The 57671-nt window shown below is 41.6% G+C and carries 45 protein-coding genes and 1 tRNA gene (1 of these 46 running past the window's edge); 25 read left to right on the top strand and 21 right to left on the bottom strand.

Annotated elements, in window-relative coordinates:
• Positions 1-244: the 5' end (the start) of a sulfatase-like hydrolase/transferase gene (locus ABWV72_RS17495; protein WP_353372068.1), read on the bottom strand. 1223 nt of this gene lie to the left of the window's left edge; only the first 244 of its 1467 coding nucleotides appear in the window; its start codon is at positions 242-244; its stop codon lies beyond the left edge, outside the window.
• A gap of 85 nt (positions 245-329) precedes the next feature.
• The gene (locus tag ABWV72_RS17490) at positions 330-3617 is read right to left on the bottom strand and encodes an alpha-L-arabinofuranosidase family protein (RefSeq protein ID WP_353372066.1); all 3288 of its coding nucleotides are present in this window, start codon (positions 3615-3617) and stop codon (positions 330-332) included.
• Positions 3618-3973: 356 nt separating this feature from the next.
• Here ABWV72_RS17490 and ABWV72_RS17485 point away from each other — a divergent pair, with 356 nt between their 5' ends.
• Positions 3974-4981 carry a LacI family DNA-binding transcriptional regulator gene (locus ABWV72_RS17485; protein ID WP_353372064.1) on the top strand — a complete coding sequence of 336 codons (1008 nt, stop codon included), beginning with the start codon at positions 3974-3976 and terminating at the stop codon, positions 4979-4981.
• Positions 4981-6345: an MFS transporter gene (locus ABWV72_RS17480; RefSeq protein WP_353372062.1), complete on the top strand. Its 1365-nt coding sequence runs from the start codon at positions 4981-4983 to the stop codon at positions 6343-6345. The genes ABWV72_RS17485 and ABWV72_RS17480 overlap by 1 nt, the downstream gene beginning before the upstream one ends.
• 31 nt (positions 6346-6376) lie before the next feature.
• Here ABWV72_RS17480 and ABWV72_RS17475 read toward each other — a convergent pair whose 3' ends face one another.
• Entirely contained in the window at positions 6377-7387 is a 1011-nt protein-coding gene (locus tag ABWV72_RS17475) for a LacI family DNA-binding transcriptional regulator (protein WP_353372060.1), read from the bottom strand.
• Between the two features lie 165 nt (positions 7388-7552).
• Here ABWV72_RS17475 and ABWV72_RS17470 point away from each other — a divergent pair, with 165 nt between their 5' ends.
• From ABWV72_RS17470 to ABWV72_RS17440, 7 genes are all read left to right on the top strand, one after another.
• Positions 7553-8596 carry a UDP-glucose--hexose-1-phosphate uridylyltransferase gene (locus ABWV72_RS17470; protein ID WP_353372058.1) on the top strand — a complete coding sequence of 348 codons (1044 nt, stop codon included), beginning with the start codon at positions 7553-7555 and terminating at the stop codon, positions 8594-8596.
• Positions 8596-9762 (top strand): galactokinase, encoded by a 1167-nt coding sequence (gene galK, locus ABWV72_RS17465; protein ID WP_353372056.1) that lies wholly within the window; start codon positions 8596-8598, stop codon positions 9760-9762. Before ABWV72_RS17470 ends, galK begins: the two co-directional genes overlap by 1 nt.
• 30 nt (positions 9763-9792) lie before the next feature.
• Entirely contained in the window at positions 9793-11367 is a 1575-nt protein-coding gene (locus ABWV72_RS17460) for a sodium/sugar symporter (protein WP_353372092.1), read from the top strand.
• A gap of 60 nt (positions 11368-11427) precedes the next feature.
• On the top strand, positions 11428-12456 hold the full coding sequence (galE, locus tag ABWV72_RS17455) for a UDP-glucose 4-epimerase GalE (protein WP_353372054.1): 1029 nt from the start codon (positions 11428-11430) through the stop codon (positions 12454-12456).
• Positions 12453-13436 (top strand): aldose epimerase family protein, encoded by a 984-nt coding sequence (locus ABWV72_RS17450; protein WP_353372052.1) that lies wholly within the window; start codon positions 12453-12455, stop codon positions 13434-13436. The genes galE and ABWV72_RS17450 overlap by 4 nt, the downstream gene beginning before the upstream one ends.
• Before the next feature lie 85 nt (positions 13437-13521).
• Positions 13522-15174, top strand: a complete 1653-nt coding sequence (pgm, locus tag ABWV72_RS17445) for a phosphoglucomutase (alpha-D-glucose-1,6-bisphosphate-dependent) (protein WP_353372050.1) — start codon at positions 13522-13524, stop codon at positions 15172-15174.
• Between the two features lie 142 nt (positions 15175-15316).
• Entirely contained in the window at positions 15317-17497 is a 2181-nt protein-coding gene (locus ABWV72_RS17440; RefSeq protein ID WP_353372048.1) for a multiheme c-type cytochrome, read from the top strand.
• A 123-nt stretch (positions 17498-17620) separates the two neighbouring features.
• On the opposite strand, the gene ABWV72_RS17435 is transcribed toward ABWV72_RS17440, so the two are convergent.
• From ABWV72_RS17435 to cyaY, 14 genes are all read right to left on the bottom strand, one after another.
• Positions 17621-17697 (bottom strand) — tRNA-Arg (locus tag ABWV72_RS17435).
• 398 nt (positions 17698-18095) lie between these two features.
• Positions 18096-18680, bottom strand: a complete 585-nt coding sequence (locus ABWV72_RS17430; RefSeq protein ID WP_353372046.1) for a TetR/AcrR family transcriptional regulator — start codon at positions 18678-18680, stop codon at positions 18096-18098.
• 228 nt (positions 18681-18908) lie between these two features.
• Positions 18909-20081, bottom strand: coding sequence for a heme biosynthesis protein HemY (locus ABWV72_RS17425; protein ID WP_342806394.1), 1173 nt, complete (start codon positions 20079-20081; stop codon positions 18909-18911).
• Positions 20078-21271, bottom strand: a complete 1194-nt coding sequence (locus ABWV72_RS17420) for a uroporphyrinogen-III C-methyltransferase (protein WP_342806396.1) — start codon at positions 21269-21271, stop codon at positions 20078-20080. Before ABWV72_RS17420 ends, ABWV72_RS17425 begins: the two co-directional genes overlap by 4 nt.
• A complete protein-coding gene (locus ABWV72_RS17415; RefSeq protein WP_342806398.1) occupies positions 21272-22006 on the bottom strand; it encodes a uroporphyrinogen-III synthase in 735 nt (244 codons plus the stop codon). It abuts the gene before it with no gap.
• 5 nt (positions 22007-22011) lie between these two features.
• Positions 22012-22938 (bottom strand): hydroxymethylbilane synthase, encoded by a 927-nt coding sequence (hemC, locus tag ABWV72_RS17410; protein ID WP_216049223.1) that lies wholly within the window; start codon positions 22936-22938, stop codon positions 22012-22014.
• Between the two features lie 117 nt (positions 22939-23055).
• The gene (locus ABWV72_RS17405) at positions 23056-23502 is read right to left on the bottom strand and encodes a YHS domain-containing (seleno)protein (protein ID WP_216049222.1); all 447 of its coding nucleotides are present in this window, start codon (positions 23500-23502) and stop codon (positions 23056-23058) included.
• Positions 23503-23676: 174 nt separating this feature from the next.
• A complete protein-coding gene (locus tag ABWV72_RS17400) occupies positions 23677-24546 on the bottom strand; it encodes a DUF4886 domain-containing protein (protein WP_353372042.1) in 870 nt (289 codons plus the stop codon).
• 14 nt (positions 24547-24560) lie between these two features.
• Positions 24561-26042, bottom strand: coding sequence for an SLC13 family permease (locus tag ABWV72_RS17395; protein ID WP_353372040.1), 1482 nt, complete (start codon positions 26040-26042; stop codon positions 24561-24563).
• Between the two features lie 60 nt (positions 26043-26102).
• Complete coding sequence (locus ABWV72_RS17390) at positions 26103-29099, bottom strand: TonB-dependent receptor domain-containing protein (protein WP_353372038.1); 2997 nt, start codon at positions 29097-29099, stop codon at positions 26103-26105.
• A gap of 175 nt (positions 29100-29274) precedes the next feature.
• Positions 29275-29646, bottom strand: a complete 372-nt coding sequence (locus ABWV72_RS17385) for a FecR/PupR family sigma factor regulator (RefSeq protein ID WP_353372036.1) — start codon at positions 29644-29646, stop codon at positions 29275-29277.
• On the bottom strand, positions 29643-30182 hold the full coding sequence (locus ABWV72_RS17380) for an RNA polymerase sigma factor (RefSeq protein ID WP_353372034.1): 540 nt from the start codon (positions 30180-30182) through the stop codon (positions 29643-29645). The genes ABWV72_RS17385 and ABWV72_RS17380 overlap by 4 nt, the downstream gene beginning before the upstream one ends.
• A 155-nt stretch (positions 30183-30337) precedes the next feature.
• Entirely contained in the window at positions 30338-31009 is a 672-nt protein-coding gene (locus ABWV72_RS17375; RefSeq protein ID WP_342806404.1) for an alpha/beta hydrolase, read from the bottom strand.
• A 23-nt stretch (positions 31010-31032) separates the two neighbouring features.
• Positions 31033-31347 (bottom strand): iron donor protein CyaY, encoded by a 315-nt coding sequence (cyaY, locus tag ABWV72_RS17370; RefSeq protein ID WP_216049219.1) that lies wholly within the window; start codon positions 31345-31347, stop codon positions 31033-31035.
• Positions 31348-31427: 80 nt separating this feature from the next.
• On the opposite strand from cyaY, the gene gmk reads away from it, so the two are divergent.
• The 6 genes from gmk (at position 31428) to ABWV72_RS17340 (ending at position 37274) form a co-directional block, all read left to right on the top strand.
• Positions 31428-32072: a guanylate kinase gene (gmk, locus tag ABWV72_RS17365; protein ID WP_216049218.1), complete on the top strand. Its 645-nt coding sequence runs from the start codon at positions 31428-31430 to the stop codon at positions 32070-32072.
• Positions 32073-32178: 106 nt separating this feature from the next.
• Positions 32179-32448 (top strand): DNA-directed RNA polymerase subunit omega, encoded by a 270-nt coding sequence (rpoZ, locus tag ABWV72_RS17360; protein ID WP_216049217.1) that lies wholly within the window; start codon positions 32179-32181, stop codon positions 32446-32448.
• Positions 32449-32556: 108 nt separating this feature from the next.
• Positions 32557-34674 carry a bifunctional GTP diphosphokinase/guanosine-3',5'-bis pyrophosphate 3'-pyrophosphohydrolase gene (spoT, locus tag ABWV72_RS17355; RefSeq protein WP_216049216.1) on the top strand — a complete coding sequence of 706 codons (2118 nt, stop codon included), beginning with the start codon at positions 32557-32559 and terminating at the stop codon, positions 34672-34674.
• A gap of 11 nt (positions 34675-34685) precedes the next feature.
• Entirely contained in the window at positions 34686-35072 is a 387-nt protein-coding gene (gene ridA, locus ABWV72_RS17350) for a deaminase RidA (RefSeq protein WP_216049215.1), read from the top strand.
• Between the two features lie 47 nt (positions 35073-35119).
• On the top strand, positions 35120-35806 hold the full coding sequence (gene trmH / locus ABWV72_RS17345; protein ID WP_353372090.1) for a tRNA (guanosine(18)-2'-O)-methyltransferase TrmH: 687 nt from the start codon (positions 35120-35122) through the stop codon (positions 35804-35806).
• An 838-nt stretch (positions 35807-36644) separates the two neighbouring features.
• Complete coding sequence (locus ABWV72_RS17340; RefSeq protein WP_342806406.1) at positions 36645-37274, top strand: peroxiredoxin-like family protein; 630 nt, start codon at positions 36645-36647, stop codon at positions 37272-37274.
• Positions 37275-37335: 61 nt separating this feature from the next.
• Here ABWV72_RS17340 and ABWV72_RS17335 read toward each other — a convergent pair whose 3' ends face one another.
• Positions 37336-38658: a mechanosensitive ion channel family protein gene (locus tag ABWV72_RS17335; protein ID WP_353372029.1), complete on the bottom strand. Its 1323-nt coding sequence runs from the start codon at positions 38656-38658 to the stop codon at positions 37336-37338.
• 300 nt (positions 38659-38958) lie between these two features.
• On the opposite strand from ABWV72_RS17335, the gene recG reads away from it, so the two are divergent.
• The 6 genes from recG to nosR all read left to right on the top strand — a co-directional run bounded on the left by recG (position 38959) and on the right by nosR (position 46718).
• On the top strand, positions 38959-41034 hold the full coding sequence (gene recG / locus ABWV72_RS17330; RefSeq protein WP_303501816.1) for an ATP-dependent DNA helicase RecG: 2076 nt from the start codon (positions 38959-38961) through the stop codon (positions 41032-41034).
• Entirely contained in the window at positions 41027-41791 is a 765-nt protein-coding gene (locus ABWV72_RS17325) for a class I SAM-dependent methyltransferase (protein WP_353372027.1), read from the top strand. Before recG ends, ABWV72_RS17325 begins: the two co-directional genes overlap by 8 nt.
• An 18-nt stretch (positions 41792-41809) precedes the next feature.
• Positions 41810-42283, top strand: a complete 474-nt coding sequence (locus tag ABWV72_RS17320; protein ID WP_216049461.1) for a peroxiredoxin — start codon at positions 41810-41812, stop codon at positions 42281-42283.
• Positions 42284-42763: 480 nt separating this feature from the next.
• Positions 42764-43945, top strand: a complete 1182-nt coding sequence (locus ABWV72_RS17315) for a BaiN/RdsA family NAD(P)/FAD-dependent oxidoreductase (protein WP_216049462.1) — start codon at positions 42764-42766, stop codon at positions 43943-43945.
• Positions 43946-43987: 42 nt separating this feature from the next.
• Positions 43988-45430, top strand: a complete 1443-nt coding sequence (locus ABWV72_RS17310; protein WP_353372024.1) for a sensor histidine kinase — start codon at positions 43988-43990, stop codon at positions 45428-45430.
• Entirely contained in the window at positions 45423-46718 is a 1296-nt protein-coding gene (gene nosR / locus ABWV72_RS17305) for a response regulator c-di-GMP phosphodiesterase, NosR family (protein WP_353372022.1), read from the top strand. Before ABWV72_RS17310 ends, nosR begins: the two co-directional genes overlap by 8 nt.
• On the opposite strand, the gene ABWV72_RS17300 is transcribed toward nosR, so the two are convergent.
• Together ABWV72_RS17300 and ABWV72_RS17295 are read right to left on the bottom strand one after the other, a co-directional pair.
• Entirely contained in the window at positions 46715-48208 is a 1494-nt protein-coding gene (locus ABWV72_RS17300; RefSeq protein ID WP_353372020.1) for a sensor histidine kinase, read from the bottom strand. The genes nosR and ABWV72_RS17300 overlap by 4 nt on opposite strands.
• On the bottom strand, positions 48205-48753 hold the full coding sequence (locus tag ABWV72_RS17295) for a heme NO-binding domain-containing protein (protein WP_353372018.1): 549 nt from the start codon (positions 48751-48753) through the stop codon (positions 48205-48207). Before ABWV72_RS17295 ends, ABWV72_RS17300 begins: the two co-directional genes overlap by 4 nt.
• A gap of 444 nt (positions 48754-49197) precedes the next feature.
• On the opposite strand from ABWV72_RS17295, the gene ABWV72_RS17290 reads away from it, so the two are divergent.
• The 4 genes from ABWV72_RS17290 to ABWV72_RS17275 all read left to right on the top strand — a co-directional run bounded on the left by ABWV72_RS17290 (position 49198) and on the right by ABWV72_RS17275 (position 55172).
• Complete coding sequence (locus ABWV72_RS17290) at positions 49198-49944, top strand: SDR family NAD(P)-dependent oxidoreductase (RefSeq protein ID WP_216049486.1); 747 nt, start codon at positions 49198-49200, stop codon at positions 49942-49944.
• A 417-nt stretch (positions 49945-50361) separates the two neighbouring features.
• Positions 50362-52686, top strand: a complete 2325-nt coding sequence (locus tag ABWV72_RS17285; RefSeq protein WP_353372016.1) for a chondroitinase-B domain-containing protein — start codon at positions 50362-50364, stop codon at positions 52684-52686.
• A 172-nt stretch (positions 52687-52858) separates the two neighbouring features.
• On the top strand, positions 52859-54151 hold the full coding sequence (locus tag ABWV72_RS17280; RefSeq protein WP_353372014.1) for an MFS transporter: 1293 nt from the start codon (positions 52859-52861) through the stop codon (positions 54149-54151).
• 133 nt (positions 54152-54284) lie between these two features.
• Positions 54285-55172: a polysaccharide lyase family 7 protein gene (locus ABWV72_RS17275; protein ID WP_502902151.1), complete on the top strand. Its 888-nt coding sequence runs from the start codon at positions 54285-54287 to the stop codon at positions 55170-55172.
• A 576-nt stretch (positions 55173-55748) separates the two neighbouring features.
• Here the strand turns inward: ABWV72_RS17275 and ABWV72_RS17270 are convergent.
• The gene (locus tag ABWV72_RS17270) at positions 55749-57218 is read right to left on the bottom strand and encodes a polysaccharide lyase family 7 protein (RefSeq protein WP_353372010.1); all 1470 of its coding nucleotides are present in this window, start codon (positions 57216-57218) and stop codon (positions 55749-55751) included.
• Between the last annotated feature and the right edge of the window lie 453 nt (positions 57219-57671).

The following is a 57671-nucleotide window of genomic DNA, read 5'->3' as shown; positions in this document are numbered from 1 at the left end:
CTCTACTTGGGCCACAAACGGCATAGGTAACATATCCATTGGTAAAGCGAGTACCTTCATTGGCAATGCGATCTATATTAGGGGTGATAATATCTTTACTACCATTAAAACCAACATCAGCATAGCCTTGGTCATCGGTCAGTATGACAATGATATTGGGCTTTGTTGTTTTGGCAAATAGTTGCCCTGATACAACTAGGGCTAGTACTGCTAAAGCTTTCCCCAGTGCGTTTAATCTGCTCATTTATCTTTCCATTTGTTTAGGGATTATATGAAAAAGCCCCACAAGGTTAATGTGGAGCATATGGTAAGCTTATTGGTTGTGTACTTTAGCGCGCTCCCCAATAAAATTGCGCCCAGGTGCTTTCTCCACCAGAGGTGTCGAGGGATTGATCGCCTAAGATTTTTACCTTTAAATGACTGTCGGCAAAGTTGGCTGACTCAAATAGCACCACATCATCCTTTAGCTTAACTTTAAATAGTGTGGCGGTATCTAAAATAGTACTGTTGTCGCCATCGGCTTTAACAGACCAGCTTGCACCGTTACCTGACTTGAGATATTGTCCGGTCAAGCTCGATTTTAATGCAACAAAGTCACCCGATAATCTTTCTAGGGTAAAGAAGTGGGCATTGGCATCAGCAGGTAAGTTAGCATCCGCTCTAAGGTTGTTTGCCTCATCAACATATAGCAGTTCATTATTAGTGGCAGAGCGAATCCAAATCTCTTTTCCTAGCGGGACTTTAGGGGCTTTTTGCCAAACATATTGTGACCAAGTACCTTTGCTGCCATCGCGGTCTATTTTATAGTCATTCTTTGCAGAGGTGCGCATAAACTTACCTGGGTAGTTTCTAGCACCTAACAGTAAGTGACCGTCACTATTTAGTTGCCATTGCCATAAGGAGAAGTTGCCATTATCTGTAGCAGCTTGAATAGCAGCTTGTGCTGCTGGCTGATATTGCAATAAGTCTGTGCTGCTTCCGCCATAAGTAGCAAGCTTTACAAAGCCTTCTGTTGAACTAGTTACTTGAAATATACTGGCTAAATTTGTATATGAATTTCCTTGATTAGCGTGTAGCAAGTTTGACGTTTCTATAGGATCGTTTTTACTGTTATTTAGGCGAACAAGCTGACCTGAATGGCGTGATGTAAGTACTATGTTTTCACCATCAGGTATACTAGCAACACTCGGGTTACTTAACCGAATAACAGTGAGTGACATCGGCTCTAATTGGGTATCAATCACATTCCCATTAATAGTTACGTTGCCTTGGCTACCATTATCATCCTGAGCGTAGCTAGGGTATTCATCTTCTGCATTGCTTCCCTGGTAAACCCAGCGAGCGTATTTTGTGGTGGGCTGATAACCGTTAAGTGTTAAGCTAATGTCCTCCACTAAATTGTTCTTATTTAACAATATTATCGCCATTTCACCAGTGTGAGCATCAAAGCTGGCGTAGCTTCTAACTTTTCCGTGTTTAGCTGGCACGTTTAGTATGCTGCTTAGGGTATTAGAGTTAATAATTTTTAATACTTGTCCTACAGGAGTTAGGGTGTTTTCTTCGGTATTTTCTAGTGAATTAGAAATATTGTGATATCCGCCATAACGACCCTCAAATGAAGTATGAGTGTTCCAGTGGATTAAGTGGCGTATATTTTTGTGAATTGACGCACTTAAGGTCATATCGGCAAAAATAAGTGATTTCCATAAGTCATTGCCAAAGTTTCCTTCAGGTGTCGTCGTTGGTGGTAGAGGGTTAGGCTCAGGTAAGTTCTGATGCGTAAACCGAGTATTTGTATCACCAGCGAGGCCATCAGCTGAAAGGGTTCCATCACTATTTACTTTTAAGAAGTTGCCGCGATTATTGTAGGCTTCCAATTGAAAGTAATTTCCGCTCGGAGCAAATACCCATATGCCATGATCTGATATTTCATCGCTGGTATTTCGAGTGGTCGTACTTGTAGTAGTTTGTTGATTATTGTTTGCATTTGAGCTTATGCAGGTGGTATTTCCTGTTTTATTTACCATAGTTAGACAGTGTTCGATAAAGCCTGCCTGACTATCTTGCGGATGAATGGTAACGGCGTTTTCACCGTAGCTGGCATCGGCATTTTTTATGATAAATTGATACGCTGTACTTTCAGAGCGGAATTTATCGGCACTTAACGAATTGTCTGCTTGCATACCAACAAACTTTTTACTGCTGATTGATTGGAGCATACGAGGTGTATCTCGAGGTAGCCACATGTTCGGTCTGGCTAATACTTGGTATTTCCAAAGTAGATTGAATTGCTCAGCTAACCACTTTTTATCTGTACCGAGAATAAAGTTATTTGTTGCTTCATCAAAGGTGAGGTAGTTGCCAAGGTGTTGCTTGGACTCTAAATAATACTTTTTCTTACGTTCTCTCAAACGCCATTTTGAGCCTTCTTCAGTGGCTATACCGCCAACAGTTAGCGGTGCAGTAGCTGATGATTGACTTTTTATATAACCAGTGTTGCTATTTTTTAGTTTTAAACCAAACCAAGTATCATCAAACATTTCAATATCAATCATTTGATTTTCATTGGTGACGGTACTGAGTTTAGTTAAGGTTAGTTTGTCTTGTGCTAACCCAATATAGCTATTGTCACTGGTTAACTGAAAAAAGCGTCTGCCAGTGGGATCTTCTTCCGCAAAGCTGCCGCCATTAATGCCATACTCTGTCACTATCATAGGTACATCTTTATGGTTGGTGCTAGCATCAGCATAACCTTGTAACTTATCTATCTTAGGAATAACTGTGCCAGTATGGTCTCGCCAATCTTCATAAGACTCGGTCCAAGTGGTATTGTGTAAGTACTGGTGTGGTGAAATAAAATCAATATGTGCTGAGACGATAGGATCTGCTAACGCATCTTTAACCCAGTTAGCTCTACCGTCTTCACCAAAACCAATTTGAATGCTTGGATCTACAGATTTTAGCGCTTTTGCCATAGTAACAAAGTTGGCGAAATAGGCTTCTTTATCAGTATGGGACTTTACTTCATTACCCAATTGCCAATATTTAACGTTATAGCCACGGGTGATATTGGCATATTTGACCCACTCAACCGCGTGGGTTATTAAATCATCAAAAGTCACTACAGTATCTGGGTAGTGACTTGTGTCATAAGACAGCATGTTCACCATGACTAACGGCTCAGCACCTGTTTTGTCTGTGTAGCTGATAAATTCATCAAAATCTAATGAATTTTTAAAATAGCCATTATCGTCAACCGCCCAGTATAGGCTTCCAGGAGGTGCCCCTAAAGAGGCTACTCTAGGTGTAAGGCCTGTTTCACCATCGTTGTAAGGTGCATCAGTAAATAGATAATTGTCACCTAAGCGACCATAAGGAAAACGTAGGAAACTCAGTTTCATTTCCTTAGCCCTGTCCTTCATTGATACCTTGCGGGGCATATGTTTATCTGAAGATAGCAGGTAATTCATGTTCTCCCCGATATAGGGGCCGTTTTGGTTTTTTATTACTTGCTTGTAGTCTATGTTGATAAACTCTGCTGCTTGGCTATGTGCAGAACTGAGTACACATAGGCTGCTAAGAGTTAACAGTAAGTTTTTCATCTCACGAGATAACATTGCGCTACTCCTTACTTGCTAGTTTTATTTATTGTTATAAAAGAATCGAGGGAGAACGTTATCATATAAAAAGTCTTGATGGCAAATGTTGTTGTACTTTTTCTATACAGTGTTGTTTTTAGTATTGAGAGCTGGGTGCGTTTCTGTTTGTGGAGTTTAAAGGGTTTTGGTGTTTTTTTGTTTTGATTTTTTGTTTCTGTTTTATAGCGGCTTAATATATAATTTAAGGATAACGTTTTCATTGTTTTGCGCCGGCGATGACTTGAATGTTATTCATAATTAATTAGGTTAATATATTGTAACTAATAGCGAATTTATTAAGTTGCAGTGCTGGAATAAGGAGTATCAAACTTAAAATGGTCACCATTAAAGATGTTGCAAGAGTTGCTGGAGTATCAACATCCACTGTATCTCGAGTTGTTCGTAAAGAAGGGAAAGTAGGCAAGGCTTGTCGAGCAAAAGTTCAAAAGGTCATTGACGAGTTAGGCTATCGACCAAATATTAATGCGCAGGCATTAGTAAATAAAAAATCAAAAACGTTAGGGGTTATAGTACCAAATGTATCCATGTCATTTTTTGGTACGCTTGCCTGCGGCGCTGAGCGTGAAGCAAAAGCACAAGGTTATCGTTTATTAATCAGTAATGCATTTGGTGATGAAAAGGCTGAGCTTGAAGCTCTTGATTCATTAATGCAGCATCGATGTGAAATAATTGTCATGCATAGTGTTCATACACCGGATGAAACCTTGTGTGAGTTAGCTGAAAAAATTCCTGGTTTGGTTTTTATTAATCGCTTTATTGCAAAGATTGCCCATCGCTGCGTTTGGCTTGATAACACCCGAGGAGCGCAAGAGGCAACACAATTTTTATTAACTGCGGGACATAAAGATATTGCAGTTATCACGCGAAAAGATATGAACCATGATGCGCAAAGTCGTCTTGATGGTATTGGTATGGCGCTTAGTAGTGCAGGTATCAAACTAGAGAAAGATGCTATTGTTGAAGCTGAAGCGAATATGGATGGTGGCCGTATTGCAGTTAAAGAGCTAATGGCCAAAGGTGATAAGTTTTCTGCAATTTTGGTATATAACGATAATATGGCTATTGGTGTTGTTCACGAGTTAAATGCTTGTGGTTTAAAGGTGCCAGAAGATGTATCTGTTATTGGCTTTGATGATTTACTTATCTCTGTTGCCTGTTTACCACAATTAACGACTATGCATTACCCGATAGAGGAAATGGCACGTTACGCATCTAAATTAGCAATAGAATTATCGGACCAGGATGGCTCTGCTGTCAGGACTCACTTATTTATGCCTCACCTAGTAAACAGAGGTTCGGTACTGGATATTAGCAGTACATAATGACAAACCTAGCTCATTCAGAGTTAATCAATAATGCCCCGACACTAAAGCAAAAACTTGCTATTGGCAGTGGTTTTTTCAGTTTATTCTTTCTTGATAAAGGCTGTGAACTGCTTGCTATTCCTTTTTATCAAATGACCTTGGCGGTAGATCCATTTCTGTTTAGCTTAGCCTTAACTATTCCTATTGTTTTTTCCGCTTTTCTTTCGCCTTGGGTAGGTCAGTTTTCAGATTTATGTCAAAGTAAACTTGGTCGAAGAAGGCCATTTTTAATTATTTTTTCTTGGTTAAGCGCCTTGTTTTTTGGCTTAATTTGGATGGTGCCTCAATCATGGTCAACTAACTGGCAATTGCTTTATTTTTTTATCACCACATTGTTATTTTATGCTGTTTCTTCTTTTTATAGCATCCCGCTCACGTCTCTCTCCTATGAGATCACTCAAGATGTTAATGAGCGGGTTAAAATAATGGCTGTTAATTCCTACTTTAGTAAAGTGGCCTCTTTTTTAAGTCAATGGTTGTATCCATTAGCAACTTTGACCGTTTTTGGTAGCGTGTTTGTTGGCATTAAAGTTGTTGGCTGGGGACTTGCTATTGTCGTTTTTGGTATTGCTGGCTCTTTACCCGCATTTTTTATAAAAGAATCTGGGGCTGAGCAGAAGCCAAGAGAAGATAAAAAGTCAGCTTTGGTTAATGTAAAAGAGGTATTGTCTGTTCCTTTGATGAAGCTCGTTGCTGTCACTATGTTTATTCAATTGGGCTGTGCTGCATACGCTGCAAAAATGGATTATTACGTTTTAGTCTATTACGTTAGCGGCTCTGATATTGGCCAAGGAGCGGTTTGGAAAGCGGTTCTCACCATGGGGTATGCCGTAGTTGCTACCATTCATATCCCGATAGTGGCTAGCTTATCTCGTTATTTAGGTAACATTAATGCTTTGAAAGTTGTTTTTGCTTTAGCATTGGTTGGCGGCATTGTTAAGTGGTTTGTATTTGTTCCTGAGGCTGGTTGGTTAATTTTATTAGACCCTATTCTTTGCGCAGCAATATGGACAGCAATGACAATAATTATTCCTGCTTTAATTGCTCAAGCAAGTAATCAGGATAGTGAAAAATCTCAGCAGCGCAGGGAAGGGAGCTTTGCGGCAACACATACATGGATAGCAGCTGTTAGTGTCATGTTTGCCTTGATGCTTGGCGGCTTAACTTTAAAAATGATTGGCTTTGATGCTAACCTCACAGGGCAGCAATCAGAAGCTACATTACAATGGATGAGAGTCATTCTTTCTGTTGGTACGGTTGCCGCTAGTGCAATTGCCCTCGCCTTGATCAGTATTTATCAAAAAAGGCATTTAGCGGCATAAGTTATCATTTTGCTTTTAAATGCAGCCAGTACTACTTGTTGTAAAAGCTGGTGGACTCGCGTTTTACTAGTCTAGGTATATATTTATAGCTTTTTTTATCGAGTGTAGCGTTTTTCTCGGCTAATAACTCAAGGGCAATGTTCGCTGCTTGCTGCGCCATTTCTTCTATCGGGTAGTTTAAGGTACTTAATTTTGGTCTAGAGTAACGTGACAATAAAACATCATCAAAGCCAAGTATGGAAATATCAGCAGGTACTTTGTATCCGTTATCTTCTAAAGTCGAAATCGCACCAATTGCCATAGCGTCGTTGTATACAAAAATGGCAGAAAAGCTTGCGCCTGAAGCCAATAGCTTTTGAGCCGCTAGCTCGCCACCTTGCAATGTAGGTTCGCCAATTTCGATTAATTCTGAATTAATCGTCAACTGCGCTTTTGATAACTCTTGTTTAAAGCCTTTTACTCGTAATTGCGGATCATCAATTTGGTGGGTACTGGTTATGCAGGCAAGTTGCTGGTGGTTTAATGCCAATAAGTGCCGAGCCGCTATTTTTCCGCCTTCAAAATTGTCTAACCACACACAGCGATGAGCAATTTCTTCAATGTATCGATCGATTAGTACTAAACCCTTAACTTTTTTACTTAGTTCAATTAATGTTTCATCGGATAGTTTTTTGCTATGAACAACCATCACATCACAGCGCCTTTCTATGAGCAAATTAATTGCCTGCATTTCTGTTTCAGCACTGACGAGGCCTGTACTTAATAGCAATTGCATGTTTCTTTGCCGAGCTACTTGCTCCACACCTTGTGCTAGTGAGGCAAAAAAAGGGTCGACCAAGTCTGGGATAACAACACCTAAAGTCGTACTTTTTTGGGTGACCAAAGCACGAGCATTCGCATTGGGGCTGTAATTTAATTCAGCCATCACCTTAGTGACTTTCTCAATGGTTTTTTGACTGACTTTGGGGCCATTGTTCAAAACTCGTGATACTGATGCGACAGAAACACCTGCGATGCGAGCTACGTCTTTAATTGTTGCCATAAGGGTAAATGTTTACATTGATGCGTTGTAGTTAGCTATCCTTGAAATATACACTAAGTGCGGTTGTTTCATCAAGTTAGGTTTAATTGCAATACAACTATTTGCATACTTCGAGGTAAACGTTTACCCTTGTTTCATGTTTTTAATAATTGTGATTTTGAAATTATGACAATTGAGTTTGATCCGACAGAGCATCCACATAGAAGATATAACCCGTTAATTGATGAATGGGTATTGGTTTCACCGCACCGCGCCAAGCGACCTTGGCAGGGGCAAGTGGAAAAATTAGATGAACAAGACAAACCTGCTTATGACGAAAATTGTTTTTTGTGTGCTGGCAATACTCGCATCAATGGTGAAGTAAATGATGACTATAAAAAAACTTTCGTTTTTACTAATGATTTTGCGGCAATCAAACAAGATACTCCTAGCGCTACTAATAATGACCCACTATTTAAGATGGCCACAGAGCAAGGTGAAAGCAGAGTAATATGCTTTTCACCTGATCACAGTAAAACTTTGCCACAGCTTTCGGTAAAAGAAATTTCGAGGGTTGTTGATACCTGGCAACAGCAATGTCAGGAATTAGGGAAAACGTATTCCTGGGTTCAGGTGTTTGAAAACAAAGGTAGCGTTATGGGCTGCTCTAACCCTCATCCTCATGGTCAAATTTGGGCACAACAACAACTACCAACGCTAGTGATGAAAAAGCAGCGAGCACAGGCGGCATATTTTTCCTCTCAGGGAAGCAATTTATTACAAGACTATGCTGTAAGAGAAGTTGAAAACCAAGAACGTATTGTGGTGTTAAACGATGATTGGTTAGTCGTTGTGCCTTACTGGGCAGCCTGGCCTTTTGAAACCTTATTATTGCCACGCTTTACGGTTTCTCGTATCACGGAGCTTAATGAGCAACAAAAGTTATCTTTGGCTGATATTCTCAAACAAATAACCATTAAATATGACAACCTATTCCAATGCTCTTTCCCATACTCAATGGGCTGGCATGGAGCGCCATTTGATGGTGAAGAACATAATGAATGGACATTGCATGCGAGCTTTTTCCCGCCGTTACTACGATCATCTACGGTGCGTAAATTTATGGTGGGTTATGAAATGATGGCGGAAGCGCAAAGGGATCTTACCGCAGAACAGGCAGCACAAAGGTTACGTGATGTGTCTCATATTCACTATAAGGAACAAAGCTAATGACTGTTTCAAATGAAAGCCAACAAACGCTAGTTCATAATTTATTTGAGCAACAATTTCAGTATTCGGCGCAAGTCATTTGTCATGCCCCAGGGCGAGTGAATTTAATTGGTGATCATACTGATTATAATGCTGGTTTTGTACTACCAGCAGCCATTAACTTTGGTACTACTATAGCGGCATCAAGGCGTGATGATAAGGTGATTAAAGTGTATGCCCATGATTGTGAACAACAAATTGATGAGTTTAGCCTAGCGGATATTAGCTTTAATCAAGAGATGATGTGGAGTAACTATATTCGTGGCACCTTAAAGGCGTTAATGGCAGTATACCCTGATATTAATGGCGCTAATTTAGTGGTGTCAGGTAATGTGCCTCAAGGCGCTGGTTTAAGCTCTTCGGCAAGCTTTGAAATTGCCATTTTGAATACTTTTTGTCAGTTATATCAGCTAGATCTTGATGGCATCAATGCTGCGCTGATTGGTCAAAAAGCAGAGAATGAGTTTGTTGGTTGTAACTGCGGAATTATGGATCAACTAATATCGGCTATGGGACAGAAAAACCATGCCATGTTATTAGATTGCCAAGATTTATCCTTTGTTGATGCCCCAATACCAGAGGATTTAACGCTATTTATTGTTAACTCTAACGTTAAGCGTGGCTTAGTGGATAGTGAGTACAACACTAGGCGTGAACAATGTGAGCAAGTGGCTAAACACTTTGGGAAAAATACGCTTCGAGAAGTAACCTTAGAGCAATTGATTTTAGCCAAGGAGCAACTCACGCCAGAATTATTTAGACGTGCTCGACATGTTATTACTGAAAATATTAGAGCAGTCGCTAGCTTAAAAGCGTTAAAGGCTAATGATATGGCTGCGTTGAGTTGTGCGATGAAGGAGTCTCATATTTCTTTGCGCGATGATTTTGAAGTAAGTACCAAGGAAGTCGATGGACTAGTCAATATTATTGACAATGTGCTCGGCGAGCAAGGTGGCGTTCGGATGACGGGAGGTGGCTTTGGTGGTTGTGTTGTTGCTTTAGTACCAAGCAATTTAGTCTCGGCTGTCGAAATTGCGGTAAATAGCCAATATGAGAAAAACTTTGCAATAAAGCCAAGTATCTATTTATGTACAGCAACGCAAGGTGCCTTTAGGGCATCAGCATAATAAATAATTATAATTATAAGGTGATCAATGATGGATTTTACAAATAAATTAGGGGCCATAGACAGTACGATATTCATTGTTTATGTCATAGGTCTATTGTGCTTAGCACTATGGATATCTCGCAATGAGAAAAAGGAAGGCGCAAATACTGAAGACTATTTTTTAGCAGGTAAAGCCCTACCTTGGTGGGCAATTGGCGCTTCGTTAATCGCCGCTAATATTTCAGCCGAGCAAATTATTGGTATGTCAGGCTCTGGCTATGCCATTGGCTTAGCTATTGCTTCTTATGAGTGGATGGCAGCAATAACCTTAGTGTTAGTGGGTAAGTACATGTTGCCCATTTTCCTTAAAAATAAAATATTTACCATGCCACAATATTTAGAGCAGCGCTTTGATAATAAAGTTAAAACCACTATGGCGATCTTTTGGTTGGCGGTATACACCTTTGTTAACTTAACTGCCGTGCTATGGCTGGGTGGTTTAGCTATTGAAACCGTTGCAGGTGTTGACTGGATGTTCGGTATGATATTTTTAGCCGTATTCTCAGTAGCTTACTCCTTGTATGGCGGTTTAAAGGCGGTTGCCTTTACCGATATTTTGCAAGTGGTGCTATTAGTTTTTGGTGGCTTATTATTGAGTTATCTCGCATTAAATGCCGTTTCAGATGGTCAAGGGCTATTAGCTGGCTTTACTGTGCTTACCGATAAAATGCCAGAGCATTTTGATATGATTTTAAGCCCAGAAAATGAGCATTATATGAGTTTACCTGGTATTTCAGTACTTATTGGTGGTATGTGGGTAATGAACTTTAGTTATTGGGGCTTTAACCAATATATTATTCAGCGCGCTTTAGCAGCGAAAGATATTAAAGAAGCGCAAAAGGGCATTGCTTTTGCGGCTTACCTTAAATTATTGATGCCAGTTATTGTTGTTTTACCAGGTATTGCTGCAGTGATTCTTTACCCCAACTTAACGACACCTGATCAAGCCTACCCATCTATGATGGCGTTAATGCCTGTAGGTATTAAAGGGCTAGTATTTGCCGCCTTAGTTGCTGCAATTGTCTCGTCGCTAGCATCTATGACCAATAGTATCTCTACCATATTTACTATGGATATCTATAGTCGTTTTAAACCTGAACAGAGCCAGCGCCACTATGTTCATATTGGCCGTATAGCGGCACTTGTATCATTATGTATTGCTTTAATTGTTGCTCAGCCATTATTAGGTAAGTTTGATCAAGCCTTTCAATATATCCAAGAATTTACCGGTTTCTTTACTCCGGGGATTGTCGTGATCTTTGTTATGGGCATGTTCTATAAACGTACAACCTCAATGGGGGCGTTGTCAGCGGCATTAGGCTCAGCAGTATTCTCGTTTCTACTTAAGTTTGCTTGGCCAGAGTTACCCTTCATGGATCGTGTTGGTTTAGTATTCTTACTATGTTTAGCGCTATGTTATTTAGTCTCAATAATGGGTAAAACTGACGGTAATGACGCCAGTGTTAGCCTAGATGAAGTCAGCTTTACCACCAGTAAGCCGTTTAATATCGCCTCACTTGGCGTGGTACTTATCTTAACTGCTTTGTATGCCACTTGGTGGTAATTATCATAAATAAAAAGGTCAGCTCTGGGTGAGTTGACCTTTCCATCCTAAGGAAAATATATGCAAGTTCTTGTTACCGGTGGTGCAGGTTATATTGGCTCACACACTGTTTTATCATTATTGCAAAGCCAATATGACGTTGTTGTATTAGATAATTTATCAAATTCAAGTGTTGAATCCATTAAGCGAGTTGAACACATTACTGGTAAGTCAGTGACCTTTATCGAAGGTGATGTTTGTGATAAAGCTAAGTTAAGACAGGTATTTAGTGACTATACCATTGAATCTGTTATTCATTTTGCTGCTCTAAAAGCTGTTGGCGAGTCAGCGCAAATCCCTTTAAGTTATTATCAAACCAATGTGCATGGTTCTGTTTGTTTATTAGAAGTGATGCAAGAGAATAAGGTAAATAACTTTATCTTTAGCTCGTCAGCAACTGTTTATGGTGAAGAAAACCAAGTGCCTTATGTAGAGACCATGAAATTAGGTACGCCTTCTAGCCCTTACGGCGCAACTAAGGTTATGGTTGAAAGGATTTTAGCTGATGTAGCTTTAGCCAATGCTAAATTTCGCGGTGTGTCTCTGCGTTATTTTAACCCTATTGGTGCCCATGAAAGTGGCATGATAGGGGAAGATCCTAAGGGCATTCCTAATAACTTGTTACCCTATGTTGCGCAAGTTGCCGTGGGTAAGCGTGACAAGCTGAGCATTTTTGGTGATGACTACCCAACGCAAGATGGTAGCTGCGAGCGTGACTATTTACATGTCATGGACTTAGCACAAGGTCACGTTGCTGCGCTAGATTGGCTTAATTGCCACGGTGACTTTACCGGTGTTGAAGCTTTTAATTTAGGCACCGGCAATGGCGTATCGGTTTTTGCGATTGTTAATACGTTTGAACAAGCAACCGATCAGCGCATTCCGTTTGAAGTTTCGCCAAGAAGGGCGGGTGATCTCGCCGCTTTTTGGGCAAATGCAACTAAGGCTAATCAAGCGTTAAATTGGCAGGCTAAGCGAAGTTTGCAGCAAATGATGATAGATACCTGGCGCTGGCAGTCGAATAACCCCAATGGCTATCTAGAACAATGATAGATTTAGCGTCGGTGTTATTAAGCAATAGTCACGGCATGACGGTTGAAGTCATTAACTTTGGTGCGCGGATAACATCTATTAAATTTCCTGTTAATGGTGTTGCAACAGAAATGACCTTAGGCTATTCATCTATTCAGGATTATATTGGTGATGAATATTATCTAGGGGCTACTTGTGGCCGAGTGTGTAATCGTATTGCTGGTGCTCAGTTTCAACTAGGTAAACATTTATATCAGTTAACGAAAAATGACGGCGATAACTGTTTACACGGTGGCGTCGACAACTTTGCAATGCGCTACTGGCAAATTGATGAGGCGACCCTTACACAAAATTCGGTGACTTTGCACTTACACTCTGCCCATGATGATCAAGGCTTTCCCGGTAATCTAACTGTGTCGGTAACATATCAGCTAACCGCAGCGAACGCATTAATTATCGAGTATTATGCGACAACAGATAGGCCAACACCGATAAATTTAACAAACCATTGTTATTTTAATTTAGGTGAAAGCAGCGGCAAATCTTTATATCTACAGTTGATGTCTTCAGCTTGTTTAGAAGCAGATATTGATAATATCCCTACGGGAAATTTGTTGTCACTAGAAGAGCAGGGCATTAATTTTCGAGAGCCTCAGTCTTTTGGCACTAGGGAAAAGTTAGCACAAAACACTTTATTAAAGCACCAGCCAAGCTTTGATCATTGTTTTATCTTAGATAACACCCCTTTTGAGCAAGCAAAAGCCGTGCTTACCTCAGTAAAGCAGCAAGTAAGTCTGTCGGTTTTTACCGATCAGTCAGCAATACAGCTTTATAGTGGCTACTACTTGGCAAAGCAATTTTCTAGCGGTCAAGGGGTGTGTTTAGAAGCACAAAACTACACCGACGCTGAGAATCATCAGCATTTTCCTAGCAATGTACTACGGCCAAATGAGCAATATCAGCGAAAAATAATTTATCAGTTTGCCTCGATTAACTGATTTAGCAACACTTCTGGCAGCAACAACTTAGGTGCAGACTAATAAAGCTATTTGGTGATAGAAGTATCAATTAAAGGATAATAACATGACAACTCATCAGCATGCTGGTAAGCAAGCTAGGCCAGAAGATATTATTAACGTAGCTCGCCTAGTGACCGATTATTACCAGTACAGCCCGGACGTAAATATAGTCGAGCAAAGGGTGAGCTTTGGTACCTCCGGTCATCGAGGAAGTGCTTCAAACCATAGCTTTAATGAACATCATATTCTGGCTATTTGTCAGGCGGTGGCTGAATATCGTTTTAGTCAAGGTTATCAAGGACCATTATATTTAGGTAAGGACACTCATGCTTTATCAGAGCCAGCATTTGCTAGCGCCCTGGCTGTGCTCATTGCAAATAATGTAAAACTTGTAATCCAAGCTGATGAAGGATTTACACCAACACCAGTGATATCTCGTTTAATTATTGAACATAATAACCAGAATAGTGGGCAGGCTGACGGTTTAATTATTACCCCCTCTCATAATCCACCTGCTGATGGCGGCATTAAATATAATCCACCACACGGCGGCCCTGCAGCGGGTAAGGTTACTCAGGTAATTGAACAACGTGCCAATGAAATATTGGCAAATGACCTTAAAGAAGTACGTACAATCGCTTATGCTGATGCGATTAATTCGCCAGAGCTTATTAAGCAAGACTTTGCCAGCTTGTATATTGAGCAATTGGCACAAGTTATTGATATGCAAGCTATTGCTGAGGCTGGTGTCAGCATAGGAGTTGACCCTCTAGGTGGTTCCGGCATTCACTACTGGCCTAAGATTGCTGAGAAATATCGGCTTAACATTGAAGTTGTTAATCCGGTAATTGATGCGGCATTTGCTTTTATGCCGTTAGATAAGGATGGAAAAATTCGCATGGATTGCTCTTCTCCTTATGCTATGTCGGGCTTAATTAAACTTAAAGAGCGCTTTGATATAGCCATTGGTAACGATCCAGACTTTGATCGCCATGGTATTGTTTGCCAAAGTGGTGGTTTAATGAACCCAAACCATTATTTAGCGGTGGCCATTAACTATTTAATGACTCATAGACAATGGCCTAATGACGCTAAAGTTGGCAAAACCTTAGTTTCCTCTTCATTGATTGATAGGGTGGCGAAAGCCTTGGGTAAACCAGTGGCAGAAGTGCCTGTTGGTTTTAAATGGTTTGTTGATGGTTTACAGCAAGGAAAGTTGGCTTTTGCTGGTGAAGAAAGTGCCGGTGCTAGCTTTTTATCTAAGGACGGCTCCTGTTGGACAACGGATAAAGATGGCTTTGTTTTGGGTTTATTGGCAGCAGAAATGCTAGCAACGACAGGGAAAGACCCCCATCAACATTATTTAGCTTTGACAGACAGTTTAGGAGAGCCACATTATGCCCGTGTGGAGGCCCGTGCAAATAGCCAACAGAAAAGCATATTAGTCAATCTACAGCCAAACGATATCACCATAGATATTTTAGCTGGAGAGCGTATTGAGCAAGTGATAAATCATGCTCCGGGCAATAATGCCGCAATAGGCGGGCTTAAAGTCACCACTAAAAATGGTTGGTTTGCAGCTCGCTCATCTGGCACCGAAGATGTTTATAAAATATATGCTGAAAGCTTTTTAGGTACAGCGCATTTAGCGCAAATTATAGAACAAGCAAAAACGCTTATAAGAAACTTATTTGATGCTAAGACAAAGGGGGAATAACAGAGGGAGTTATCTACGTATACTCGTGGTACTGTAGCAACATTGGTAGTTAAGTTATCGTGAATATATCAAGTATTTAGGAATGTAAAGCCAAAGTTGGATTAAAAATGCTTGATAAATAATAAAAGTTAAGAGTCACAATTTGAATATTCGATTTAGTTTTTATACATTGCTTCTTTTTTATACTGTGGTTACATCACTGCACGCTAGAGATAGCCTACAGTTTTTAAAATCATCCTCTAATTCAAACCAAGCCTGTGTTGGCTGCCACCAGAAAAGTTATCAGCAGTGGTTAAAGTCTGATCATGCTAAATCTATGGCTTTAGCAAATAATCAAAACGTGTTGGCAGATTTTAACAACAAATATGTTGAACACTATGGTCAAAAAGCGAAGTTTTATCGGCGAGGGGAGCTATATTTTGTCGATATTGCTTATGATGATAAAAAGCAAACTCTACCTATTAAATTTACATTTGGTCACTACCCTCTACAGCAATACCTGGTTGAAATTGAACAAGGGCGATTGCAAGTACTTCCGTTTGCTTGGGATAGCCGCCCTATAGAAGAAGGGGGTCAGCGTTGGTACCACAATTATAGTAAAGAGGAGATAAAGCCAAACGATAGATTGCATTGGAGACAGCCATTACAAAACTGGAATGGTATGTGTGCAGATTGTCACTCGGATGGTTTACAAAGGAACTATGACGTAGGTAAAAACCAGTTTAACAGTCAATTTGATAATATAAACATTGGTTGTTTATCTTGCCATGGCAATATGACAGAGCATGCTGCGCAGGAAAAAAATGTAAAACGTGATGTTGTTGCTGATATTACTTCGACAAAGCACCCTACTGGTCAGTGGTTGAGGGGCATTAATGATAAAGTTGCTAGTTGGCAAGGACTGCCGCGTGATAATAGCTTTATGGATACTTGTTTTTCTTGCCATGCGTTAAGAGCACCTCTTGGTGATGGAATTAATGCTCAAAAACCATTTTTAGATCAATTTACTCCGCAGTTAATTGCTGCTCCGATTTATCATGTTGATGGTCAAATTCAGGAAGAAGTCTATGTTTACGGCTCTTTCTTACAAAGTAAGATGTATCGTGCAGGAGTCAATTGTTTAGATTGCCATGACAAGCATACAATGAAAATCAAAGTCGAAGGAAATGGACTGTGTTTACAATGTCATTCGGCGCAAGAGTACCAAGCAAATTCACATCATCAACATCAAGAGAATTCAACTGGCAGCCAGTGCGTTAACTGTCATATGCCTGACAATCGTTATATGGGGGTAGACGACAGGAGAGATCATAGCTTTAGAGTACCTAGACCAAATGTTTCTATTGAGTTTAATACACCGAATGCATGTACAAAATGCCATGATGATAAAACGAATCAATGGGCAAATAAGAAGCTAAACCAGTGGCACGGAAAGCCCCAAAACATATTGCCAACCAAACATCTGATGATGAGGTTAAACTCAGGTCAGCCAATAACATTGCAACAACATTTATCTATTGTTGCTGACACTCGTTTAGATGTTATAACCAGAGCTAGTGCTTTACAGCAATTGCCATATAGCACAAATCAGCTTTCTGCCAGTTACTTAAGTGCTTACTTAACGCACAATGAGGCACTATTAAGGTTAAGTGCAGCGATAGTTTCCACTTTATTAAGTTCTACAGAAAAAGAAGTGTATTTAACGCCGTTATTAAACGATGATTACCGCGCAATTAGGGTAGCTGCGGTAAGAAATTTATTGTCGATAAAGATTAGCCATAAGTACATGGAAGCATTTCAGAGCGCATTTAAAGAGCTTACTTTGGCACAAAAGGTCAACAGTTGGCGAGGGGAAGGCATTGTGAATCAAGCGGTCAGGTCTATGGATATTCATGATATAGGCTCGGCGGAAAAGCAATTAAAAAGAGCTATGGATGTAGATCCGTATTTCGACGCAAGTTATGTCAACCTTGCGGATCTGTATCGTGCACAACAGAGACCTTTATTAACTTATACTGTGTTGCAAAAAGGATTAATAAATATACCTAATTCCAGTGGGCTGAATTATTCAATGGGCTTACATTTTGTTAGGGAAAAAAAGCTGGATAAGGCTATCAAATACTTTGAGCAAGCTATAAAGTTTTCTCCTGATAATTCTCAATATGCTTACACCTATATTTTAGCAATTGATGGACTAGGTGATTCAAAAGAGGCGTTATCTTCTTTAGAAAAGTTGATAGTATCCTACTCAGACAAAACACAGCTTAAAGAGCTAGGACTTTACTTATCACAAAAACTGCAAAATCGGGAGAGCTATCAATGATTTTTACGTTGGTAGAAAATTTTTCTTTAGTGGGTAAACTATTAAAGCTTGGTCACAATGTGGTCACAGAACCAAATTTTAATCAAAAATGACCATAGAGGGCTGCGGTCTTTTATGAGTAAGTGGCCCACCCGACAGGAGTCGAACCTGTGACCTATGCCTCCGGAGGGCATCGCTCTATCCAGCTGAGCTACGGGTGGACATTAACTTTTTAGTTGTTAAAACTGCTTCTTACTTTGCTTCACCAATTTGACCTTAGTGGTCGTGTCCCTCAACTCCCTTTATCTCGTGGGTAGTGGCCTCCGGAGGGCAGCGCTCTATCCAGCTGAGCTACGGGTGCGCTGGAAGCAGGCGTGATCTTAATGAAAACCTAGGAATTTTCCACTGTTATTTTCAATTATCCTTAATCCTAGGCATTTTTTGCGAAATCATCGGGCTGAGGTTGATTTTTAATCTATAAAAATAATAGTGATTACTAACTAACTTAGATAAAAACTTCTGGTTAGATTCGGTTATCGACATCTTGTGAATACGATGGAAATTTAGGCCTCATTTTTTTAAATTAATTTTTGTTTTTGTTCTTTCTATTTTAAATATCCTAACAATCAAACGCGGTACAGAAAAACTCGAGGGTGGTATAGAGTTTGTCTTCGTCGGATTCAGATTTTACAGACAGGGCAATGCCGCGCATGAGGGTCATTAAAACATCGGCTAGTTCTTCTGGGTTTTCGGATTCTAATTTTTGTAAACGGATTTTTATATATGTTTGTATTTCTGTTTGCTGTTTGGCTATTTCTTCTAGCAAAATTTTATTTCGACAAAAGAGGTTTCCTTGCAGAATTAAACAGCCGGATCTGTGATTGTCGTTTAGGTAAAATTCTAAACTCATTTCAAGGCAATTCCTGAACATTTCACTGGGGCTTTCTGATTCTTTTAGGGTCTGTTCAAGTTTTCCTAAAAACTGATTTTTATACAGTGCTAAGGCGCGTAGAAAAAGTGACTCTTTATTACCATAGGTAGCATAAATAGAAGTAGCGGTTGCATTTAATGTTGAGCACAATTCGGCTACTGATACATTTTCAAATCCGTACCTTTGAAAGAGTGTTAGGGCTCTTTTTAGGCCTTCGTTAGTATCTAGTTTTCTCGGCCTGCCTCGTGTCGTGGAAATATTTGTATCATTCATTACAAAATATAGATAATTGCTAGGAATATTAATTGTATTAAACGCTACAAAAAGCTATTTTACAAGGCTTTCGAGATAAATAAGGCGGGTTTTTTATAAATGTCGTACAAGCAAGTGACGGGGTGCTAGTGGATTTAATGTAATCATCACTACAATAATCTAAGAGGTTTTAAAATCGATTATTGTAGTGATTGATATAAAAATTGATAAGGCGCTTTTTCGGCGTCCTTAATCAGCGCTTAAAACGGTTTGTTTATAAAGTTCTAAGGCGTGAATATTGTCTTTTTGCGCCTCTTTGATTTGCGCTAAAAGCAACACATCGCGACGTTCATTTGCAAGCTTAATGGCCTTGGAAAGGGCCTTTTCGGCAAGCATATAATCGCCAGAATTATACGCAAGTTGTCCTAGAGTTGAGAGTATATCAACATTGGAATCGTCCTTTTTAAGCCACCCTTCTAGCTGTTTAATTGCACCATTTGTTTGGGTATTTTTGAGCTGTCGATAGAGATTATAGAGTACCGGTATTGGACCACTTTTCTGGCTATTCACTAAAATTGTTTGTGCTTCTTCATACATCTCTTGATCGATCAATTGTTGAGAATAAGCTGCAACCTGACCGGATTCTTTGCGAACGCCTCTAGGTAAAGATTGCCATTTTTCCTTCAATTTTAACGCACCTTCTTTGCTGGCAATTTCTGCATATTCACCTTTTGATGCTTTTAATAACCAGTAATCGTATTCCTCTCCAAGTGGTTTTTTCCACTTTTTAACGTGCTCTTTTAATACTGTAAATTTCCCAGTTTGCTCTAGTGCTCTGGCCCACAATTTAATGATATTCGGATCTCGTTGGATCTTTTCTGAGGCTTCATTGATGTGTGTAAGTGCTTGCTCACCCTGATTTTCTAAGACTAAATCACGGATAAGGCATAGATTTGCGGCTAAAGCGGTTTTGTCTTTTTCTGCTGCTTCATACCATAACTCTCGAGCATCAACTTTGTTATTAAGCTGCGCTTCCACTTCGGCCAAAGCTAATAAGTTAATGCCGTCAAAATCTTCGTTACGTATTTTGTTTAAAGATTTTTTGGCTTCTAAAAAGTTTCCTTCTGCAAGTGAAATTAAGCCGTTGGTGAAAGCTTTTTGTTTACGTCTGCTGCTAAATCCGAACAACCAGTCTTGTGAGCCTGCTAAGATATCGATGAGCTTTTTAATCAGAATGATGGATAACCAAGTCACAAAAAACAAGCTAACAACTAAAACCACAAAGCCGAAAATGGAAACCTGATAAGTACCACTTTCAAGGGCGATTAGAAAATACCCTTGGTAATTAATTAGACTTGGGCCTGCGTACAAACCTACGATAATGAGGCCGATGATAATTAACAGCAGAATGATTTTTTTCATAGTTCAAACTTCCCGTTTGAGAATGCGTTGCTCATTCGGTTTTCTAGGATATCTTGCAATGGTTTTGCGGCATCAAGTTGCTGAGGATATTTACGCGCGACTTCCGTTTCTTCGAGATTACGTAACGCGTCTAACATGCCTGCCACTTCAGTGGTTTCAAGATCATAATGCTGAACAATTAATCCTATCGCCCGTTGTAAACTTTGTTTAAACAGAGTGTCTTGCTCTTTCATTATTGCCGTTTGCGCTTGCATTAATGCAAAACGTAACTGCTCTTTGGCTAGCCACTGTTGTTGTTGTGATAGTAAGGGTTCAACTGGTCCTTCATTGGCTTGATATTTAAAGTTGCTCTCAATATAGGCCCAAACTCTTGCCATTCCCGTGAGTTCTTCTGGCTCAAAACCCTTCACTTCTACTTCTGGTAACGACAAGGGTAGATTATTAACTTGTTGCACCATGCCTGATAACGACAAAGCGATAGAGGTTAATGAAACCTGATTGATCTGTTGAAGGTTTTGAATATCGCTGGCAATAAATTGTCTTACTGGTAATAAAGACGGATCCGCTAAATCTTGTAATCGGCTATCTGCTGCTTGCAGCATAGCCACGGCAGTGCGGACATCATTTTCCAACCAAAGTTTTCGACCGGCCATGCGTACCAAATAATCTGCTTCTGCTAATAACCAATCAGCTGGACGACGACCTGATACGTCTGCAAGATTTTTACTATTGGCTTGCGCTTGGGTCAATGCTTGGTTAGTTAATTCGTTTTGCTTGGCGATGGACTCTTCAAACTCTGTTTGTTGAGTACCTAACTGACGAGCTAATTGGTCAATTGTTCGACCTTGCTCTGAAATAGTTTCACTTTGCGCCGTCAAAGTTGCATTTTCATTATTTAACGTACTATTCCATTGTTGCCAAAACCAATAACCGGCAGCTGCAATAGCTAAGAGGCAAAGCAAATTAATTAATGTGACAAACCATAAAAATCCAGTTTTCGATTTACCTTTAGCTGGCGCATCTTTGCCTGGAGTGTTCTTAGATTTGGGCGTAAATGGCGGTTTTTCGCTTTTTGTTTCAACTTTAGCTTTGGGCTTCGGCTGTTCCTTTACTTCGACGTAGGACGCATTCTCGATTTCCAAGGCTTTCATTTCCTCTTCGAGGGCGGTGATTTTGTCTTTTTCCGTCATTTAGCGCTCCAAAAATTGATTGATTGCGTCTTTTAATTGCTCGTCACTTGCACCAGCACTGAGATATACCTGTTGTATACCTAGTTTAGTTGCATAATCGGCAAGACGCTGACTAACCATAATCCAAGGTGTAGATTTTAACCAATTTTGGTCAAATTTGTCCCATGCTGCTTGGATAATTTCGCCACTTGTAGCCACAATACATTGAATGTCTTGCTGCTGCCAAGCTTCTGTTTGCGAATAATTTACACATGGCAAACGATTATAGAGGTTGATATGTTCCACCTCAGCCCCTCGTTGTTGCAGTTCTGAGGGTAACATTTTGCGGCCGCCAACACCTTTTAGCAGAAATACTTTGTGGCTCGATAAATTTTGCAATTGTGGGAGCGACAATAAGCCTTCTGAACAGGCCATGTCAGGCACAATTACTTGCTCGGTTAACTGTGTTAAACGCTCACCAGTGCTTGGACCTACCGCAAAAACAGCGAGTTCAGAGGGCCAATCTTTGACACCTTCAATAACGATTTCGGCAGCGTGCGTGCTGACAAATATGCACTTACTACGGCTAATTTGCTGTGCATCCATGGCTAAAATAGTTTGCGCAAATTGCTGTAGATTATCCTGATTTATGTCTATTTCTATCAGTCCTACACCAACGGTTCTAATACCTTGTTGTTGCAAGTAACGGGTACTTTTTTCAAATTTTTCTTTTGGCCGCAGCAATAAAATAGACATTTATGTTACACGTATGCTTCTGCTAAATATTCTTGTGCGCCTAGCTCTAACAATTTCTCAGCTACTGCATTACCAAGTTGTTCGGGTTCTGCAATATCGCCGTACTGCTCAGCCATAATAATCTGTTTTCCAGAAATAGAGCCTACCAAACCACGCAAGTGTAGTTGATTATCTATGATTTCGCAGAAACTGCCGATGGGGACCTGACAGCCACCTTGCAGTTTAGCGTTAAGCGCCCGTTCTGCCACCACACGGGTCGCAGTATCAGGGTGATTCAAGGGTTGTAATAATGCCACTAATTCTGCGTCTTCAGTACGACATTCAATCCCTACAGCACCTTGACCAACAGCTGGTAAAGAGACCCTGCTACTAATTTCTTGTCGTATGCGGTCAGCCATATTTAAACGAATTAACCCCGCTGATGCTAAAATAATTGCATCGTATTGGCCTTCATCTAGCTTCGCTAAGCGGGTATTCACGTTGCCGCGCAGATCTTTTATCTGCACATCTGGGCGATACGCTTTGAGCTGGACTTGCCGACGTAAGCTTGAAGTGCCAACAATCGCGCCCTTGGGTAGGGAAACAATATCTTCGTATTTGTTGGATACAAACGCATCTAATGGATTTTCCCGTTGGCAAATAGCGTGTAAACCAAAACCATCGGGAAATTCGACAGGAACATCTTTCATGGAATGCACTGCAATATCGGCTTCGCCTTTTTGCATAGCCACTTCCAATTCCTTGATGAACAATCCTTTACCACCTACCTTTGCAAGTGGTGTATCTAAAATCACATCGCCCTTTGTAGTCATAGGGACTAGTTCAATTGCAATGTGAGGGTGCGCCTTTTCTAATTCTGCTTTGACAAATTCTGCCTGCCAAAGAGCAAGGGCACTTTTACGGGTAGCAATTTTAATTACTGAGCGAGTCATAAACAATCCGATTAACCTTTTAACACCATTTTAAGGTTTTGCTGACCGGATTGGTACAGCAGAGTTGTAAAAAACCTGACAACCAAGCTGATCTACATCAATAGCAATGAAAAAAGTTTAAAAGTTAACCACTAATGGGTATTGCTCGTCAGCTTTTCGAATATATTCATCACGGTTTTCGAGCCACTTTTCCATCACGCCGATACTATAATTTAGATAGAGTTTGTTATTTACAATTGTAAATGCCTCTTCATCTATACCAACTAAGTTGCCATCAGCCATTGCGTAAGCGCAATATCCACCGTACTGGGGGGCATATTTCTCGGGATTTGCGACAAACATGGCTTTATGTTCTTCCGATGAAAAATGCCACTGCGCGCCACGCCAATCATAACTAATCTGTTTGTTACCTTTTACAGGTTTGTTTTCGGTGAAGTAGGCCACTGTATCGTAACCATAAATAGCGTGATTATTAAAAAAGCCTGTCTCAATGGGATCTGAAGCGTGAGCCGCAGTGAAAAACAAACTGGTTAAGGCAAATATTAGTACTTTTAAAGCGTTCATGAGGAATCCGATTTGGTAAGTAAATTATAGTTACTTACAAAACCGGCTATTCAGACTTAAAATTTCATCACAATTTTATCACGGTCTAAATTAACTAAGTAGCAATTGATTATAGTGAACACTTACTTTCGTTATCGGCTTCGTATGTAAGTGAAAAGCATCAGTGGAGCTCTACTAATTAACTAACCGCTGATTAAAAAATTCACGAGTGACTTGCCAACTCAGTTTTTGCAACGCCGTTGCATCTTCGGCAGAAAGCGTACCATGAAAAATCAGACCTTCGGGGGATTTACCATACAAACTGGCATAAAATACACAAGCAGCTAAGTAAGTACCAGCTTCGCTGGGATGCTTCCAATCTCGGCGATATTTTAGTGAAGCATCTGCTTTTCCGAGATTATTTACCGTCAACACATCGGGCACATACAACTCAATGTTTTTCAGGCTACTTTGCGCCTGAGCAAACGCTAGACCTACGGGCACTACGGGCACATTATAACGATTTGCGATTTTAATATAAGCGTTGGCTAATTCAGTGCTCATTTTGGGTTGGCCTTTGTAACCCCATGTCATGAACAAGATTGGTTTTATGTCTTTTTGTTTGATCAGTGTAATGGCTTTTTCCATGGCTCGTTCAAACAGTGCTTTCTTTTTCGAGTGGATGGGTTCATTACTGTGCCCTTGTAACACTATTCCTTGCCAATTTTGTTTAGGATCGCTGAGGTAATAGTTGAGATCAGTTAGCTGTTCATAAATATGACCGCCAGAAAGGGTTGAGAGTCTCAGTCTATTCTGACCAGTCTCCCATTTCCCAGCAGATCTGATTAAACTGCCTAAGTGATTATGAATCCCGTTATTGTAAAAACTAAAACTATTGCCAATGAACAAAATTCGAGTGACTAAATCGAGATTTCTGACTTCTGGCGTATAAACATCTTCAAATGGGTCTAGCGCTTGCGAATTCAGGTTATCTAAGGCATTTACTTGCACTGTAAAGAGTAGCGAGACAGTCCATACAATAAAACAAATAGCGTTATTTCTCATTGCGTTCACTTTATTCATAGAAAAATCAAAGGCGCTAACCAAATAGACACCACACTTAGCAGAATTAAACCAACAATATTAAGCACTATACCGGCCCTTACCATTTGTGGAATGGTAAGTACACCTGAGGCAAATACTATGGCATTAGGAGGTGTGGCGACAGGTAACATAAATGCGCAACTAGCCGCTAGTGTAATGGGTATACACAATAATAATGGGGATACACCAAGTTCTAGGGCAACCGCTGCAACAACCGGTAAAAAGGTCGCTGCCGTGGCTACATTGCTGGTTAGTTCAGTTAAAAATATGACTAATGCGGTTGCTGCGATCACCAGTACAAAAACACCTAATCCGCCCAATGGCATCAAGCTACTGCCTAACCAGCCCGCAAGTCCTGAAGAAGATACTGCAGCAGCCAAACTTAGACCGCCACCGAATAGAATAAGTACACCCCAAGGCAATCTATTGACGTCATGCCAAATCATAATTTGCGATTGCGTTTTATCACCACTTGGCAAAAGAAAAAGAAGTAGGGCTGCGGTCATCACTATGCCTGTGTCGGTCAAAAAATCAATTTCAAATAACACAGAGATAGGGCGCCTGATAATCCAGAATATCACCACCAAAGCGAACACTATAGCGACTCGTTTTTCCGCACTGCTCATGGGACCGAGTTTTTTTCGTAGCTCATTTAAATGTTCATGAACTTCCGGATTTTCTGGTATATCAATATTGAAACTCCAGCGAGTTAACGACCACCACGCCAGAGGCAACATAATAAGCATCACTGGCACACCAAGGGCCATCCAACTGGCAAATGTGAGCTTAATGTCGTAGTTTTCACTTAAAAAAGCTGCCAACAATGCATTGGGCGGCGTACCAACTAAGGTTGCAAGTCCACCAATGGTAGCGGCGTAAGCCAAACCTAATAACATAGCGACTTGAAAAGATTTGGTTTGTTGTTTATTTAAATGGGTATTGTGTTCTGCAATAACGTGGGTAACGGATAACGCTATGGGCATTAACATCATAGTGGTTGACGTATTTGTCATCCACATCGATAACAAAGCGGCCACAATCATAAAACCGCCAATCAAGTGGTTACCATCGGTACCAGTGTATGACAAAATTACTAGCGCTATGCGTTTATGTAAATCCCAACGTTCCACCGCTAGCGCCAAAATAAATGCGCCCATAAACAGGTAAATGATAGGATTTGCGTAATCTGAAGTGGCTTCTGCCAGTGTACTTATTCCTAAAAATGGAAACGTCACTATCGGCAAAAAAGCGGTGACTGGCACGGGAACAGCTTCCGTAGCCCACCAAATTGCCATCCAAATTCCTACAGCCGCAACACGCCAAGCTGTTGGGTCCATAACGGTTTGATTTGCTCCTAAAAGCATCATTAAAGCGAATATAGCCGGTCCAACTAAAAGACCAATATTTTGATATCGGCCACGTTGCTGATCGGTTATATCCGGTAAACTATTACTCATATTACTGCCTTAACATCGAGAAAGTTGAAGTGGGCAAGCTGCCCACTTGAAGGACGAATCTTAAAGTTTTGTTCTAAGGTCTACGTAAAAACTGCGTCCATAGTCGCTGTGGGCATCGGAAAAGAATCCAAAGTATCTGTCCGCCAGCGGTGCTCTTTCATCAGTTAAATTACGCACACCAAGGCGAAGCCGTGTTTCTGTTTCTTTATAAGCAAAGGTATAGTCGAAGGTGGCGTTAAACGTGGTCATGGCTGGGATTTCATAACGCGTCCCATCATCTAAGGTTAACGAACTTTGATAGAAACTACCGATTCGGTTGCCGCTTAAAGAAGCACCGAAACCACCTTCACGCCATGATAAACGCATCGAATGACGTTGTTCTTGGTTACCGTCTTGGCCAATTAAGTCTGCAAACCCAGCAACTGGATAACTCGCTGGGATCAATCCGCTCTCTTGAGCTGCTACTAATCGCGCGGCATCGCCGCCTGCTTTTTGTTCGAACTCTTCAATGAATGAGCCATTGTAGCTAAACTTGAATTTACCAATCTCGGTATCAAGATTGTAATAAAAACCCACATCAAATCCAGATAAATTACGCTTATCTAAATTTGCATATTGGTCATCTATAAATTGGATGTTACCTGCTGGGCAGATTCCAGCCGTTTGGTAAACTGGAATTTGATTTTCGTCAGCATCTACCCGTGATACTGCCGAGTTAAACTGCGCTGAGCTACAACTTCCATCGCCATTTTCTAAACGATATAGTAAATCGAGTAAAGTGTGGTTTTCCTCACCATACAAGCCAATGGTATTTTCTTTTTCAATGGACCAATAATCAAGGGTTAAAGTGATTTCGTCGTTGGGGGTCAATACAATACCTACAGAGGTATTCGTTGACTCTTCAGGTACTAGGTTGTTACTACCCTGGGCGATTCGTTGTACCGAATTCGTACAATCAAGGATGTCCTGATCAGGATCACCGCCATTTTCAGTCGCGTACAAACAGGTATAATCAGTCCGAGTGTTATTTCTGGCCACAATACTTTCATTGATCGTAATTAGATTTGGCGCTCGATACGCTTCTGACCATGAGCCTCTTACTAGTAACTCATCAATAGGGCGCCAGCCGAATGCCACTTTGCCCACGGTAGTATTGCCTACATCAGAGAAGTCTTCATAACGCAACGCAACTTGCGCATTTAGGCTCTCAAAAATAGGTATTTGTACCTCTGCAAACAAAGACACAACGTCTCGTTCACCAGAACTATCGGGGGTAGGGCTTGAGTTCACTACATCAGAAACGTAAGGGTAGGTATCACCTTCGTAATCGGTAAATGTGATAGTCCCGTCTAGGCGATCGTCTCTGTCATCAACAAATGATTCTTCTCGATATTCAATCCCCACTACGAATCCCACGGGACCAGCCGGTAAAGTGAAGATTTCCGGATGTGAAAATTTAGCATCAAAAGTAGTGAGCTCAGTTTCACTTAATCTAACTACGTCAATAAGGGCTCGTTCAATATTAGAATTTAGACCGCCGCTAAATGGATTGTATGCTGCTTCGGTAGGATCAAAGAGGGCTTCGGCTATTAGACTGTTCGAAACGCGATTGCGAGTGACGTCGTCTTTCTGTGCTTTTGAATACGAAACTGCAGTTTCCCAATCCCAATCGCCCATTACTCCTCTAAACCCTTGCAACAAGCGGAACGTTTTCCCGTCGTTATCGACTATTCTTGGTAGCTCGGCAAAGCGGTAATTGTCTATCGTGAGCTCCAGACCAGTACATGGCACATCAGGAATAAGCTCGTCAGGCAGTCTATTGGGGGATCCACATGGGCCAAAAGGATTGTAATAGTTTTCGGCACCCACTCGCAGTTTAGATGTGGTAAATGGGGCAGTCGCGTGGCGGCGTAAATTGGTTTCAGACTTGTAATACGACAACTCAGTAAACGCCTCTACGCCATTATTAAACTCATGATTAATAAACGCAAAAACGTTAAAACGTTTTAATTCAGAGCTAATATCTCGGTCAGCATTGAGATTCAGTCGATAGGTCCCTTGGCCGTCTTGGCCTCCGCATGTGGTAGCGTTAATCACATATTGACAACGCTCATCACCAATAGGATAGGTTTCAAACTCTCCGCTACTATCGGTAAACATATCGGTTAGTCCAGCAGCAGATGCACTGCTAACTACATCATATTGGCCAAATAGTGAGTTTGCGGTGTCATTTCGAAACGAGGTATCTCCTTCCCATAAGGACCCTTCTGGAATGCGCGAGCGAAAATCAGAATTTGCCCAGCGAGGATCATCCTGTGAATTTACTCTATCTCTAGCGTAATAATTGACAAAAGCACTGACATTAGTTCTCCCATTATTGAAGTCTTTGCCCCATTCCATTGTCAATGTTTGGGTGTCACGGGGGATGTTTTCGTATTCAGCCCAGCGACCTGAAATAGTAAAACCCACAAAATCAGATTTTAAAACATGGTTAACAACACCGGCAACCGCGTCAGCACCATAAATTGCTGAGGCGCCATCGCGTAACACTTCAACCCGATCTAAACCGATAACAGGTATGGTATTTACATTTACCGAATTGACAGGGACAAAACTGCCTCCCACTTCTTCGGTTTGATACGAGGCAGAATTAACCAAACGCCTGCCATTGAGTAAAACCAAGGTATTACCAGTACCTAAATTCCGCAAATTGTAAGTGCCTATATCTCCCCGTGCTGCATTAACACCTCCACCAATGTTTTCCGCCTCATTAAAAAAGTTCTGACCGTTTTCCGGAATAACTTGTAATAAATCATCAATTGAATCTATACCTAACGAGCCTATAGCATCTGCATCTAACACTGAAATGGCCAAGGCTTCAGCAACTTGTCCACCTTTGATGTGTGATCCTACTACTTGGATTTTTTCATAATCTGACGGATTTTCAGTGTCGTTTTGTTGTGCTGTGGCTGGAAGGGAGATTAATGATGCTATGGTTAAAGACAGCAGGTTAGGTTTAAAAAACCGATTTTTTGTGTGGGTTCTGCTCTGTTTCATATGTGTACCTGTTAAGTGTGACTATTATAATTTTGTCATTTCAATTCAACTGAAAACTCTCGGTTTTAATTGAATTCTTAACTAGTAAACGCATCAATAAACAAAACCCCCTACTAAGGTTTACAAAAAATTAACACTGGTTAACTAAATATAGCGAAATTAGCTGAAGGGAACCTTAGACAAAGTGCTGGATGATTGGCATTGTCATGCCAAAACAAATAAGCCCTATGGTGAGTGTGTACGCCCATCCTGGACCTGCTGAATGGGTAACCGGTTCGGAGACTGTTTCTTTTTTTTCCGAGGGGAAAGGGATAACTACGGATTTTTCAATAAACTCATGGACACTATTTAAACAGGCACTTTTGGCCCACAGTTCAGATAATTCTAAATACGCATGCTGGTTCGCTGGCTCACTTTGTAACCAGTTATGAAATGCGATTTGTTGGTCGTCGTCTAACTCATTGCGGTCTAAAGACGCAATCCAGTTCGCCGCTTCAAGTAGCGTCGCTTCCGAGACTTCATAACCAGTCCACTGTTCTATACTCAACGTTCGTTAACCCTAAACTGTGAATGTGTATCTGAATTCAGCTCTGCCACATACTTGCGACAAAGTAGCAATCCCTTGGTTAAATGATTTTCCACTGTTTTATTCGTAATGCCTAACATTTTCGCAATTTCTGCATGACTTTTTCCATGCAACTTTCGTTGAACAAAAACTTGTCGGCAAATTGGCGGAAGTTGATTAATTGCCTGCAGTAAAATTTGTTTATCGTTTTGGTCAATTAAAGACGATTCTGAATTTAATGGTTGCGCTTCATCGCTTTCAACCCACATCAGCACACTGTTCTGAATGTGCGAACTTACTACTTTTTGATGGCGAATATTACTAATTGCCATATTTTTTGACATCGCGATCAACATTGGTTGCAAAGCAAGAAGCTGCTGTAAGGGATTTTCTTTGTTGGGGTTTTTACTCACCAGCAAATAGATCTTTAAATAGGCCTCTTGAGCAATTTCTTCCGCTTCAGCGACATTGACCATATTCGATAGCATGTTCAATAACTGTGGTTTAGTGTGCGACATGAATTCTGCAAGCGAGAGTTCAAATCCAGCTGTGTTAACACTTTTTGACGTCAAAACTTATTTTGCCCTGAGTGTAAATAATCTTTCTTTTTAAGATATAGCGCGTTAATTCAACGATGACAAGTTTATCCTGTCAGTTGGTACTCCTGCTAGCGTTAACCTAAACGCTCCTGCAACCACTCTGAAACGTCTTTAATTTCCTGTGGGCAAACATTATGTTGCATTGGATATTCTTTCCATTTCACAGGGTAACCAATATCTTCGAGCACTTTAAACGCGGCATGTCCTAAAAACATTGGTACCACTTCATCTTGCTGGCCATGGGCACATAGAATAGGTGTGTTTTTATTGGCCTGATGAACTTCACTGGCAAATTTGTCTGGTTCAGACATATAAGTTGAAAGCGCCATAATGCCAGCTAGCTTTTCTGGGTATCGAGTGCCTAGGTGAAGCGCGATAACTCCGCCTTGTGAAAAACCGGCCAACACAATGCGATCAGCTGATATTCCTTTGGCTTTTTCGGCTTCAATTAAATCACTGACTTTAGCTGCTGAGTCCAACACTCCGTCCACATCTGCGCGATTATTAAAATCCATGGTTTTAATATCGTACCAAGCACGCATCGGCATACCATTATTGATGGTTACTGGTCTTACAGGCGCGTGAGGGAACACAAACCGTACCGCCATACTTTCCGGTAACTTTAATTCGGGCACGATTGGCGCGAATCCATTACCAGAATCCCCTAGACCATGCATCCAAATTACAACGGCATCGTATGGCTTTTTGGGATTTACTTCTACGTAGGGCAATATCTGCTCAGACATTTAGCTGCTTCCTTTGATTTAAATTATGACAATTTTACGCTTTGCTCTGCTTGTTTACTGGCAGCTTCATCAATAAATGACCAAAATTCAACACCGGTGCGCTCATCTATCCATACTTCATCTTGATAATTGAAATGATGACCATTGAATTTGGTCGCCACCCAAAGTTGGTGCAAAGGTGCTTGTTTGTTCAAAATAATCTTGGTTTTATTTTGAAACTCTAGGGTTAAAATTCCTTCTGCTGATTCGTAGTCGATATCCACCTCGCAGGCATCTAACGCTTCTTCCAGTTGGATAAACATGTCATCTACAAGTTGGTGATACTGGCTGTCATTCATTTTGTGATTCGCTAGTTAGGTAATAAGTCAGAATATGTTAACATTGCTAAAAATTCGCGACAGTTATTTTATTAAATTTTATGGCAAAAGCACCCGGTAACTTATTTATTTTGGCCGCTCCTTCAGGAGCAGGTAAATCTAGTCTCATTAATGCGCTAATAGAAAGGCATAGTGAGTCGAATATGCATAGTAATAAACTGCAGGTTTCAGTTTCGCATACAACCCGCGCTCCTAGACCCGGAGAAGTCGATGGTCAACACTATCACTTCGTCTCAAGAGAGGAGTTCGAGGATTTGATCAAACAGCAGGTTTTTTTCGAATGGGCTGAAGTATTTGGAAATTATTACGGTACGTCGCGAGTGGTAATAGAAAAAACCCTCAAAGAAGGTACCGATATTTTCTTAGATATTGACTGGCAAGGAGCGCGTCAGGTTAAAGCGCAAATTCCTGACACTGCGACGGTTTTTGTCGCGCCACCGTCTCGAGAAGAACTTTTCCGTCGTCTTACACAACGCAATCAAGACTCTCAAGAGGTGATCGAGCAGCGAATGCAAGAAGCGGAGTCAGAAATTTCCCATTATCATGAATTTGATTTTATTGTCGTCAACGATCATTTCGAATCAGCTTTAAATGAGTTAGATGCGATAGTAAGTGCTCGCAGACTACGAAAAGAGAAGCAAGTAATCCGGCATGCTGGCTTATTTGCTGATTTACTCGGAAAATAAACAGTCTAATGATCGTGAAAGATCTTTCCTTTAGACCAATAAAAACGTAAACTACTCGACCTTTTTTTGAACACCTTTAGACATATCGACCACCTCGGAGAAATATATGGCTCGTGTAACAGTAGAAGATGCCGTAGACAAAATTGGCAATCGTTTCGATTTAGTATTAGTTGCTGCTAAGCGCGCACGTCAGATTGCTATTGAAGGCAAAGACGCTCATGTTCCTATGGGAAATGATAAGCCCACAGTAATCGCTCTTCGTGAAATTGAAGAAGGTTTTGTTGATGCTTCAACAATTGCAGCTGAAGCAATTCGTGACCAACAAGAGCACGATCAAGCTGAATTCTCGTCAGTTGCTAACATCCTGTCTGAGTAAAAATAAGCCAATCCTGAACTCATATGAGTTCAGGACAAACTTATAGGCTGACAAGCTTACAAAATCTCCGTATTCTTAACTCCTAAGTCAACTAAAAGCATGTGTTAAGTGTATTTATTCGAAGGCCTTAAAAACAAATTAAGTGATTACCTACCTCTAGACGCGGTCAAGGGGATTGAGGCTGCCTTCGTTTTAGCCCAAGATGCACATGATGGACAAATGCGTTCCAGCGGTGATCCTTACATTACCCATCCAGTTGCCGTTGCAGGCATACTTGCCGACATGAACCTTGATGAAGAAACCATCAAGTCTGCGTTATTACACGATGTGATAGAAGACACCCATTATTCCAAAGAAGATCTGGTTGAAGCATTTGGTGAAACTGTTGGCGATTTAGTGGAAGGGGTGTCTAAGCTGGATAAAATCCAGTTTAGTACCAAACAAGAAGCCCAAGCCGAAAATTTCCGTAAAATGATGATGGCGATGGTGCAAGATATCCGGGTCATTCTGATTAAACTCGCAGACCGAACCCACAATATGCGCACTTTAGGTTCGCTAAGACCAGATAAGCGTCGCAGAATTGCCAGAGAAACCCTCGAAATTTATGCGCCTATTGCTCACCGACTCGGTATCCACGATATTAAAAATGAGCTAGAAGACTTAGGTTTTCAAGCCATGTACCCGATGCGTCATCGAGCTCTTTCGGCGGCCGTTAAACAAGCTCGCGGTAACCGCAAAGAAATCATTGAAAATACCCGCAATGAAGTGGAAACTCGTTTAAAAGCCCATGGTCTTGATGCGCAAGTCATTGGCCGCGAAAAACATTTGTATTCGATTTATCGGAAAATGAAGAACAAAGAATTGTTGTTCAACGAAGTCATGGATATATATGCGTTTCGGGTGATAGTCTCCTCTGTCGATAATTGCTATCGCGGGTTAGGGGCTATGCATGGTTTGTATAAGCCTATTGAAGGTCGTTTTAAAGATTACGTGGCCATTCCACGCACAAATGGTTATCAGTCATTACACACTTCTTTGATTGGACCTCATGGTATTCCTGTTGAAATTCAGATTCGAACTGCTGAAATGGATCAGATGGCTGACAAAGGTGTCGCCGCACATTGGATTTACAAAGATGATGGTGAAACGCAGCAAGGCACTACGGCGCAAGTTCGAGCACGCAAATGGATGCAATCCTTATTAGAACTGCAACAAAGTGCAAGTTCATCATTTGAATTTATTGAAAACGTTAAAACCGATTTGTTTCCTGATGAAATATACGTGTTTACACCAGACGGCCGAATTATCGAATTACCCATGGGAGCCACGCCCGTCGACTTTGCTTACGCAGTGCATACTGATGTAGGTAACTCTTGTGTGGGTGTGCGAGTAGAGCGACGTAACTACTCACTTAATAAGCCACTGCAAAATGGTCAATCGGTGGAAATAATTACCTCTCCAAGAGCAAAACCCAACGCCAACTGGCTCAATTTCGTGGTCAGTGCCAGAGCCCGTTCTAATATACGCCACTACCTCAAGCGCCAGCAGTCCAAAGAAGCCATCAGTATGGGTAATCGTTTACTTAGACATGCTTTAGGGGCGAGAAGATTAGACGATATTCCGCAAGAAGATAGAGATCGTGTTGTGGCTGAAACCAAACACGACTCTTTTGACGAATTGCTTTCAGATATTGGTTTAGGTAATGAACTCAGTGCCATTGTCGCTCGACGACTGTTGGGCGAGTCTGAAGAGCTGCCAGATAAAGGCCGTAATGTGGCGATTAAAGGCACTGAAGGCTTGTTAGTGACCTACCCCAAATGTTGTTACCCGATTCCCGATGATGAAATTATCGCGATTCTTAGTCCTGGTCGGGGCATGGTTATCCATCAGGTAGGTTGCAGTAACATTCGTAAGTTAAGTAAAGAAGAGCCTCAACGTGTTTTACCAATGCATTGGGATAGCGAAGCTCAAGGTGAATTCAAAGCGTCGGTAAGAATAGAGCTAATTAATCATCAAGGCACATTGGCTACGCTAACCAATGCCGTTGCTTCGTGTGATTCAAATATTATTGGTTTACAAACAGAAGAAAAAGAAAGCAATGTTTATTACATTGATATTGAGTTAACCACAAAAAATCGTGTACATCTGGCTAAGGTCATGCGCAAAATTCGCTCCATGCCGGAAGTGCAAAAAGTCTCACGTCATAGTCAAATTCGACACAACTAAGGTAAATAATTATGTCAAAGTCCGTAATTCATACTGACCGGGCCCCTCAAGCTATTGGGACTTATAGTCAAGCTGTAAAGTCTGGCACAACTGTGTATTTATCTGGCCAAATTCCTTTGGTTCCAGAGACCATGGAAATGGTTTCTGACGATTTTAAAACACAAGCTATTCAGGTATTTGAAAATGTAACTGCAGTGTGTGAAGCCGCTGGTGGTACTACTAATGATTTGGTTAAAGTGAATATATTTCTAACCGATTTATCTAATTTTGCCACCGTAAATGAGGTGATGAGCCAGTATTTTAAAAAGCCATATCCTGCTCGTGCCGCTATAGGTGTAAAAGAACTACCAAAAGGTTCACAAATTGAAATCGACGGCATTATGGAATTGCCTGAGTGATATTGCTTTAGAAAGTTTGGCTTTCAGTTAGAGGTTTTTTAGTGTCAGTGTCACCAGAACGTTATCAAAAAATTCGTGATGTCTTAAGCAAGCGACAAACTAGCTTAACCGTATGTTTGGAGCAAGTTCATAAGCCCCATAATGTTTCCGCAGTGATTAGAAGTTGTGATGCGGTAGGCATTCATAAAGTGCATGCCGTTTGGGATGATGAAACAAAAGAATTACGTGGTGGCACCGCAATGGGCAGCCAAAATTGGGTGTACATGGAAAACCACAATAGCATTGGTGATGCAGTTTCTCATTTGCAAGAACAAAAAATGCAGGTGTTGGTTACCCATTTGTCTGATCAGGCCGTAGATTTTCGCGATGTCGATTATACCAAGCCAACAGCGATAATTTTAGGCCAAGAAAAGCACGGTGCTACGCAACAAGCTATCGATTTAGCCGATCAAGAGATTGTCATTCCTATGGTCGGAATGGTGCAATCCCTCAACGTCAGTGTAGCAGCTGCACTGGTTTTATATGAGGCGCAGCGGCAACGACAAATTGCCGGTATGTATGATACGCAGCACCTTGATGAATCAGACTGCCAAAAAATGTTATTCGAACGGGGTTACCCTGACTTTCGTAAATTATGCGACGAAAAAAACCTGCCATACCCACATATTGATGAACAAGGAAGTATTGTCGCCGACGATGATTGGTGGCAAGCATTGCAATTCCGAAAGCTGTAGGCGGTTGCTTTAGCCCCGCGCTATCCTATGATATTTCATGGCCTGAAGGCCATGCTACGGGGTTTCTGTTGTAGGCGGTTGCTTTAGCCCCGCGCTATCCTATGATATTTCATGGCCTGAAGGCCATGCTACGGGGTTTCTGTTGTAGGCGGTTGCTTTAGCCCCGCGCTATCTTCCGACCTCCATGGCCTAAAGGCCATGCTACGGGTTTCTCTTGTAGGCGGTTGCTTTAGCCCCGCGCTATCTTCCGACCTCCATGGCCTGAAGGCCATGCTACGGGGTTTCTCTTGTAGGCGGTTGTTTTAGCCCCGCGCTATCTTATGATATTCCATGGCCTAAAGGCCATGCTACGGGTTTCTGTTGTAGGCGGTTGCTTTAGCCCCGCGCTATCCTATGATATTCCATGGCCTAAAGGCCATGCTACGGGATTTCTGTTGTAGGCGGTTGCTTTAGCCCCGCGCTATCTTCCGACCTCCATGGCCTGAAGGCCATGCTACGGGGTTTCTCTTGTAGGCGGTTGTTTTAGCCCCGCGCTATCCTATGATATTTCATGGCCTGAAGGCCATGCTACGGGGTTTCTGTTGTAGGCGGTTGCTTTAGCCCCGCGCTATCCTATGATATTTCATGGCCTGAAGGCCATGCTACGGGGTTTCTGTTGTAGGCGGTTGCTTTAGCCCCGCGCTATCTTCCGACCTCCATGGCCTAAAGGCCATGCTACGGGTTTCTCTTGTAGGCGGTTGTTTTAGCCCCGCGCTATCATCCGACCTAAATATTTCCATGGGATAAATCCCATGCTACATTGTTATGTTTGCGAACATACTTTAAAAGGAAACCTACTATGCGATCCGCTTACCTAATCGGCTTGTTTCTTACGCTTTTTGCAACACAGCTGTTTGCCTTAGACCGAACTTTAATCGCGGAATCCCCTGAAGATGTAACTCCCTTATTAAATGGCCAAACTATTCCCAATGTGACACTGCGCACCGCGACTGGTGCGCCGGTTAGTTTGCAGGCGATGATTATGCAAAAACCGACGATTATATTGTTCTATCGTGGGGGATGGTGTCCCTATTGCAGCCGTCAATTAGCAGAGCTCAAAGATATCGAGCAACCTTTGGTTGATTTAGGTTATCAAATATTAGCAATATCGCCCGAATCACCAACACGTTTACAAGAGCAAAAACTAGAAACTGAATTTGCCGTGCAGTTGTTATCAGACGAAAGTTTACAGGCCATCAAAGGGTTTGGAATTGGTTTTTATGTACCTGCGGAAACAAAATCTAAATACAAAGAGAAAAACAACATAGTGTTAACCGAAGATGCGGACAGTGAACGCGCGGTATTGCCGGCTCCTTCAGTGTTTATTACCGACAAAACAGGCTTAATCAAATTCAACTATGTTAATCCAAACTTTAAAGTAAGACCTTCTGCAGAGCTGCTTTTACAAGCAGCCAAACTAAGTTTGTAATTACTTACTTAAGCTGTGAGCCCTTTCAAACAATTAAAATTGAACAGGGCTCAGTTATTCTCTAATTTGAACTTTTGACACTGAATGTCTCTTCGTTGAGGATCCGAACTTCACGTTGAGGGAATGGTATTTCAATGCCATTTTCTCTAAGGGTTTCAAAGATTATTAACATCAAATCCCCGCCAACGCGATTTTTGCCATCATCAATGCCCTCCATCCAGAATTCCACAAACATGTTTACCCCAGAGTCCCCGAAACTATCAATTTCACAATCTGGGCGTTCTTCAAATGGTACGTCCGGGCCGCTGATGACAGAAGGGTGTTCGGCCACCGCCACTTTAATAAACTCTACCATCGAGCGTATGTCTGTTGCGTATGGCACTGAAAAATCTACTCGATAACGCTGCTTAGGATCTTTATGAGTCCAATTGACCATTAAATTGGAAATGAATTTTTCATTGGGTACCAGAATGTCTTTGCCGTCGTAGGTTTCTAGAACCGTGTATCGCATTCTGAACTCACGGACGAATCCTTTACTGCCGTCATCCATTTCCACAAAATCGCCAACGGTTAACGAGCGATCTAGCAAAATGATAATGCCTGAAATAAAGTTCGAAGCGATGGATTGTAAACCTAAACCCAACCCTACACCGACGGCACCACCAAACACGGCAAGCGCAGTTAGATTAATGCCCATCACATTTAACAATAACAGTGCAATAATACAAAATACCGCGACCTCAAAGAGTTTCGAAAAAACTTCTCTAGTGCGGATATCTATCGATTCTTGTTTACGAATGATGTCTTTGCCAAAGCTATTAGATGCGCGTCCAAGCCAAAATAGCACTGCACCGAAAATCAGCACTCTTACCACGCCGTATGCGGTGATATTAACGTTACCTAAGGTAAGAGATATGTCTTCCAGTGCAACAATAACAGTGCTAAGTGAGCCGGTTAAATGCAGCAGTAAAATCGGTAATCCCACCCACTTGAATAGTTTCGCGGCGATAGTATTTACAACCAACACGCGAATCATTGAGTAATAGAAAAGTAAAACCGCAATGGTCAAGGCTGTATCCAAAAGCCATGTTGAAAAGCCTGCATTGTGGACTGTTTCGATAATCACTTTTAAGGTAATCAATGCAATCAATGGACAAACCAAATAACCCACTCGATAGGCGAGTTTACGCATAGGGTGAGCGCTTGAGTCTGGTTCGTAGTGAGTTAGTCCTACCGCATTTCGTATTTTGCGAGCCAACCAAAAAGCCAATAAGTAGACAAACAGCACTATGGAAACTTGAGCATAAGTATTTGGGTTGGTTAAAGTGCTAAGAATAACTAACCATAATTGATCAGCTTGGGTGGAAATGGTTTCTAAGTTCATATCAATTCACATTTTCAAATTTCTAAACTTACTATGAACCAATACCGTCAATTCGTATAGTTGGTTCGGAATAATTGCACTAAGTATAGACTTGGTTTTTATCCAATTTCAGGTCGGTGTTCATGTTAAAAGCAATCTTAAGCGTGAAACTTCGTGTATTTTAGATAGGTTAAAAGCCTTTAAATATCAGCGGGCAGCGGCTTTGTCCAAGGTTTTGTATTTTTAGCCTTCAGAATAGTTGTATTCTGCTGGCTGTAAGGCAAAATAACAGGTTGTTTCGTTCTGAATAAAAAGGCTCAGATGCAATCTCTGGCAATAACAAAATTAACCGAATTAAAAGGTGTAGGCAGCAAAGTTGCTGAAAAGCTCGAAAAAATTGGGTTAGTTACCATTCAGGACATGCTGTTCCATTTGCCCCTTCGTTACGAAGATCGCACGCGTATCTACCCGATTGGCGATTTGCAGCCCTTTTTGCACACAAGCATTGAAGGGGAAGTAATGTCTTGTGATGTGCAATTTGGCCGAAAACGGATGTTGGTGGTGCGAGTAAGTGACAATACTGGCACCCTTACCTTACGCTTTTTCCATTTCTCGGCAGCACAAAAAAACAGTTTAGAAAAAGGCACCACGATTCGTGCTTTCGGCGAAGTGCGGGCAGGCAAATTCGGCTTAGAAATGATGCATCCTGAATATCGCGTTAAACGTGATGAATCCGTCAGCGAGTTGGAAGAATCACTTACTCCAGTGTACCCCACCACCGAAGGCGTAAAGCAAATCACGCTGCGTAACCTTAGTGAGCAAGCCTTAACCAAACTAAAACAGGGTGGGCTAGCGGAACTGCTGCCTGATAATCTTTACGCGGCACAAATTAGCCTAGTAGATGCTCTATCGCTCGTCCATAGGCCGCCTCCCGATGTCGCCTTGTCGCTATTAGAGGAAGGCAAACATCCAGCTCAGCAACGCTTGATCATCGAAGAACTACTAGCTCACCATTTAAGTGTTTTAAAAGTTCGCCAGCAAAGTAAGCGCCAACAAACTTTTTCGATTCCGATTTCTACAGCGTTAATCGACCAGTTTTTAGGAAACTTACCCTTTACTCCAACCAACGCGCAATCCCGTGTGGTAGATGAAATTCAGCATGATATGCAACAAGACTCGCCAATGATGCGGTTAGTCCAGGGAGATGTGGGCTCTGGTAAAACATTGGTGGCGGCAATGGCAGCTTTGTCTGCTATAGGTGCAGGTTTCCAAGTGGTAATGATGGCACCCACTGAGCTGCTGGCAGAACAACATGCCAATAACTTTAGTGATTGGCTTTCACCGCTTAATATTCGAATTGGTTGGCTGGCCGGTAAGTTAAAAGGTAAAGCCAGAGAATCGGTATTAACTGAACTGAAAAATGGTCAGATTGATATGCTCATAGGTACTCATGCGGTTTTCCAAGAAGCGGTTGAGTATCATAAACTTGCCTTAGTTATTGTCGATGAACAACATAGATTTGGTGTGCACCAGCGTTTGGCGTTACGAGAGAAAGGCGAGCTACAGGGGGCGTTTCCCCATCAACTGATTATGACCGCAACCCCTATTCCACGAACCTTAGCGATGACAGCGTATGCGGATCTTGATACCTCGATAATTGATGAGCTACCCCCAGGGCGCACGCCAATCACCACAGTTGTGCTACCCGATACGCGGCGAGGTGAAGTGATTGAAAGAGTGCGTAACGCTGCAGTTAACCAGAAGCGTCAAACTTATTGGGTCTGTACCCTTATTGATGAGTCAGAAGTGTTGCAGTGTCAGGCCGCAGAAGACACAGCTATTGCCCTGCATACCGCTTTACCCGAATTAAAGGTAGGACTGGTTCATGGCCGCCTGAAATCGCAAGAAAAGCAGCAAATCATGGAGCAATTTAAGCAAGGTGAATTGGACTTATTAGTGGCCACAACCGTAATAGAAGTGGGGGTCGATGTACCTAATGCTAGTTTAATGATTATTGAAAACCCCGAGCGGCTTGGCTTAGCTCAATTACACCAGTTGCGAGGGCGAGTAGGGCGGGGCTCAGTGGAAAGTCATTGTGTGTTGATGTATCAAAGTCCATTGTCGAAAACCGCGAGCAAACGGTTAAAAGTGTTGCGTGAATCCCATGATGGTTTTTATATTGCGCAACAAGACCTTGAAATACGAGGGCCGGGGGAGTTGCTTGGTACTAAGCAAACTGGATTGGCGGATCTCAGAATTGCTGATTTAATTAGAGATGCCGAACTCATCCCTCAAGTTCAAAATATTGCTTCTCATATGTGGCAACATTATCCGTCAAAATCTCAAGCCATCATTAATCGCTGGCTAGGACATAAAGAGCGTTATGGCCATGCTTAAGCTAATATTAACTGAACCGGAAAATCCACAATTACAGGAACAAGCTGTTATTTGGCAAACAAACTGGGGATTGGAGATTGATAATCAGCAAACTCAGGGATTAGCGCTAGTATTAGATCAACACTATTTGGCCCTTAAACAGTTGGATGAACCCAAATTAGGCGCGGTGTTTGTAGACTTTGCATCTGATGTATTGACCTTCAGACGACAACAAACCAGTGTTAAAAAAGAATCCATAGCAAAGGCTGTGGGCATCAAAGGAAATGTTTTTCCGCGGATTTTAGATGCAACCGCTGGTTTAGGCCGAGATGCATTTATATTGGCAAGCTTTGGTTGCCACGTAGATATGATTGAACGATCCAAAGAAGTAGCTGCCTTATTAGAAGATGGTTTGCAGCGAGCTAAATCTCAACCACTGGTGAGTGATTGGCTACCGCAACGAATGACTCTTTTGCGCGGCACAGCGACGGAAATTATGGCGAGTTGGCAAAATACACAACCGGATGTGGTGTATTTGGACCCTATGTTTCCCCATCGCAAAAAATCGGCGCTAGTGAAAAAAGAAATGCGCTTGTTCCAAACGTTGCTGGGAGTCGATGAAGATGCGGATGACTTACTCGAACCTGCGCTAAAATTAGCAAAACGACGAGTTGTGGTAAAAAGGCCAGATACGGCTCCTTACCTAAATGATAAACAACCTAATATGTCGATTAAAGGCAAAAAGCTTCGCTTTGATGTCTATTTGACCAACCTATAGAATTAATTGGAGAACATTATGATTAGTAAAGGCAGTGAGTTACCAGAAGCAAATGTCACAGCAAGAATTAATGGTGAAATGAAAACATTCACAACCACAGACCTTTTCGCTGATAAAAAGGTTGTTTTGTTTGCTGTGCCTGGTGCATTCACACCAACTTGTTCACAAGCACATTTACCTGGTTATGTGACACTAGCCGATAAAATCAAAGCCAAAGGCGTCGACACTATTATTTGTTTATCAGTAAACGATGCCTTCGTGATGGAAGCTTGGGGTAAACAACACAATGCCGACGAGATTTTAATGTTAGCCGATGGCGATGGTAATTTTACCAGTGCAATCGGTATGAACATCGACACCGGCACATTTGGTGGCGTCCGTTCGTGTCGTTATAGCATGTTGGTCGAAGATGGCGTTATCAAAGTAGCAAATATTGAAGAACCAGGCACATTCGAAGTTAGTGATGCCGAGACAATGTTGAAGTCTCTGTAGGCCGGTGCTTTAGCGCCGCGGTTCGGTATTTTTCCACGGCCTAAAGGCCGTGCAACAGGTGGACGTTCTTGCAGGCGGGTGCTTTAGCCCCGCGGTTCGGTATTTTTCCATGGCCTGAAGGCCATGCTACGAGAATGTTTTTTGTAGGCGGGTGTTTTAACCCCGCGGTTCGGTATTTTTCCACGGCCTAAAGGCCGTGCAACAGGTGGACGTTCTTGCAGGCGGGTGCTTTAGCCCCGCGGTTCGGTATTTTTCCATGGCCTGAAGGCCATGCTACGAGAATGTTCTTGTAGGCGGGTGTTTTAACCCCGCGCTCTAGCACTAAGCTTTCATGGCCTAAAGGCCATGCTACGGGGGTATTGTCCTCTGCCGGATAAATCCCGTGCCACACCTTCTTGGAAACGATATAATGCCCCTCAACAATTTGCGTAGATATTTCTAATCGCTCAAATTTCATCACACACAAAAACAGAGTATATATTGAAACAACTTGATGTCATTGTCATCGGCGCTGGTGCTGCCGGATTATTTTGTGCAGCTGAAGCCGCTAAGCGTGGCCGCAAGGTGCAAGTACTGGATCACGCTAAACGTATTGGTGGCAAAATATTGATGTCAGGTGGTGGGCGCTGCAATTTCACCAATATGTACGCCAGCCCTGAAAACTTTCTTTCAGACAATCCCCATTATTGTAAATCAGCCCTAAGTCGTTACACCCAATGGGACTTCATTGGGTTGGTCGCTGAATACGGAATCGCTTATCACGAGAAAACTCTCGGGCAATTATTTTGTGATGATTCGGCCAAAGATATCCTCAATATGCTATTGCAAGAATGCGATAAGGCAGGGGCTGGGGTGACTAATCAATGTGAAATTCTCGATATTGATAAAACATCCGATGGATTTACTTTGCAAACCAGCAAAGGTGAATATAGGTGCGAGTCGCTGGTGGTGGCCACCGGTGGCTTATCTATGCCGAAATTAGGCGCATCACCATTCGGCTTCAAAATAGCTGAACAGTTTGGTTTAAGTGTAAAACCAACGCGGGCTGGACTGGTTCCTTTCACGTTACACGAGCAAGACAAAAGCGTATTAGCCGAGTTAAGTGGCATTTCTTTAGACGCGCGAGCAAGCTGCAATAATACTAGTTTTAACGAAAATATCTTATTCACCCATCGCGGTTTAAGCGGCCCAGCGGTGTTACAAATTTCATCGTTTTGGCATCCAGGTCAAGAGGTTGAGTTTGATTTGTTTCCCAACGGCGATTTACTCGAAGAATTGAACCAAAGCCAGCAACAGTCACCAGATAGTTTGTTAGCGACCGCGTTATCTAAGCACTTTCCAAAACGCTACGTACAGACGGCGTTACCCTATTTGGGATTACAAAATAAACCCCTTAAACAATTCCAAGGTAAGCAGCTTGAGCAAGTTTCCGCAGCCTTCCATCAATGGCAATTAAAACCCAATGGTACAGAGGGCTATCGAACAGCAGAAGTCACTTTGGGCGGCGTCGATACTAATCAACTATCGTCGAAAACCATGATGGCAAACGACATCGATGGCCTATTTTTTATCGGTGAAGTGGTCGATGTCACCGGTTGGCTTGGCGGCTATAATTTCCAATGGGCCTGGAGCAGCGCTTGGGTTGCTGGGCAAAATGTTTAAATCATATTCCAAGATCCACTGAATGCGTTTGTGCAAATCTAATTGGCTTTATCTGCAACCTTAAATGGTTGGTTAATTAGGGTTTTTTCAAATTCAGGTTTGGCCCAAGCCGGTGATACACAATTGTTATCTCGTGAGTTTGTCGAAGATGCGCAAGTCAAAGACGTAAATGATGGAGTGTTTGATAGTTTTGCCACAATCACTGAATCTGAGCACATTTATGGTCGCGTCGAGCTTGGCTTAGATAATTCTAATATTCGCACCTCAGTAGACATGATTAAAAATTGGACTACTGGTATCGCTGTCATAGAAATGGCGCTAGTGGCTTTGTTTTCCTTTGTGTTGGGAAATTACTTAACCAAGCAATTGGCAACTCTACGAACTGCTGCACGAGAAATTTCAAGCAATATAGAAAGTGGCTCTTTTAATCAGGCTCAGCTACCAGTGAATGGCAATGACGAATTAGCCGAAGTGACTCGCGCTTTCAATAAACTCGCGACTACCTTGGAATATGAGAATGCACGCACTGAAGCTTACCAGCAGGAGCTTGAGCTGCTTAATAGCACATTGGAGCAAAAAGTAGAGCAACGCACTACCTTATTAAACCAACGAAATCATCAACTGGAACAGATAAATCAGGAGCTACATGCCACTCAGAAACAGCTGACGCAATCTGCAAAAATGGCTTCCATCGGACAACTTGCTGCAGGCGTAGCCCATGAAATTAATAATCCCATTGGTTTTGTTAAAAGTAATTTAAGTTCCCTTGAACAATATATTGATGTCTATCGTCAAATCAGTACACAAGTGGCAACTGTTTTTGCGAACGATACATCCCAATCTGTAGAGCCCTCTAAACAAAAATTAATTGATATTGTAAATAATGAAGATTTAGATTTTATCAATGAAGATGCGAAAGACATTCTTAGCGAGTCTGTTGATGGTTTAGATAGGATCACCAATATCGTCAAAGATCTAAAACAATTTTCTCGGGCAGACACGGAGGAAAAGAGTTGGTTAGATATTAATGATTGTATCGAGACCACCCTTAAAATGGTCGGCAATGAGCTTAAATACCATTGTGAAATTCATAAAGATCTCGGCGAGTTACCCAAAATAAAGATGAATTTTGGAAAAATTAGCCAGGTACTCACCAATTTATTAATCAATGCAGGGCAGGCGATAGGTGAGAAAGGACAAATCACTATTTCCACTAAAGTACAAAACCAAGATGTTGTTATATCGGTTAAAGACAATGGATCTGGTATCGCGCCTGATAACTTAAGTAAGTTGTTTGATCCGTTTTTCACTACTAAAGATGTGGGCAAGGGAACAGGTTTAGGTTTGTCTATTTCCTACGGCATTATTCAAGAACACGGTGGTGACATTAGCGTAACCAGTAAACTCAACAAAGGCAGTTGTTTTACCGTAACCCTGCCGATTCAAAACGATAGCGAATTTCTCAAGAGCAACCATAATGAGTGAAAAAAATGTTGAAACAGAAATACCAATGACAGTGCTTTGCGTTGATGATGAAGTAAATATTCTTAAGTCAATGAAGCGCTTGCTGCATAGACAAAACTATCAGTTGCTACTTGCTGAAAGTGGCGCACAAGCACTAGAGATAATGCAACAAAATAAGATCGATCTGGTTATATCCGATATGAAAATGCCGGGCATGTCTGGTGCGCAATTATTAGAAAAAGTAGCAATAACAGAACCGGATTGTCATCGTATTCTACTAACCGGTTATTCCGATATGGAATCAACCATAGATGCGGTAAACAAAGGCAAGATCCACCGTTATTTACAAAAACCTTGGAATAACGAAGAGGTTATTCAAACTATCGAAGAAGGTTTGGAAAAAGTCAGATTAAAGCATGAAAATAGTCATTTACAGAAGTTAGTAAAAAAACAAAACTCGCTGCTTAAAAAGCTCAATCAAAACTTAGAAGACAAAGTTAAGTTGCGTACTAAACAAATACACGTAGCGATGCAGCGAATTGAGCATAACAACAGTGCCACCCAAAAAGTACTATACAATTTAATCAGTATTAACCCTAACTTAAACGGTGGTTTTGCGAATAGTGTTAGCTTACTTGCCAAACGCATAGCGGAAAAATTATCATTACCCAAACAACAGATTAATACCATATCTTATGCCGCATTGCTGTGTGAAATTGGCTTATTAGGGCTAGATACAGCCCTATACAGCAAACCCTTCAAAGAGCTCAATTACAACCAGCAGCAGGAATACCTAGAACAAATTAAAGTGGCTCAGTTGGTACTTGCTCCTGCAACCCATCTACAAGATGTAGCAGATATAATTACCTGCCAATTTGAAACATTGAACGGTTCTGGTCCCAAGAAATTAGTGGATGCACAAATCCCCTTAGGCGCAAAAATCTTGGCGGTAGCCAGAGACTATTGGCGTTATAAGATGGGCCGCATCAATCCAGTAAAATTGGACGATACTACTTTTCCGATCGAAATGACTAAATTGAAAGGGACTCATTACGATCCGCAAATACTGGATATTTTGTTGGATAACGAAGATATTGTTTCAGATGAGTTTGTCGAAAACGTTATTACTACTCAGGAGCTCGAGCCTGGGATGACATTGAAGTACAACATTTTGAATGACAAACATATTCTGGTGTTGCCAGAAGGACACGTTTTTAATCAAGCGACGATTTTGAAGCTAACCCAATTTGAAAAAAGCCAAGCCAAACCGATCTCATTGATTGTAGAAGATGATAGGGTTGAGGCTTAGTTAATCACTGGAAACGTGATATTGAAGGTGGTGCCCACATTTAACTCAGAATCAACGGTAACCTGCGCGCCGTGAGCTTCTAAAATTGCATAAGATACGGATAGTCCTAAGCCGGTGCCCACACCTACAGGTTTAGTGGTGAAAAAAGGCGTAAATAGTTGATTTACCGTTTCCTCATCCATACCGCTGCCAGTGTCTTTGATGTGGATTACCACAGCGTCGTTGATTTTGGTGTAGTCAATTGTGAGTATACCGCCGTCCTCCATTGCGTGAGCAGCGTTGACAAATAAATTCACAAAAACTTGCTGCAATTGGCCGGAGATACCTAAAATCAAAGGGCAATCAGTAGACATGTGATTATCAATTTTGTGCTGGTATTTGAACATATTACCTGCAATTTTAAGGGCGGCCTGAATACAGTCGTTTAACGATGTTTCAACTAAAGCTTCATCTCCTGAGTGAGAAAACCCTTTCAAGTTATCGACGATTTCTTTCACTCTGTCTAAGCCTTCAATATTTGATTGAAGTAGATCTTCGGAGTCTTCTTCGATGTAGTCTAGGTCAACCTTTTTACATATGTCTTTAAACCGAGAAATATCCAATGTTTTGTTTTTTTCGAAGCTGGCTTGCATCTGCGTATTGAGTTGTTTGTAATCATTTAAGTAATCTTGCAGCACTTCTAAATTTGAGCGTATAAAAGCGATAGGGTTATTAATTTCGTGGGCTACGCCAGCGGCTAACTGCCCTAAAGATGCCATTTTTTCTGACTGAATAAGTTGACGGCGAGCTTTTTCGAGCTTACTTAAGGAATCTTGCAACTGCACGTTACGTTTCAATATCCGAATATCCGTTAAGCGTCTTCGAATACCGCTGACTAAGTGCTCTTTTGAGGTGTTTAATACCGGTAGCAAATCTTCCGCAATGCCTTCATCTTCGCTTAAAAACGCTAACCATCCTACTTTAGAGCCAGACCAAGCAAAGTTCGTATAGAAAATTGAATTGATAGGTCGATTTTCGTCAAGCTCGCTGTTGTCAACTAGTGAAACCAACCATGAGTCCATAATTGTTGACTCACAAAGGGGTAATAAAGAAACTGCTAATTCTTTAGCTTTGCTGTTTTCCTGCCAACCTTGTTCTAACGACCATACTTTTTTGTTCTTGTCAGATAAGTCTTGGCCATTTTCGCTAATAATTAAAAGTCCATAACTTGCGGAACAAAATTCACCTGTCAACATCACGATATTGGATATCATGTCGTTGAGCGGTATTTCAGATGCCACATCGCTGGAGGTGCGCGCTAGATACTCTAATTCCAGTTGCTTTTGTTTAGAGTCGGCCAGAGCGCCCTTCAACGACTGATTGGCTTCGTATATGTCCAAAGAGTATTTTTCTAGCTGGTTCTCAGCTAATTGCCGTGCCTTTTTTTCCCTCAAGGCCTTGCGTTCAAGAACGGAAACTCTTTTTTCCAATTCTTCTTTGGATAGTGTCAAACTTTCACCACCTCTAACACGCAGCGTTGATCACCTTGATGTTCACATTCTGTTTGTGAGACCGCAATTTTTTGTTCAGTGTGTTCCGCTAGACCGTGCACAATGCCTTCGCAGAAATAACATAACTTGCGCGGAGATTGATAGTGGAAAGATAGGGTAGTCGGTGTTTCAGATAGAAATTCAAACTCAGGTAATAAGGCATCAGGATTGAGTTTTTTGACTTCTACGTGGATAAAGTCTTGCACCGCGTGTAAAAATTCAAAAACGTCTTTAAAATCATGAGCACCAGCTGGCGCGGCGTTAAATAATTCCTTGAAAACCCATTTTCCGAATGCGAACTGAGCGTCTTTAGCTGAGATGTTTTGTTTTTCTACCACAAGTCCAACTAGGGTAAATAACTCCTCATCGTCATAAGTGCCTACTGTTGTATAAATGCCTTCACTTGGTAAATTCGCTTCATCCAGTAAGGTGTCCCAAAACTCCTCACCCCACAGCTCTTCGATAAACTCATTAAACTTTACAAAAACAATACCTTTCACGGCCATTCCTTCTATCTATCAAATTTAAGCATGTCTGTATTAAACATAGGCGTATCAAAGCTAGATTGAAAACCTTTTCCACTTTTATATCAATGCTGCTTTAGTCGCACTGATTAATCTTTCTTCCGTTACAGGGCGCATTTTGATTAACATATTGTCGCACTTTACTCTGCATATATTAAATAATAGTCATTAATTTAATGAATAGACTATAGTCATTATTACGACCAAATAGTAATTTTGGTTAGTATTTTTGGTAATGATCAATTTAATTTCTTGGTTGACAATGAAATTCGGGTTAGTTACTTTAATTTAACATATACACCAGCAGTTGCGCGTGCATGTTGACGTTAATTGGATTGTTAAGATCTCTGGTTATCAGCTACACAACGTAATAATTGCAAGATTTCATTCTGGTATAAACAAACATTTACTCTTGGAGAACAACTTATGTCAATGACAGGTAAAGTAGCTATTGTAGCTGGTGGTGGTCGAGATATTGGCGCTGCCTGTGCAGTAGAATTAGCATCGAGAGGTGCGAGCGTTTTGTTAACCTATCATGCCAGTGCCACAACAGCACAAGAAACGGTTGCTAAAATTACTGCCGCTGGTGGCAAAGCGGTCGCTGTGCAAGCCGATTTAACCGAGCAAAGCAGTGTTGATGCGACCGTAAAAGCTGCATTATCAGAATTTGGCGCTATCGACTGCTTAGTCCACGTTTCTGGTGGCTTGGTTGAGCGCAAAAAAATAACCGAAATGGATTTAGCTCACTGGAAAAAAGTACTAGATGTGAACCTAACTTCGCTGTTTTTAATGTCGCAAGCTGTTATCCCGCATATGAAACCGGGCAGCTCTATCGTCACTTTCTCTTCTCAAGCTGCTCGTGACGGTGGTGGCGGTGGTGCTATCCCTTATGCAACGTCTAAGGGCGCTGTATCAACCTTTACCCGTGGTTTAGCCAAAGAGCTAGGTCCTAATATTCGGGTTAATTCGGTTTGCCCAGGGATGATTTCAACTGGCTTCCATGACACTTTCACTCCAGATGCAGTGCGAACTAATGTGGCTGGGGCGACTTGTATCAAACGTGAGGGAACTTCAGAAGAAGTGGCTAAATTAGTTGGATTTTTAGCTGATGATGACTCTTCGTATATGACGGGAAATAATGTTGACATAAACGGCGGGTTACTTTTCTCATAATAAAACAATAGCTTATCAAACTAGTTTGAAAAGTCTGGGTTAAGTGACAGGGCTATTTTGATAAGTTAGGTAGTGAATTTCAGGGTCTCTTTTAATGGGGCCCTTTTTTTTGTAATTAAACTCTTTTAAAAACAACGGGCTACCATTTGGTATTACCAATAATGGCGCTATTGGTAATAATAAATGTTAATGTGTGGTTGACACAATGTTGTTGAATTGGTTACATTGTCTATTCGATATTCATTACTTTAATTATTGCAATTCAAAGCCTAAGCTTAGTTGACGCACAAGTAATAGTGTCAGTAACAAATAAATCATGTATGGTTTCCACTACATACAATGCCAACCAGAGCTCATCGTATTAATAATACTGAAAGGGTTCTACTTATTTTTAAAAATGGAATTAGGTCGTGTTGAATGTTTGCTAAAAAATTCTCTTTTCCTCGTATCGTCGCTCTTACCATGGTTGTTTCAGTTGTGGGTTGTAGCGCATCTTCTCAAAATGCTGACACTAGCAAAAACTCAACTAGCCAATCAGCTTCTGCTGAAATGCTCAAAACCGCAGATGGTATTTTGATTAACAACCAACAGCAGTTTTTAGAAGCTGCGGCCTCATTACAACCTGGCGATACCTTAATTCTCGCTGACAAAGAATGGAAAGATTTTGAAATTCTTTTAAAAGGTAAAGGCACAGCTGAAAACCCAATTACCCTAAAAGCCCAAACCAAAGGCAAAGTCATTTTAACCGGACTTTCTAACTTACGTTTATCTGGTGAATATTTAGTTGTTGAAGGACTCGTATTTAAAGACGGATACAGCCCCACTGGTGAAGTGATTTCGTTCAGAGAAGACGCTAACACCTTAGCTTATAATTCACGGGTAACCGAAGTCGTTATAGATGGATTTAGCAACACGGACAAATTTAATGCGGATAAATGGGTTGTCTTATACGGCAAGAATAACCGTTTTGACCACAGCCATTTGGAAGGTAAAAACAATGCTGGTGTGACCATGGCGGTTAGACTGAATACAGAAGATAGCCAACAGAACCATCACCGCATAGATCATAACTACTTCGGTCCACGTCCAATCCTTGGTTCTAACGGTGGCGAAACACTGCGTATTGGTACCAGTAAGTACTCTTTAACAGACTCTTTCACAGTGGTTGAAAATAATTACTTTGAACGTTGTAACGGTGAAGTGGAAATCATTTCTAATAAATCTGGTAAAAACCAATTCCTTAATAATGTATTTTTAGAAAGCCGCGGAACCTTAACTCTACGTCATGGTAACGGTAACGTTGTCGAAGGCAACGTATTCTTCGGTAATGGCAAAGACCATACTGGTGGTATTCGTGTCATCAACGCTGACCAAACCATTCGCAACAACTATATGGAAGGGTTAACAGGAATTCGTTTTGGTGGTGGCTTTACTATTCTAAACGGCGTGCCTAATTCAACTATTAACCGCTATCATCAAGTTAAAAACGCGACAATCGAAAACAACACTATTGTTAACGTCGACAACATTAATTTGGCTGGCGGCAGTGACAGTGAGCGTACTGCAACACCAATTGACAGCAGCTTTTCAAATAATTTGATCATCAATGCTGACGGCAGTAATCCTTTTAAAATATTTGATGATGTTTCAGGTATTACCTTTGCCAACAACATTGCCAGCCAATCTCCACAAGAAGAGATTGCTTCAGGTTTCACAATACACAAAAGTGATTTGGTCAGAGGCGATAATGGTCTTCTTCAAAGTGCCAGCGCACAGCAAGCCAATGTTGGTGCTGCAGCGTCACTTAAACCTATTGCTAAAGATGAAACCGGTGTAAGTTGGTATCCTAAAGCCGACGCGCCTGTTGAGTTTGATTCTGCAGGTGTGGTGAATGTTTCTTCAGCCGCAGAGCTTATGAAAACAATCGGTGAAGTAGAAGACGGCAGCGTCATAATGCTTGCGCCAGGTAACTATGATCTCAACAAACAACTACAAGTGAAGTCTGTGGTAACCCTTAAAGCCGCTACTCCACGTTCCGTTACTCTTTACCCAATGCGTTCTTTGACTTTTGAGATAGAAGATGGCGGCAGCTTGAAATTAGATGGACTGAATATCTCAGGCGTTAAAACTCCAGACAACGCAGGTAATGTGTTAATTCGAAATACCAAATTACCTACCCTACATAATTACAAATTGACCATCAACAATACGCATATCACCGATTTAAATGTGAACCACTCGGCCCATGTGTTTGACTCTGGTTATCGCAGCATGGCCGAAAATATTGAGATTACTGATAGTGTTTTCAAAAATATCACGGGTGATGTTCTACGCTTAGACAAAGAACAAGATGATTTGGGCATTTATAATGCGGAATACGTCACTATCAAAAATTCTAGTTTTGTGAACATTGAAGGTGCGGTTGCGAAAGTCTATCGTGGCGGTACAGATGAAAGTACTTTTGGTCCACATTTTAGAATGACCAACAGCACAGTTGAAAATGTTGGTGGCGGCAAACGTAATAAATCTGCCTCTGCTATCTTTCTTTTAGGTGTTCAACAGACTCTATTAGAGGGAAATCAGTTTACGCAAAGCAAGGTCATCACTATCGATCATACTGTTGGTGAGCCGCGTACCCAGATATTGAACAATACATTTACTAAAACACCTTTACCGGTAGTGACAGAAACCTTTGCTAAGGGTCCTTCTACTGCGGTTATGAAAGGTAATGTTTCTAAGTGAAGCAATAAAACCAAGACAGCGAAACCGTGCTCACCTACTCTTATAAAGAATATGTGAGTAAGGCATTATGCAAGGGTTTCGAGATTAATGAAGGTTCTAAAAGTTAACCAACAAACGTAATCATAAACGTAAAGAATAATATTATTAGCATCAGGTATAGGTAAACATAAACATGAAGAATTTAAGATGGTGGGTTATTGCTCTCGTTGCTCTGGCAACGGTAGTGAACTATATCGACAGACAATCCTTGAGCGTACTCTGGCCATTCATGGGTAAGGAAATTTACCCTGAAAAAACTGATGCAGAGTTGAAAGAAGTCTACGGTATTATCAGTATTGTTTTCTTATTCTCGTACGCGTTTGGACAAGCGTTATTTGGTAAGATTTTCGATTGGGTCGGAACCCGAATGGGGTTCGTACTGTCCATCGGAATCTGGTCTTTGGCGACGATTATGCACGCCTTTGCCCAAGGTATCTTAACCTTTAGTATCTTTAGATCGATTTTAGGTATTTCTGAGGCAGGTAACTGGCCCGGCGCTGCTAAAGCGAATGCGGAATGGTTTCCAACCCGTGAAAGAGCGTTAGCTCAAGGGATATTCAACTCAGGCGCTGCAATCGGCGGGATAGTTTCAATTCCGTTAATCGCCTACCTTGCATTGTTTTTCAGTTGGAAAGCAATATTTGTGATTGTAGGTTGTACCGGACTACTTTGGCTTATTCCTTGGTTGATTGTTGTTAAATCTCCTCCTGGATCTCACCCTTGGATCACTGAAGAAGAGCGCGAATACATACTGACTGGTCAGAAAAATGAAGTGAAATGTGAAAATGGCATCAGCGCGCCAGAGTACACACCAACTACAGGTCAACTGTTATCTCATAAACAAAGCTGGGGCGTAATTATTGCTACCGCAGCAATCGACCCAATCTGGTGGTTATTTATTGTTTGGATTCCTACCTATTTGGTTGAAGTCTATCAAATGGATGTTAAGGGCTTGGCGATTTACGGTTGGGTTCCTTATGTTGGTGCGATGCTAGGCGCATGGTTTGGTGGCCTACTTGCTCAAAATCGTCTTAAAGCCGGCTGGACAGTAAATAAAACCAGAAAACTGGTTATCACTATGGGTTGCTTAATCATGCTGCCTGCATTGTTAATGCTGTCTGATCCAGGTGGTGAAGTTGCTGCTGTACTTATTATGGCGACCATCTTGTTCGGTTTCCAAACCTCTATTGGTAATGTTCAAACACTGCCAAGTGATTTGTTTGGCGGAAAATCTGTTGGTACTTTATCGGGCTTTGCTGGGATGGCCGCGAAGTTGGCTGCCGGTGTGTTGATTTATCTAGTGCCCTCATTAACAGCCGACGGTAACTACACAGTGGTATTTGTGATTGGTGCCGCGCTAGCGATACTCGCAATGGCAAGTATTTGGGTATTGTGTCCTAAAATAGAGCCTGTAGAAGCCAAATAGTGCTTTTGGTTTGTGAAAGAAGTGGGGGAGTTCAATGTTAAGTTTACGCAGTATTTGTTGTAGTTCTCTGATTGGCCTAGCGGTTTCAGCTGCGCCTTTCAGCTATGCAAATCAAGCAAATAACCAAAGTTATATGCCTGAGTCTCACCGCACCCTTGCTGACGGTGTTTTGCTAGGTAACTTTGACTCTCTCGATCCAACTAAAAAGCCAAGTGAAAACTTTGATTTGTTAGATTGGACACTGACACTGCCAACGGACCTTAATAAAGATAAAAAAGCCGATATTATATACGAAAGACCATTGAGCGGCGGCTTTGAATTAAAACCGCTTTTTTATACAGCAGATGATGGTGGGATGGTTTTTGCCTGTCCCAATGTCGGTGCCAAAACCTCTAAAAACACTAAGTACGCTCGAACTGAACTTCGTGAAATGTTAAGACGTGGAAATACGCGTATTAAAACCCAAGGTATTACTGAAAATAACTGGGTTTTCGATGCAGCTCATGGCTCAGTTAAAAGAAAAGCAGGTGCCATTGAGGGAAGTTTAGAAGCGACCTTAGCGGTGAACCGGGTGTCAACCACCGGCGATGAGAAAAAGCTAGGGCGGGTTATCATTGGCCAAATCCATGCCACTGATGATGAACCTATTCGACTCTATTATCGCAAGCTGCCTAATAATTCTAAAGGTTCGGTGTACTTTGCCCATGAAATTAATGGCGGAGATGATGAGTGGGTAAACCTAATTGGGACGCGCTCTCACACCCTAGCCAATCCGGAAGATGGCATCGAATTAAACGAAAAGTTTAGTTATAAGATCACGGTGGAAAATAATATTCTTTTTGTTACTTTGATTCGCCAAGGCAAACCCAATATCACCAAATCATTTGATATGAGTGACAGCGGCTACCACAAAAATAACCAATACATGTATTTTAAAGCCGGTGTTTATAATCAAAACAACGGCGGCGAACCCAAAGATTACGTGCAAGCCACTTTTTACCATCTAGACAATCAGCACTAGTAGCATGGCCTTCAGGCCATGGAATCCATCAAATCACCCACGGGGTTAAAACACCCCACCGTAGCATGGCCTTTAGGCCATGGATCCTATCCAACGCCTCGTAGGCCATGGAATCCATCTAATCACCCGCGGGGTTAAAACACCCGCCTACAGGTTGGAACCCGATACATCATGGTAAACGCGGGTTGTAGCATGGCCTTTAGGCCATGGAATCCATCGAATCACCCACGGGGTTAAAACACCGCCTACAGGTGGAATCTGATACATCATGGTAAACGCGGGTTGTAGCATGGCCTTCAGGCCATGGAATTCATCGAATCACCCGCGGGGTTAAAAGATACCACCGTAGCATGGCCTTTAGGCCATGGAATCCATCAAATCACCCGCGCGGGGTTAAAACACCCGCCTACAGGGGGGAATCCATCAAATAACCCACGGGGTTAAAAGATGCCACCGTAGCATGGCCTTCAGGCCATGGAATCTCTCCAACGCCTCGTAGTTTGTAGCACGGGCTTCAGCCCGTGGAATCCATCGAACCACACACGCGGGGTTAAAACACCCCCACTATTTTACGCTTTACTCGCTGGCGCTATAACCTGTGTGACTATTCTTAATCTCGTAAAAGGTGGCCTGGGCGTATTCATCAGGATCACTTGAATTATTCAGGTGATAAACCCCGACTTTGAAATAATGATACTGGCCGTCTTGGTCGTACAAGCTTTCGCTCATATCGTAATTGGCAACCACATCACTTTTTCCTTCACGGCTTATCGTCACCGTCAGCAAATTAACGTTAACACTAATCTGATAACTAAACTTCTCGTCCAATGCGATCCCATCTGAAGGATTACTCGCTGAATTGCTTCTCGAACCTATCATCTCAACATAGGTTTCAATATTATCACCGTCGCTGTCTTTAACACGACTCTCGTGAGCAAAGTAGACAGAACCGAGATTATTGCCCGGCAGTTTTCGATAATATAAACGCACAGGCTCATCATCGTTAGCATGGATCTGACCAATCACCACCCGTCCAATTTGATAATCTTCGCCTGTGGTTGTGACTTTATTAACCGCTAACGAAACTCGCAGGTCTCCGTCTACGCCGCCAGCATTAGCTTGACCTTGTGAGGAAGCACTGGCAAAAACCCAGTTATTTTTGTTTACACCCTGAGTGCTAATCGAAGTATTACCGCGGCGTAGCATTTCTCGCAACTCTACACGCACATAACTTGTGTTTTGCGAGGTTTTAAAGCCGTAACTTGGTGAACGCATGACGATGCCATTGTCAGCAGAAGCATAAAAGTACTCAGAATTAGTGTAACCCGCAGCTAATTCGGTCTCAAAAATGGAGTCTGAAGTTCCACTATTATCCTCATCAGTTGGTACACTTAAATACCAATCTAATAAGTCGATACCCACTTCATTGGGGAAAATATCGGCAAACTCGCCATTTGCCTCTTCGCAGCTATGGACTTGTATCTCAACAATACTGTTGAATGTGTTTTGACTGTTTCCATCAGCAATAATCTTAATGTAGCGTGCATCTGACTCAACCAAACTGACCAATTCAAAGCCGCTATGCTTGCCACTTGATTCTGCGTCGTTAAGCACACTAGTCCAACTGGCATTTTGAAGAGAAGCATCCGCAGAGGTTTCTACCGAAAAGTAGGCATTACGTTCATTGCCTTTGTACCACTTAATCGTTAAAGCCCCGACTTCTTTGCTACTACCTAGATCAAGTATCAACTCTTTATTTGAGCCATTAGTTGTCCATCTTGATTCTGGGGTGGTCAATCCATCAACCGCATTTGCAGGTGGATATCCACTTTCAAAACTACCATCATCACTAGCAGCAGTAATAGCGTATATCTCGTTTACACAGACCTCTGGTGTAGGCTCAACAACCACTGGAGGAATGACTGGTGGCGTTGCGGTACTTCCACTACTTCCGCCACAAGCACTGATCCCAATCGACAACATCATGACTATCAAGGCATGGACCTTTTGGCTTTGATTGTGGTTATGTAACCACTTTCGAAACATACGTTTCCCCTACAAAATGTAAAATTAATGTTACTTCAATAAAAGGATTATATGCGTAAAAATTAGTTACTCCAAGAATAATGTAAGACCAATTTGCGTTTTTGGTTATATTTGTTTGGTTAACCAGAATCCGACGTCTCTAAGGGGATTTATCGCCTTCGTAGCATGGCCTTTAGGCCATGGAATCCATCAAATCACTCGCGGGGCTAAAGCACCCGCCTACAGGTGGAATGCGATATATCATGGTAAACGGGGGGTTGTAGCATGGCCTTTAGGCCATGGAATCCATCAAATCACACCCACGGGGTTAAAACACCCGCCTACAGGTGGAATCCATCAAATCACACGCGCGGGGTTAAAACACCCGCCTACAGGTGGAATGCGATATATCATGGTAAACGGGGGGTTGTAGCATGGCCTTTAGGCCATGGAATATCACACGCGCGGGGCTAA

The sequence above is a fragment of the Aliiglaciecola sp. NS0011-25 genome (assembly GCF_040370605.1).
In the GTDB taxonomy this organism is placed as follows: domain Bacteria; phylum Pseudomonadota; class Gammaproteobacteria; order Enterobacterales; family Alteromonadaceae; genus Aliiglaciecola; species Aliiglaciecola lipolytica_A.
Note: the sequence above shows the minus strand (reverse complement) of the source record. Positions and strands in the feature narration are given on the sequence as shown.

Bases quoted from the DNA above. Each gene is read 5' to 3' on its own strand.
- ABWV72_RS17490 (WP_353372066.1), bottom strand. From the start codon at position 3,617: ATGTTATCTCGTGAGATGAAAAACTTACTGTTAACTCTTAGCAGCCTA.
- ABWV72_RS17485 (WP_353372064.1), top strand. From the start codon at position 3,974: ATGGTCACCATTAAAGATGTTGCAAGAGTTGCTGGAGTATCAACATCC.
- ABWV72_RS17480 (WP_353372062.1), top strand. From the start codon at position 4,981: ATGACAAACCTAGCTCATTCAGAGTTAATCAATAATGCCCCGACACTA.
- ABWV72_RS17475 (WP_353372060.1), bottom strand. From the start codon at position 7,387: ATGGCAACAATTAAAGACGTAGCTCGCATCGCAGGTGTTTCTGTCGCA.
- ABWV72_RS17470 (WP_353372058.1), top strand. From the start codon at position 7,553: ATGACAATTGAGTTTGATCCGACAGAGCATCCACATAGAAGATATAAC.
- galK (WP_353372056.1), top strand. From the start codon at position 8,596: ATGACTGTTTCAAATGAAAGCCAACAAACGCTAGTTCATAATTTATTT.
- ABWV72_RS17460 (WP_353372092.1), top strand. From the start codon at position 9,793: ATGGATTTTACAAATAAATTAGGGGCCATAGACAGTACGATATTCATT.
- galE (WP_353372054.1), top strand. From the start codon at position 11,428: ATGCAAGTTCTTGTTACCGGTGGTGCAGGTTATATTGGCTCACACACT.
- ABWV72_RS17450 (WP_353372052.1), top strand. From the start codon at position 12,453: ATGATAGATTTAGCGTCGGTGTTATTAAGCAATAGTCACGGCATGACG.
- pgm (WP_353372050.1), top strand. From the start codon at position 13,522: ATGACAACTCATCAGCATGCTGGTAAGCAAGCTAGGCCAGAAGATATT.
- ABWV72_RS17430 (WP_353372046.1), bottom strand. From the start codon at position 18,680: ATGAATGATACAAATATTTCCACGACACGAGGCAGGCCGAGAAAACTA.
- ABWV72_RS17425 (WP_342806394.1), bottom strand. From the start codon at position 20,081: ATGAAAAAAATCATTCTGCTGTTAATTATCATCGGCCTCATTATCGTA.
- ABWV72_RS17420 (WP_342806396.1), bottom strand. From the start codon at position 21,271: ATGACGGAAAAAGACAAAATCACCGCCCTCGAAGAGGAAATGAAAGCC.
- ABWV72_RS17415 (WP_342806398.1), bottom strand. From the start codon at position 22,006: ATGTCTATTTTATTGCTGCGGCCAAAAGAAAAATTTGAAAAAAGTACC.
- hemC (WP_216049223.1), bottom strand. From the start codon at position 22,938: ATGACTCGCTCAGTAATTAAAATTGCTACCCGTAAAAGTGCCCTTGCT.
- ABWV72_RS17405 (WP_216049222.1), bottom strand. From the start codon at position 23,502: ATGAACGCTTTAAAAGTACTAATATTTGCCTTAACCAGTTTGTTTTTC.
- ABWV72_RS17400 (WP_353372042.1), bottom strand. From the start codon at position 24,546: ATGAGAAATAACGCTATTTGTTTTATTGTATGGACTGTCTCGCTACTC.
- ABWV72_RS17395 (WP_353372040.1), bottom strand. From the start codon at position 26,042: ATGAGTAATAGTTTACCGGATATAACCGATCAGCAACGTGGCCGATAT.
- ABWV72_RS17390 (WP_353372038.1), bottom strand. From the start codon at position 29,099: ATGAAACAGAGCAGAACCCACACAAAAAATCGGTTTTTTAAACCTAAC.
- ABWV72_RS17380 (WP_353372034.1), bottom strand. From the start codon at position 30,182: ATGTCGCACACTAAACCACAGTTATTGAACATGCTATCGAATATGGTC.
- ABWV72_RS17375 (WP_342806404.1), bottom strand. From the start codon at position 31,009: ATGTCTGAGCAGATATTGCCCTACGTAGAAGTAAATCCCAAAAAGCCA.
- cyaY (WP_216049219.1), bottom strand. From the start codon at position 31,347: ATGAATGACAGCCAGTATCACCAACTTGTAGATGACATGTTTATCCAA.
- gmk (WP_216049218.1), top strand. From the start codon at position 31,428: ATGGCAAAAGCACCCGGTAACTTATTTATTTTGGCCGCTCCTTCAGGA.
- rpoZ (WP_216049217.1), top strand. From the start codon at position 32,179: ATGGCTCGTGTAACAGTAGAAGATGCCGTAGACAAAATTGGCAATCGT.
- ridA (WP_216049215.1), top strand. From the start codon at position 34,686: ATGTCAAAGTCCGTAATTCATACTGACCGGGCCCCTCAAGCTATTGGG.
- ABWV72_RS17340 (WP_342806406.1), top strand. From the start codon at position 36,645: ATGCGATCCGCTTACCTAATCGGCTTGTTTCTTACGCTTTTTGCAACA.
- ABWV72_RS17335 (WP_353372029.1), bottom strand. From the start codon at position 38,658: ATGAACTTAGAAACCATTTCCACCCAAGCTGATCAATTATGGTTAGTT.
- recG (WP_303501816.1), top strand. From the start codon at position 38,959: ATGCAATCTCTGGCAATAACAAAATTAACCGAATTAAAAGGTGTAGGC.
- ABWV72_RS17325 (WP_353372027.1), top strand. From the start codon at position 41,027: ATGCTTAAGCTAATATTAACTGAACCGGAAAATCCACAATTACAGGAA.
- ABWV72_RS17320 (WP_216049461.1), top strand. From the start codon at position 41,810: ATGATTAGTAAAGGCAGTGAGTTACCAGAAGCAAATGTCACAGCAAGA.
- nosR (WP_353372022.1), top strand. From the start codon at position 45,423: ATGAGTGAAAAAAATGTTGAAACAGAAATACCAATGACAGTGCTTTGC.
- ABWV72_RS17295 (WP_353372018.1), bottom strand. From the start codon at position 48,753: ATGGCCGTGAAAGGTATTGTTTTTGTAAAGTTTAATGAGTTTATCGAA.
- ABWV72_RS17290 (WP_216049486.1), top strand. From the start codon at position 49,198: ATGTCAATGACAGGTAAAGTAGCTATTGTAGCTGGTGGTGGTCGAGAT.
- ABWV72_RS17285 (WP_353372016.1), top strand. From the start codon at position 50,362: ATGTTTGCTAAAAAATTCTCTTTTCCTCGTATCGTCGCTCTTACCATG.
- ABWV72_RS17280 (WP_353372014.1), top strand. From the start codon at position 52,859: ATGAAGAATTTAAGATGGTGGGTTATTGCTCTCGTTGCTCTGGCAACG.
- ABWV72_RS17275 (WP_502902151.1), top strand. From the start codon at position 54,285: ATGCCTGAGTCTCACCGCACCCTTGCTGACGGTGTTTTGCTAGGTAAC.
- ABWV72_RS17270 (WP_353372010.1), bottom strand. From the start codon at position 57,218: ATGTTTCGAAAGTGGTTACATAACCACAATCAAAGCCAAAAGGTCCAT.